The organism is Nonomuraea antri (assembly GCF_013283785.1).
Classification (GTDB): Bacteria; Actinomycetota; Actinomycetes; order Streptosporangiales; family Streptosporangiaceae; genus Nonomuraea; species Nonomuraea antri.
Map to the genome: position 1 here is coordinate 1 of NZ_JABCPZ010000078.1, position 42,696 is coordinate 42,696.

At 70.9% G+C, this 42,696-nt stretch carries 38 protein-coding genes; 19 read left to right on the forward strand and 19 right to left on the reverse strand.

Features of this window, described 5'->3' with window-relative positions; translation table 11 throughout:
• The 9 genes from HII36_RS24795 to HII36_RS24835 form a co-directional block, all read right to left on the reverse strand.
• Positions 1-434: single-stranded DNA-binding protein (locus HII36_RS24795; protein WP_173525631.1), on the reverse strand; the 434-nt coding region annotated here is incomplete at its 3' end.
• Between the two features lie 152 nt (positions 435-586).
• Positions 587-2,200 carry a YfjP family GTPase gene (locus HII36_RS24800; protein ID WP_236003838.1) on the reverse strand — a complete coding sequence of 538 codons (1,614 nt, stop codon included), beginning with the start codon at positions 2,198-2,200 and terminating at the stop codon, positions 587-589.
• Between the two features lie 5 nt (positions 2,201-2,205).
• A complete protein-coding gene (locus tag HII36_RS24805) occupies positions 2,206-4,389 on the reverse strand; it encodes a dynamin family protein (protein WP_328807866.1) in 2,184 nt (727 codons plus the stop codon).
• Positions 4,386-5,618, reverse strand: coding sequence for a uroporphyrinogen-III C-methyltransferase (gene cobA, locus HII36_RS24810; protein ID WP_173525633.1), 1,233 nt, complete (start codon positions 5,616-5,618; stop codon positions 4,386-4,388). Before cobA ends, HII36_RS24805 begins: the two co-directional genes overlap by 4 nt.
• Positions 5,619-5,698: 80 nt before the next feature.
• Positions 5,699-6,712, reverse strand: coding sequence for an agmatinase (speB, locus tag HII36_RS24815; protein ID WP_173525634.1), 1,014 nt, complete (start codon positions 6,710-6,712; stop codon positions 5,699-5,701).
• A gap of 36 nt (positions 6,713-6,748) precedes the next feature.
• Positions 6,749-7,840 (reverse strand): nicotinate-nucleotide--dimethylbenzimidazole phosphoribosyltransferase, encoded by a 1,092-nt coding sequence (cobT, locus tag HII36_RS24820; protein WP_173525635.1) that lies wholly within the window; start codon positions 7,838-7,840, stop codon positions 6,749-6,751.
• A 132-nt stretch (positions 7,841-7,972) separates the two neighbouring features.
• Entirely contained in the window at positions 7,973-8,818 is an 846-nt protein-coding gene (locus tag HII36_RS24825; protein ID WP_173525636.1) for a sirohydrochlorin chelatase, read from the reverse strand.
• A 69-nt stretch (positions 8,819-8,887) separates the two neighbouring features.
• Positions 8,888-10,063: a bifunctional cobalt-precorrin-7 (C(5))-methyltransferase/cobalt-precorrin-6B (C(15))-methyltransferase gene (locus tag HII36_RS24830; protein WP_173525637.1), complete on the reverse strand. Its 1,176-nt coding sequence runs from the start codon at positions 10,061-10,063 to the stop codon at positions 8,888-8,890.
• 179 nt (positions 10,064-10,242) lie between these two features.
• Positions 10,243-11,322, reverse strand: coding sequence for a GNAT family N-acetyltransferase (locus HII36_RS24835; protein WP_173525638.1), 1,080 nt, complete (start codon positions 11,320-11,322; stop codon positions 10,243-10,245).
• 75 nt (positions 11,323-11,397) lie between these two features.
• Here HII36_RS24835 and HII36_RS24840 point away from each other — a divergent pair, with 75 nt between their 5' ends.
• Positions 11,398-11,805, forward strand: coding sequence for a DUF2795 domain-containing protein (locus HII36_RS24840; protein WP_173525639.1), 408 nt, complete (start codon positions 11,398-11,400; stop codon positions 11,803-11,805).
• A 3-nt stretch (positions 11,806-11,808) separates the two neighbouring features.
• The gene (locus HII36_RS24845; protein ID WP_173525640.1) at positions 11,809-12,819 is read left to right on the forward strand and encodes a baeRF2 domain-containing protein; all 1,011 of its coding nucleotides are present in this window, start codon (positions 11,809-11,811) and stop codon (positions 12,817-12,819) included.
• On the opposite strand, the gene HII36_RS24850 is transcribed toward HII36_RS24845, so the two are convergent.
• From HII36_RS24850 to HII36_RS24860, 3 genes are read right to left on the reverse strand one after another with little or no spacing between them, the layout of a single operon-like run.
• Complete coding sequence (locus tag HII36_RS24850) at positions 12,809-13,471, reverse strand: LutC/YkgG family protein (protein ID WP_173525641.1); 663 nt, start codon at positions 13,469-13,471, stop codon at positions 12,809-12,811. The two genes, HII36_RS24845 and HII36_RS24850, sit on opposite strands and share 11 nt — an antisense overlap.
• Positions 13,468-14,871 (reverse strand): lactate utilization protein B, encoded by a 1,404-nt coding sequence (locus tag HII36_RS24855; RefSeq protein WP_173525642.1) that lies wholly within the window; start codon positions 14,869-14,871, stop codon positions 13,468-13,470. The genes HII36_RS24850 and HII36_RS24855 overlap by 4 nt, the downstream gene beginning before the upstream one ends.
• Complete coding sequence (locus HII36_RS24860) at positions 14,868-15,632, reverse strand: (Fe-S)-binding protein (protein ID WP_173525643.1); 765 nt, start codon at positions 15,630-15,632, stop codon at positions 14,868-14,870. The genes HII36_RS24855 and HII36_RS24860 overlap by 4 nt, the downstream gene beginning before the upstream one ends.
• A gap of 87 nt (positions 15,633-15,719) precedes the next feature.
• On the opposite strand from HII36_RS24860, the gene HII36_RS24865 reads away from it, so the two are divergent.
• From HII36_RS24865 to HII36_RS24875, 3 genes are all read left to right on the forward strand, one after another.
• Positions 15,720-16,508: a FadR/GntR family transcriptional regulator gene (locus tag HII36_RS24865; RefSeq protein WP_173525644.1), complete on the forward strand. Its 789-nt coding sequence runs from the start codon at positions 15,720-15,722 to the stop codon at positions 16,506-16,508.
• 252 nt (positions 16,509-16,760) lie between these two features.
• Positions 16,761-19,154: an alpha/beta hydrolase gene (locus HII36_RS24870; protein WP_173525645.1), complete on the forward strand. Its 2,394-nt coding sequence runs from the start codon at positions 16,761-16,763 to the stop codon at positions 19,152-19,154.
• Positions 19,151-19,621 carry a hypothetical protein gene (locus tag HII36_RS24875; protein WP_173525646.1) on the forward strand — a complete coding sequence of 157 codons (471 nt, stop codon included), beginning with the start codon at positions 19,151-19,153 and terminating at the stop codon, positions 19,619-19,621. The genes HII36_RS24870 and HII36_RS24875 overlap by 4 nt, the downstream gene beginning before the upstream one ends.
• A 3-nt stretch (positions 19,622-19,624) precedes the next feature.
• Here the strand turns inward: HII36_RS24875 and HII36_RS24880 are convergent, their stop codons facing one another.
• Positions 19,625-20,989 carry a sulfatase family protein gene (locus tag HII36_RS24880; protein WP_236003842.1) on the reverse strand — a complete coding sequence of 455 codons (1,365 nt, stop codon included), beginning with the start codon at positions 20,987-20,989 and terminating at the stop codon, positions 19,625-19,627.
• 147 nt (positions 20,990-21,136) lie between these two features.
• On the opposite strand from HII36_RS24880, the gene HII36_RS24885 reads away from it, so the two are divergent.
• The gene (locus tag HII36_RS24885) at positions 21,137-22,138 is read left to right on the forward strand and encodes an LLM class F420-dependent oxidoreductase (protein WP_173525648.1); all 1,002 of its coding nucleotides are present in this window, start codon (positions 21,137-21,139) and stop codon (positions 22,136-22,138) included.
• Between the two features lie 254 nt (positions 22,139-22,392).
• Here HII36_RS24885 and HII36_RS24890 read toward each other — a convergent pair whose 3' ends face one another.
• The 3 genes from HII36_RS24890 to HII36_RS24900 form a co-directional block, all read right to left on the reverse strand.
• Entirely contained in the window at positions 22,393-24,216 is a 1,824-nt protein-coding gene (locus HII36_RS24890; RefSeq protein ID WP_173525649.1) for an ABC transporter permease, read from the reverse strand.
• Between the two features lie 90 nt (positions 24,217-24,306).
• Positions 24,307-24,984: an ABC transporter ATP-binding protein gene (locus HII36_RS24895; protein ID WP_173525650.1), complete on the reverse strand. Its 678-nt coding sequence runs from the start codon at positions 24,982-24,984 to the stop codon at positions 24,307-24,309.
• A 218-nt stretch (positions 24,985-25,202) separates the two neighbouring features.
• Positions 25,203-25,721: a MarR family winged helix-turn-helix transcriptional regulator gene (locus tag HII36_RS24900; RefSeq protein WP_173525651.1), complete on the reverse strand. Its 519-nt coding sequence runs from the start codon at positions 25,719-25,721 to the stop codon at positions 25,203-25,205.
• 110 nt (positions 25,722-25,831) lie between these two features.
• Here HII36_RS24900 and HII36_RS24905 point away from each other — a divergent pair, with 110 nt between their 5' ends.
• The 6 genes from HII36_RS24905 (at position 25,832) to HII36_RS24930 (ending at position 30,415) form a co-directional block, all read left to right on the forward strand.
• A complete protein-coding gene (locus tag HII36_RS24905; RefSeq protein ID WP_173525652.1) occupies positions 25,832-26,614 on the forward strand; it encodes an alpha/beta fold hydrolase in 783 nt (260 codons plus the stop codon).
• Positions 26,615-26,619: 5 nt separating this feature from the next.
• Complete coding sequence (locus HII36_RS24910) at positions 26,620-27,096, forward strand: cupin domain-containing protein (RefSeq protein WP_173525653.1); 477 nt, start codon at positions 26,620-26,622, stop codon at positions 27,094-27,096.
• 12 nt (positions 27,097-27,108) lie between these two features.
• Positions 27,109-27,480, forward strand: coding sequence for a hypothetical protein (locus HII36_RS24915; protein ID WP_173525654.1), 372 nt, complete (start codon positions 27,109-27,111; stop codon positions 27,478-27,480).
• A 131-nt stretch (positions 27,481-27,611) separates the two neighbouring features.
• Entirely contained in the window at positions 27,612-28,976 is a 1,365-nt protein-coding gene (locus tag HII36_RS24920; protein WP_173525655.1) for an MFS transporter, read from the forward strand.
• 35 nt (positions 28,977-29,011) lie between these two features.
• The gene (locus HII36_RS24925; protein ID WP_173525656.1) at positions 29,012-29,662 is read left to right on the forward strand and encodes a response regulator; all 651 of its coding nucleotides are present in this window, start codon (positions 29,012-29,014) and stop codon (positions 29,660-29,662) included.
• 66 nt (positions 29,663-29,728) lie between these two features.
• Entirely contained in the window at positions 29,729-30,415 is a 687-nt protein-coding gene (locus HII36_RS24930; RefSeq protein ID WP_328807867.1) for a DUF4328 domain-containing protein, read from the forward strand.
• On the opposite strand, the gene HII36_RS24935 is transcribed toward HII36_RS24930, so the two are convergent.
• The 3 genes from HII36_RS24935 to HII36_RS24945 are packed head-to-tail and all read right to left on the reverse strand — an operon-like array spanning position 30,395 to position 35,179.
• Positions 30,395-34,087, reverse strand: a complete 3,693-nt coding sequence (locus HII36_RS24935) for a DNA polymerase III subunit alpha (protein ID WP_173525657.1) — start codon at positions 34,085-34,087, stop codon at positions 30,395-30,397. The two genes, HII36_RS24930 and HII36_RS24935, sit on opposite strands and share 21 nt — an antisense overlap.
• The gene (locus HII36_RS24940) at positions 34,087-34,353 is read right to left on the reverse strand and encodes a DUF6504 family protein (RefSeq protein ID WP_173525658.1); all 267 of its coding nucleotides are present in this window, start codon (positions 34,351-34,353) and stop codon (positions 34,087-34,089) included. Before HII36_RS24940 ends, HII36_RS24935 begins: the two co-directional genes overlap by 1 nt.
• 58 nt (positions 34,354-34,411) lie before the next feature.
• Positions 34,412-35,179, reverse strand: coding sequence for a GntR family transcriptional regulator (locus tag HII36_RS24945; RefSeq protein ID WP_173525659.1), 768 nt, complete (start codon positions 35,177-35,179; stop codon positions 34,412-34,414).
• Positions 35,180-35,291: 112 nt separating this feature from the next.
• Here HII36_RS24945 and HII36_RS24950 point away from each other — a divergent pair, with 112 nt between their 5' ends.
• From HII36_RS24950 to HII36_RS24980, 7 genes are read left to right on the forward strand one after another with little or no spacing between them, the layout of a single operon-like run.
• Positions 35,292-36,443 (forward strand): ABC transporter substrate-binding protein, encoded by a 1,152-nt coding sequence (locus tag HII36_RS24950; protein WP_173525660.1) that lies wholly within the window; start codon positions 35,292-35,294, stop codon positions 36,441-36,443.
• Positions 36,444-36,491: 48 nt separating this feature from the next.
• The gene (locus HII36_RS24955) at positions 36,492-37,316 is read left to right on the forward strand and encodes an ABC transporter permease (RefSeq protein WP_217369919.1); all 825 of its coding nucleotides are present in this window, start codon (positions 36,492-36,494) and stop codon (positions 37,314-37,316) included.
• Complete coding sequence (locus tag HII36_RS24960) at positions 37,304-38,158, forward strand: ABC transporter permease (protein WP_173525662.1); 855 nt, start codon at positions 37,304-37,306, stop codon at positions 38,156-38,158. Before HII36_RS24955 ends, HII36_RS24960 begins: the two co-directional genes overlap by 13 nt.
• Positions 38,155-39,225 carry an ABC transporter ATP-binding protein gene (locus HII36_RS24965; RefSeq protein ID WP_173525663.1) on the forward strand — a complete coding sequence of 357 codons (1,071 nt, stop codon included), beginning with the start codon at positions 38,155-38,157 and terminating at the stop codon, positions 39,223-39,225. The genes HII36_RS24960 and HII36_RS24965 overlap by 4 nt, the downstream gene beginning before the upstream one ends.
• Positions 39,215-39,865 carry an HAD family hydrolase gene (locus HII36_RS24970; RefSeq protein WP_173525664.1) on the forward strand — a complete coding sequence of 217 codons (651 nt, stop codon included), beginning with the start codon at positions 39,215-39,217 and terminating at the stop codon, positions 39,863-39,865. Before HII36_RS24965 ends, HII36_RS24970 begins: the two co-directional genes overlap by 11 nt.
• Positions 39,866-39,903: 38 nt before the next feature.
• Complete coding sequence (locus HII36_RS24975) at positions 39,904-40,893, forward strand: hypothetical protein (protein WP_173525665.1); 990 nt, start codon at positions 39,904-39,906, stop codon at positions 40,891-40,893.
• A gap of 25 nt (positions 40,894-40,918) precedes the next feature.
• Entirely contained in the window at positions 40,919-42,556 is a 1,638-nt protein-coding gene (locus HII36_RS24980) for a serine/threonine-protein kinase (protein WP_328807868.1), read from the forward strand.
• Positions 42,557-42,696: the final 140 nt, after the last annotated feature.

Here is a 42,696-nt window from a genome sequence, read left to right on the forward strand (position 1 = left end):
CCCAGGGCCCAGTCCTGGGTTTCGGCGTCGAGGCGGTCGCGCATCTCCTTGCTCATCGCCACCCCGCCACCCGACCGCTCCGGCTTGGTGAAGACCCCCGTGCCCCACCGCAGGTCGTGGCCGACGGCGCTGGCCTCCACCTCGGGCATGAAGCGCCGGTCGCCCTCGGGGCCGAACTCGCGGATGCGGAGCCTGCCCGACACCACCACCGGCTGCCCCGTACGGACGGAATGGGCCACGTTGTCGGCCAGGGAACGCCAGCAACGCACCGTGAAGCAGACCTTCTCCCCCTCGGTCCACTGGCCGGTCTTCTTGTCGAAGTAGCGGTGGGTGGTCAGCACTCTGAGCGAGGTGACCTTGGTGCCGTCGTCGAAGCTGTATTGCCGCGGCTCCGAGGCGATGTTTCCGGTGAGCGTGATGTAGATGTCGTTCATCCCGTTGCCTCCCGTGCGGCGGGCCGGGTGCCCGCGATCTGGGAACACGGTGCCGCATCCGGTCCGCGCCGACGGCGGGCGAACGGGGTTCTGTGGACGACGGGCCGAGGGGCGCCGTCTCCTGTGGAAAACCTCCTGCGAACGGGCTGCGTTCAGCCGGACAAGTCGCGGATGGCGGTGTAGAAGGCGTAGTGGCGGCCGAGTTCGCGTTCGACCGGCTCGACGACCATCGACGCCGCCACCGTCGCGACCCGGCGCCGCATCTCCCGTTCCAGCCGCTCCCGCTCCCTGGACGCCCCCAGCTCGACGAAGTTCCTGGATGCGATCCCCGACAGCACCCCGAGCCCGAGCACGGAGGCCATCATGAGCCCGACCCAGGGCAGCGCCGCGCTGTCGCCGAGCAGTTGGAGTGCGGGCGGCAGCTGCCCGGGCATCGTCAGGCCGACCGCCAGCCAGACGAGTCCGGCGGCGAAGGCCAGCACGAGCACGTACTGCCATACCTTGAGCACCCGCCACCAGCCGGGCACCCGGTCGAGCTGCGGTGCGACCTCGGTGAGCTCCTCGGTCAGGGTCTTCGGCAACTGGCCGGCCCGCGATCTGGCCGCCTGGTGCACCGCGGTACGCCAGACCGGGTGCATCCCGGCCGACAGCCCGTCGGCGAGCGCCTGCACGGCGTTGGCCACCTCGGCCGACTGCGCGCTGACCGCGCCGGTGGTGATGCCGCGGATCTCGTCGCCCACGTCTTCCAGGCGGAGGCTTTTGAGCGGGTCCGTGCGGAACTTGGAGATCCACCGCGGGTACGGCCAGCCGACCCACTGCTGCGAGCGTTCGGCGTAGACGTTCTCCATGGCCTCGCCGACGGCCGGGACGCCCACCGCGTCGCACAGCGCGTCGGTCAGGCCCATCCTGCGGGCCTCGTCCACGGACGACGGCGCGAGCAGCGCCTCGCCCAGCGGCATGGTCTGGCCGAGCCGCTGCTCCAGCCGGTGCAGGTCGGCCTCCAGCTTCTGGATGGCGGCCCGGCGCTTGGAGACGGCGGTGGCGATGACGCTCTTGAGGCTCTCGATGCCGCGCCCGGTGACGGCGGACGTGGGCACCACGCTGGGGTGCTCGACGCCCTCGCGGCGCAGCAGGTCGTTGAGGTCGATGACCAGCTCGGCCAACTCTTCCGCGGTCAGCCTGTCGGCCTGGTTGAGCGCGAACACGGTGACCGCCTCGTGCCCGGCCAGCTCGGTGACGTAGCGGCGGTGCGTGGAGGCGTCGGCGTACTTCTGCGGGTCGAGCACCCACACCACGAGGTCGGCCAGGCCGATGAGCCGGTCGGCCTCGGTGTCAGTGAGCGCCCTGATCGAGTCGTGGTCGGGCAGGTCGAGCAGGATCAGTCCGTGCAGCTGGCTGTCGCCCTTGTCGAGGGCGCTGGCGCGCGAGAAGCGGTGGCGTCCTTGGATGTGCAGCCAGTCGAGCAGCGGCTGCGCGCCTTCCAGCCCCCACACGCAGGCGTGGGTACGTGCGGTGGTGGGCCTGCGCACGCCGGTCGGCGACAGTTCGAGCCCGGAGATCGCGTTGAACAGGGACGACTTGCCGCTGCCCGTGCCGCCCGCCAGAGCCACCACGGTGTGCTCGGACGACAGCTTGAGCCGGTCACCGGCGCGCAGCAGCAGCGCGTTGGCCTCGTTGAGCAGCTTCTCGTCGAGCCGCCCCGGGCCGAACTCCACGACCTTGGTGAGCGCTGACAGCCGCGGTGCGAGCCCGGGCCTGTGCATCATGGTGGTCATCGTGCGACCTCGAGGTTGTACGTGGCCTGGTAGAGGCGGGTCGCGACGGACTCGTCCGGGATGCCCGCTGAGTCGAGCGCTTGCACGTAACGCATGGATTCCTCGTCGAACAGCATGCCGATCCTGGCTCTCAGGTCACTGAGCGCCTTGGCTCCGATGGCCCGCAGCGACTCGGCGCCGAGCAGCGCGTTGACCAGCCGGTGCGGGACGCCTTCCGCCGTGCCCCCGCTGAACATCGCGACCATGAAGATCAGCGAAAGCGACTCGGGGTCGAACGACACCAGCTTGGACACCGAGCGCTTGGCCACACCCTCCGTGCGGACCAGCTCGCCGAGGTGCTCCTGCCAGGACGCGATGGCCCGGCCGGCGTGCCGCAGCAGGTGGTCTGAGGGACGTTCGAGCCCTTCGCCCAGCTTCGCGCCCACTTCGGAGCGGTGCCGCCAGCGCGCCACCACCTCCTCGGACGCCATCGTGGCCGCCGCCACGATCACGGACTCCAGGCCGGCGCGGATCGCCGCCTTGAAAGCCAGGATGCGTTCGGGGGTCTGCTTGGCCGCCTTGCCGCGTTTGCGTACTTGCAGCGTCCGCATGAGGTCGCCGGAGCCGGCGAAGTCCTGCCAGCGCGCGAGCGCCTCGCCCTGCAGCAGCGAACCGTTCTTGGACGCCCGGTCGACCTCGGCCAGCGCGCCCAGATAGGCGGCCTCCACGTCGTTGCGCAGCTCGGCGCGGAACGCGACCTGGCTCTCGAGGTGCTTGGCCAGCGCGGGGACCCGGGTGCGGAAGCTGTTGAGCACGCCGTTCAGCGTCTCTCGCACGGCCTGCGCCCGCCGCTCCTCGTCGACCGAGAGCTCGGCCAGCCACAGCCGCAGGTCGGTGACCTCGCTGTCGGGCAGCCTGCCGTCCTTGACCTCGGCCTCGTGGATGACGAACCGGTCGATCTCGCCCAGGCCGTATTCGGTCAGCATGCGGACGAAGTGCTTCAGCACCACCTCGCGCGACCTGGGCGGCACCCGCGACAAGACGATGGCGAGCCGCGCGCCGCGCTCCTTGGCCAGCCTGAGCAGGTTCCAGGCGGGGGCGTCGGCGTAGCGGGCGGCGGTGGTGACGAAAATCCACAGGTCGGCCGCGTCGAGCATGCGGTGCGCGATCTCGTGGTGCTCCTCGACGACCGAGTCGATGTCCGGGGTGTCGAGCAGCGCGACGCCCTGCGGCAGCTTCTCGGTGGCGAGCACGACCAGGCTGCGCCGGTCGGCGTCGGGCGAGGGCCGTTCGAGCCGTTCGAGGCCGCCGAGCAGTTCGCCTTCCGCGAACCACTTCTCGTCTTCCGGGTGGCAGACGAGGACGGGGATGCCCGTCGTCGGACGGCGCACGCCGGTACGCGAGACATTCTTCTCGGCCAGCGAGTTGACCAGCGTGGACTTGCCCGCGCCGGTGGAGCCGGCGACCACGATGAGCGCGGGAGCGGTGTTCATCCGCACCCGGGGCAGCACGTAGTCCTGCAGCTGGGCCAGCAGGTCGGACCGGGTTTGCCGGGCTTCGTCCGCGCCTGGGAGGTCGAGGCCGAAGCGCAGGTCGTAGACGCTTTCGCGGAGGGCGTCGAGCGCCGCCATCAGCGCCTGGGCGGCCTCGGCGGGCAGCTCCTCCTCAGCGGACGGAGCCTCAGCGGGCGATTCCGGCTGCTCCGACTCCTGCTCGGCCTCCTCCGCTTCCACTGATTCGGCTTCGGCTTCGGCGGAGGACATCTCGTCTTCGGAGCCGTCGGCATCCTCAGATTCCTCGGAGCCGTCGATGTCCTCGGCGTCTTCTGCGCCCTCGGAGTCCTCAGGCTCCTCCGCGACGTCTTCCACCTCGTCGGAGGGCTCCTCGGAGGGCTCGTCCGCAGCGGGTTCCTCCTCGGCCGGTTCCTCTTCCGACGGTTCCTCCCCGGAGGAGTCGTCGGACGCGGCCGGTTCAGGACCGTCGGCAGCCGCGTCCTCGCCGGTCACCGCATCCGCCTCATCCTCAGACCCGTCGGCATCCGCAGGCACGTCGGTGTCCACGGACTCGTCCGTGTCCGTCTCGGCGGCATGGTCGTCCTGGACCTCGTCCTTCTCGACCAGGTCCTCGTCGGTCACCGCGTGGAAGCTCAACGTCTGCTCCCCCAGGGACTCCTGCCGCCCATCATCCATGGCCGTGTTCACGGCAAGCGCTCCGCTCGAACCATCTCGACCTCCTGGCCGACCCTGACGACATCGCCGACGACGACGATCGCCGGTGGCCGTATCCCAGCCGCGGACACGCGGTCGGCCACGGTGGACAGCGAAGCGATGACCGCCCGCTGGGTCGGAAGGGTACCGTCCTGTACCACCATTACGGGAGTCTCCGGGGAACGTCCGTCTCGAAGCAGGGCTTCGGCCACCTTCGCCAGGCGTTCGACGGCCATCAGGAGCACGAGTGTGCCCTGCGACCGGGCCAGGCCGGGCCAGTCGACGGTCGATCGCGGATCGTCCGGCGCCACGTGCACGGATATGACGTGGAACTCCTGGCTGACGCCGCGGTGCGTCACCGGCACCCCGGCCACGGCCGGCACGGCGACGGCGCTGGTGATGCCGGGCACCACCAGCACGGGGATGCCCGCGTGAGCGCAGGCGATCATCTCTTCGCCGCCCCGTCCGAACACGAACGGGTCGCCGCCCTTGAGCCTGACCACGAACTTGCCCTGCCTGGCCCGGTCGACCAGCAGCTCGTTGATCGACTCCTGCGACAGCGACCTGCCGTACGGGACCTTGGCGGCGTCGATCAGCTCGACGTCGGGCGCGAGCTCGTCGAGCAGGGCGCGCGGCGCGAGGCGGTCGGCGATCACGACGTCGGCCTGGGCGAGGAGCTGACGGCCGCGCACGGTGATCAGCCCGGGGTCGCCGGGACCGCCGCCGACCAGGGCGACGCCGACCGGCTTGGTGCGGCTGCGGCGCGCGTCGACCGTGCCGTCGCGCAGCGCGCCGACGACGGCGTCGCGGATGCCGGCCGCCCGCCGCGGATCGCCGCCCGCGGTGACGGCCACGCTGATCTCGTCGACGCGGCCGGAGGCGGGGGTCCAGGCGGCGGAGGCGTCCTTGTCGTCGGCGCGCACGCACCAGACCCGCTTGGCCTCGGCCTCGGCGGCGACCGCGGTGTTGACCGACCTGTCGTCGGTGCAGGCCTGGACGAGCCAGGCGCCGTCGCAGTCGCCCACCTCGTACGGGCGGGCGTGCCAGGTGATCCGGCCGCTCGCGATCAGGTCGTCGAGCGCCGGGGTGACGGACGGGGACACGACGGTGACCTCCGCACCGGCCTCTAGCAGCGCGGGAACGCGCCGCTGGGCGACCCGGCCGCCGCCAACGACGAGGACCCGGCGGCCGGAAAGCCGCAGGCCGAGGAGGTAGGGACCCATGGGGGGATTCTCCCGTTCGCGAAGGTTTGTGTTACGAGGCAAACCTACCGGCTCTGAATGCGTCGTTTGCTGCGCATGAGTCAACGGCCGTCGAGCAGCGGCTGATGCGGATTCCAGCGAGGCCCGCCATTGGCGTCTTTGCGGCGTCTGGCCATCGCCGAGAGCGCCTCCAGGATAACCCGGTTCCCGAGGAACGCGGTGATGTCCGAGTGATCGTAGGGCGGCGCCACCTCGACGACCTCCATCCCGGCCACCGGCAGCTCGTAACAGATGCGCCGGACCGCGTCGAGCAGTTCCCTGGCGGACAGCCCGCCGGGCTCGGGGGTTCCGGTGCCCGGCGCGTGGCCGGGGTCGCAGACGTCGATGTCCACGGACAGGAAGATCTGGTCGCAGTCGTCGAGGGCGATCTCGAACGCCTCGGTCAGGCACTCCTCCAGGCCGCGCGCGACGATCTCGGTCATCTCGTACGAGCGCATGCGCTGCCGCGCCATCCAGCCGAGCGTCTCGGGCTCCGGCCAGTAGCCGCGCAGCCCGATCTGCAGGAACCTGTCTCCCCTGATCGCGCCGGACTCGATGAGCCTGCGCATCGGCTGGCCGTGCCCGTACAGGTGGCCGAAGGAGATGTTCCCGGTGTCGGCGTGCGCGTCGAAGTGGATCATCGAGGTGCGCCCCGGCGCGTACGCCCTGGCCGTGCCGCGCGCGTCGGGCAGCGCCACCGTGTGGTCGCCGCCGAGCACCACGGGCACCGCACCGGAGGCCGCGATGCGGTGCACGGCCTCCTCGATCGCGGCGATGGAGCCCTCCACGTCGCCCGAGTAGCACTCGACGTCGCCCGCGTCGAGCACGCGCAGGTCGCGCAGCCCGTCCACGCGCAGCGCGAGGCTGGGCCTGGAGCCGTCGTGGGGCAGGTAGCAGGCCTGGCGCAGGGCCATCGGGCCGAACCTGGCGCCGGGACGGTTGCTGGTGCCGCCGTCGAACGGCGCACCGACGATCACGACGTCGGCGCCCTCGAAGCCGGCCGGGTCAGCCAGGTCGCACCTGTCGACGCCGAGGAAGGTGATGTCGGGGCCGAACATCGCGCCGTATCGGGACACGTTCCACCTCACGCACTGGTTTCCGTGTCCCCATCATCACACGGGCTTTTCCGTCACTCCCGCCGAATCGAACGTGGCCACGTCGTGCATCACGCGTACGGCCGAGCACACCAGCGGATGCGCGAGCAGGCCGCCGGTGCCCTCGCCCAGCCGCAGTTCCAGCTCCACCAGGGGCCGCAGCCCGAGATGCGCCAGCGCGGCGGTGTGCCCGGGCTCGGCGGAGCGGTGCCCGGCCACGCAGTGGTCGACGGCGGCCGGGTCGAGCGCGGCGGCCACCAGCGCGGCGGCGCCGGCGATCACGCCGTCGAGGATGACCGGCACGCGGGCGGCCGCGCCGCCCAGGATGAATCCGGCGATCGCGGCGTGCTCGAAGCCGCCCACGGCGGCCAGCGCGCGCAGCGCCTCGCTCGGCCGCGACTCCGTCTCAGGAAGTCCGCCCCCGTCCCCGGGCAGTCCGTTGACGCGCAGTGCCGCGCGGACGACGGCGACCTTGTGCGCGTGCGTGTCGTCGTCGATGCCGGTGCCCCTGCCCGTCACCTCGGCCGCGTCTCTGCCGGTGAAGGCCGAGATCAGGGCGGCGGACGCGGTGGTGTTCGCGATGCCCATGTCGCCGGTGATCAGGCAGCGCGCCCCGTCCGCGACCAGGCGTTCGGCCACGGCGATCCCGGCTTCGAGCGCTCTGACCGCCTGGTCGACGGTCATCGCCGGGCCCTGGCTCAGGTCTGCGGTGGCGTACCCGATCTTGTGGTTGAGCAGGCCGGGCGCGTCGGGCAGGTCGGCGGCGACGCCGACGTCGACGACCGTCACCGAGGCGCCGGTCTGGGCCGCGAAGGCGTTGGCGACCGCGCCGCCGGCCAGGAAGTTGGCGACCATCTGCACCGTGACCTCCTGCGGCCACGGGCTCACGCCCTGGGCGTGCACGCCGTGGTCGGCGGCGAAGATCGCTAGGGCCGCGGGGGCCGGCATCGGCGGCGGGCTGACGCCTGCCGCGCCCGCGAGGCGCACCGCGACCTCCTCCAGCGCGCCGAGCGAGCCGCGCGGCTTGGTGAGGCGATCCTGGTGCGCGCGGGCGTCTGCGAGCGCCTGGGCGTCGGCTGGGCGGATGGCGGCGAGCGTCTCGGCGAGCACGGACGTACCTCCAGACTGCGGGGGGACAGGTCAGGGACGAACCGGACCGCTTCCTCGTTGCGGACAGGTCAAGGGACGGCGCTTCCTCGTGGCGGACGGGTCAAGGGACGGCGCTTCCTCGTGGCGGACGGGTCAGGGGACGAGCTGCAGCGCTTCCTCGTAGCGGTCGATCACGACGTCGGCCAGGATCTCGCAGTCGCCGATCACCTCGGCGCAGCGGATGTCGAGCTCGGGGTGCCCGGCGCCGTAAGCGAGCGCCTGCGCCCACACGCGCTCCAGCATCCCGCCCGCGAACAGCAGGTACGGCACCACGATCACGCGCTTGGCGCCCAGCCGGCGGCAGCGTTCGAGCCCGCCGGGCACGCCGGGCGGGGTGACCGACACGAACGCCGTCTCGACGGTCATGTAGTCGTAGGCGTGCGTCTCCCAGAACAACCGCGAGACCCGGTGGATCTCGGCGTTGGCGGTCGCGTCCGTGGAACCCTCACCGACCAGCACCACCGCGGTCTCGCCCGGCTCGATGTGCCTGGGCGGCTCCTCGACCGGCAGCGAGTCGACCGAGCGCAGCCTGGGCCTGGCACCGACCAGTTCCAGGTGGCGCGGCTTGACGATCTCGGTGGCGGCCTCGTTCAGCCGCTCGGCCAGCAGCGCGAGCACGCGCGGGTCGGGGCCGAGCGGGCGGCCGTAGTCGTACATGAGGGTGGGGTGGCGCTGCTGTTCGAGCGCCATGGCGGCGGGGAACTCCTCGCCGACCCTGCTGAGGCTGAGCGGCAGCGCGACCAGGCGGTGGTGTCCCCTGGCGACCAGGGAGGCCACCGAGTCGCTCAGGCGCGGCGTGGCACGCTCCAGGTAGCCGCCCGACACGTCGGCGGCGGTGCGCTCCAGGCGGCAGCGGAGTCTGTGCACGAATCTGCCGAACTCCGCGGCATAGGCGTCATCGTTCGAGCCCTGCCCGATCAGCAGGAGCGGCGGCTTCATCGAGGGTGTCTCCGGTGCGTTAGACAAAAGTCACGCGAGGATAACCGATGTGCGGCGGTACGGAACAGGTCACCCTGCGTGCATGGGCGTCGCGTGGACCACGAAAACCGGGTCTGAAGCGGTCAAACGGTGCGATCCGTCGGGGTTGACGATCAGCTTCGACGCCAGAATCTGGGTGCCTTCGCCGTGGTATCCCTGCTCGCGCAGCCGGTCGAGCACCGACGGCACCTGCTCGACGTTCCTGAGCGCGCAGACGAGCGTTCTCGGACGGCGGGCTGCGCAGGCCATGACCACGTCGGCGCCGCCACCGCCGACGAAGACCGCGTCGGGGTCGGGCAGCGGTTCGAGCGCGGGCGGCGCCTGGCCGCGGGTGAGCGCGACCTTGACGCCGTGGTCGAGCACGCGGGCGCGCAGCCGGGCGCAGGACGCCTCGTCGCGCTCCACGGCCACCACGGCCGCGCCCATGCGCGCGCACTCCACGGCGATCTCGCCGGCGCCCGCGCCGACGTCCCAGACCAGGTCGCCGAGCCGGGGACCCAGCTTGGCCAGCACGAACGCCCTGACCTCCGGCGGCAGCCCGGTCGGCGACGGCAGCGCCCACTCCGGCGGCCCCGGCTGGGCGCCCGCCACCCAGCCGGGCTCTTTGGCCTGGTGAAGCGGGTCGAGGACGAGCACCACGTCCGGGTCCTTCCACGGCCTGGTCGTGGCCTCGCCCATGCGGCTGTGCGTGACCCGTTCATCGGGACCGCCGAGATCCTCGCAGACGATGAGCGCGCGGGGCGTGGTCGGCGCCAGCTCCCTGGCGATCTCGCCGGGGCCCACGCCGGGCGCGACCACCAGCGCCACCTTGGGGTGCGCGCGGCAGGCGTTGACGACGCGGTTGAGCTGGCGCGGGCCGGACGGTGCGACGACGAGCGCGTCCTCCCAGTTGAGCCCGGCACAACCGAAAGCGCGCGTGACCAGCGACGTCGCGGGCAGCACGTCCGGTTTGATGCCGTGCGCGCGTAACGTGCGGACCACTCCGAAGAAGCCCGGATCACCCTCGGCGATCACGACGGCTGGGCCTTCGCCGTGTTCGAGGTGGTCGTCGAGGGCCTGCAGCAGGGCGCCGTCCGCCGCGACCTGCGCGGTCAGCTTGAGCCGCCCGAGAAGCGCGTCGGGGCCGACGACCAGCCGCGCTTCGTGCAGCCGGTCGACCGCTCTGGCCGACAGCTCTGATCCGTCCCACCCGACAACCGTGATCATCGTCCGCTCACCGTCCTCACTCACCAGGGTGACGGGTGCGGGGTGGTTTCACAAAGGGTTCGAAGGTCAGGACGGCGTGCCCTCCGGGCCTTCGGGTGAGATCGGCGGGGCGCCCGGGTGAGGTCGGCAGGGTCCTTAGCGGAGATCGGCGGGGCTCCTGAGCGAGATCGGCCGGGTCCTCAGCTGAGGTCGGCGGGGATGAGGCTGTAGACGACGACGTCCTCGCCGCCGAGCGCGGCCCTGGCCACGCCTTCGCGGACGAATCCGGCCTTCTCCGCGACCCGCTGCGAAGCCAGGTTGGCGACCGACGCTCTGAGCTGGAGGCGGCGGAAGCCCTGCGCGCCGAACAGCCAGCGGACGACCTCGGCCAGGGCCTCGCCCGCGTAGCCGTTCCCCCTGGCCCAGGGGGCGGTCATGTAGCCGATCTCGGCTGTCCCACTGGTCCAGTCGAGGTCGCGCAGGTCCACGTTCGAGACGTAACGTCCGCTGGTGAGCTCTTCGACGGCCCAGGCCAGGCCCGCGCCCCTCGTCCTGGTGTGTTCCGAGCCGGCGATGAACGCCCGCGCGTTCTCCTCGGTGTAGCCGCTCGGTATGCCCGTGAGCGCCTGGGTCAGCGGGTCGGCGGCGGTCGCCGCCAGGTCGGCGGCGTCCGATTCCGCGTACGGCCGCAGCAGCAGCCGCTCGGTGCGCAGCTCCGTCCTGGGCAGTGCGGGACCCGGGTCGCCGCTGTCGCCGCGCAGCCGGCCGAAGACGACCAGGTCGTGCGGCCCGTCCGGCTCCAGGACCGCGGCCCGCAGCACGCCTTCCCAGGTGAAGCCGGACTTCTGCGCCACGCGGAGCGAGGGCAGGTTGTCCAGGTTTGCGGTCAGGTCGACCCGGCGCAGGTCGGTGGTGGCGAACACCTGCTCCACCAGTCCGCGCACGGCTTCGGTGGCGAATCCGCGGCCGCGGTACAGCGGGTGCACGCCGTAGCCGACCTCGGTGGTGCCGGCCGTCCAGGAGGTCTTGAACAGGCTGATGGCGCCAAGGATGAGCCCGTCCGCGTCGGTCATGGCCAGATGGATGCCCTGACCGGATCGGCGAAGTTCGTGCACCCCGTCGGAGAGCCACTGGGCGACGCCCGAGGCGCGGGCGGGAGCGCCGGGAGGAAGGAACGCGACCCCGGATTTCACGACGGATCGGACGCGATCGGCATCACCGGTGCCGAACGGGCGCAGGACGAGCCGCCGGGTGGCGATCGTCACGTCAGGTGCGAACACGTCGGCAGGGTACACGTTCGCGATGTTTGCCCACGAAAGCGGGGGTAGGGGCGCAATTGAGAGGAGTGACGAACCATGGAACGTGGGAGTGACAAGCACGGTCCTCGGCTGGACGACCAGCAGAAGCACGAAACGGAGGGCATGGTTCGCGGCGGCGGCACCACGCATGCCGAGGAGTGGAAGGAACCGGAGGCCATGCCGGTTCCCGGCGAGGAGACGGCGTCGTCCTACCCCCCTGGACACGAGCCCGGCACGCCCGAGGGCATCACGCAGCGCGGTGTCGATATCCGCAGCGAACTGGCCAAATGGCTCAGCGACGCACACTGGCCCGCGACCAAGGACGAACTTCTCCAGCATGCGGAGAACATGGACGCGCCTGACGAGATCGCGGACATGGTGAGCTCCCTGCCCGATCGGAGCTACATCAACGTGGCCGAGGTCGCCAAGACCCTCGGGCTCGGTGTGGAGAAGCGGAGGTGGTGACCGGTGCGGCTCGATTTCATCCGGCCGTTGTACGAGCGTCGCGGGCCCTACGCGTCGGTGTATCTCGGCGCGATCACGCGTCCTGAGCGTGAGACTCACTGGCACAGCGTGCGCGACCAGCTCGACCATGCCGATCCCGGCACCATGGACGTCCTGGAGACCGAGGCGCTGAAGAGCGCGACCGGGCGGGCGATCTTCGCCACGCACGGGGAGGTCGTGCTGGCCGAGTCGCTGGACACCCAGCCGTACGAGCTGGGCATGTGGGCGCCGCTGCCTCATGTGACGCCGATGCTGCGTTACCGGGGTGAGAACGTTCCACACATCCGGGTCATCATGGATCACGCGGGCGCCGAGGTGACCGTGTTCGGCGGCGGGTCGCCGCGCAAGGCCACGATCGAGGCCCAGGACTGGCCGCTGCAGAAGACCGCGCAGGGCGGCTGGTCGCAGACGCGCTACGAGCGCGGCGTCGAGGACTCCTGGGAGAAGAACGCCGAAGCCGTCGCGCACGTGATCGACGAGCAGGTACGGCGGCTCGGCATCGAGCTGATCATCATCGCCGGCGAGCCGAAGTCCCGCTCGTACCTGTTGCATCATCTCGGCACGCAAGCCGCCGACCGGGTGATGATGGTCGAACACGGCAGCCGCTCCAACCACGGACAGTTCGCCGAAGACGCGGAGAAAGCGCTCGACGACTGGCTCGGCCGCAAGCACGCGGAACTGCTCGACCGGCACGCCGAGTCGGCAGGACCCGTCGGGCTGTCGCAGGTCGCGCAGGCATTGCGGGACGGCCGGGTGCACGCCGTGCTCACGCCGGGCGAGCTGCCGCAGGAGATCTGGATCGGCGAGGGCGGGGCTCAGCTCTCCACCGATCCGGCCGAACTGCGCCGCTGGGGCGTGGACGAGCCGGTCAAGGAACGCGCGGACTCGGCGCTGGCCAGGGCGACCGCCATGACGGACGCCGAGCTGTGGTTCACCGACCAAGTCTCGGACGTGGCCGCCGTGCTCAGATACTGACGATCACTTCCAGGGTTCTCGGGCCGTGCACGCCTTCGACCCGGTTCAGCTCGATGTCGCTGGTGGCCGAGGGGCCGCTGATCCAGGTGAGCGGGCGGGCCGGGTCGAGCGCCGCCACGGCCTCCGGCACGCCCGGGACGATCTGGGCGGCGCGGACGACGCACAGGTGGTAGTCCGGTACGAGCGTCTGCGCCCTGGTTCCTTGGCCGGGGCCGGAGTCGAGCACGATCGTGCCGGTTTCCGCGATCGCCACCGCGCAACCGGTGATCACGCCGTCGGCCTCATGCAGGCCGACCTGCTCGGCCTCGTGCAGGCGGGCTGGCTCAGCCTCGTGCAGGCCAGCCGACCCGGCCTCGTGCAGGCCGGCCTGCTCGGCCTCATGTATGCCGACCGCCTTGGCCCGCCACTGGGGGTCGAGGCCCTCGGGGAGGATCATGCGGCGGCCGGCCACCAGCTCGGCGATCTTCCCAGGCACGTCGGCGGCCGGGATCACGTGCACCGTGGCCCGGTAGTCATCGACCCGCTCGGCGAACAGCCCGACCAGGTCGCCGCCTTGGTGCGCGGCCCGGTAAGTCCGGGTGATCCCGACTTCCGGTGCTCCGGCCACGGCTCTCCTGATTCTGGCCAGGATCTCCGCACGCGCGTCACTCATTCCGCTCCTCCCCCGCGCTGGGTCCGCTCCCACCAGTCCCTGAAGGACTCTTCCGGGATTTCCGGCACGTCCCTGGTGTCCGTCCAGGCGGCCGCCGGGCCGGGGAGCCGCTTTGGCACCAGGTTGCGGACGCGGGCGGCCAGGCGCTGGGCCTTGGCGAGGCGTACGTGGTCGTTGAGAATCCAGCCCGCGACCTTCATCCCGGCCCGTTCCGCCGGGCCGTGCGGCGCCTTGGCCCGCAGGTCGACCAGCACCTCGGGGATGTCGATGGCGACCGGGCACACCTCGAAGCAGGCGCCGCAGAGGCTGGAGGCGTACGGGAGCGAGGCGTCCAGGTCCGTGGACATGCCCCTGAGCTGCGGGGTCAGGATCGCGCCGATCGGGCCGGGATAGACCGAGCCGTACGCGTGGCCGCCGGCGCGCTCGTAGACCGGGCAGACGTTCAGGCAGGCCGAGCAGCGGATGCAGCGCAGCGCCTGGCGGCCGACCTCGTCGGCGAGCACGTCCGTGCGGCCGTTGTCGAGCAGCACCAGGTGGAAGTCCTGGCCTTCCACCGAGCCGGTCCACATGCTGGTGTACGGATTCATCCGCTCGCCTGTGGAGCTTCGCGGTAGAAGCTGGAGGAAGACCTCCAGATCCCGCCAGGTGGGCAGGAGCTTCTCGATGCCGACGACGCTGATGAGCGTTTCCGGCAGGGTCAGGCACATACGTCCGTTGCCTTCCGATTCCAGCACCACCAGCGTGCCGGTCTCGGCCACCATGAAGTTCGCGCCGGAGATCGCCACCTTGCTTCTGAGGAAGCGTTCGCGCAGGTGGAGCCGGGCCGCCTCGGCCAGCTCGCGGGGCTCGTCGCTGAGGCCGGGCGGCGCCTCCGGCATCTTGTCTAGGAAGATCTCCCGGATCTCCGACCGGTTGCGGTGGATCGCCGGGACCAGGATGTGGCTGGGGAGGTCGTCGCCGAGCTGCACGATCAGCTCGGCGAGGTCCGTCTCGTAGGCCGTGATGCCTTCTGCGGCCAGCGCCTGGTTGAGCTCGATCTCCTGGGTGGCCATCGACTTGACCTTGACCACCTCGGTCTCGCCGGTGGCTTTGACCAGGCCGGCGACGATGCGGTTGGCTTCGTCCGCGTCTCTGGCCCAGTGGACGTGCCCGCCCGCCCTGGTCACCGCTTCTTCCAGTTGGAGCAGGTACGTGTCGAGATGGCGGAGCGTGTGGTCCTTGATGGCCTTGCCGGCGGCACGCAGTTCCCGCCAGTCGGGCAGTTCCTGCACGACGCTCGCGCGCTTGCCGCGGATGGTGTGGGTGGCTTTCCTGAGGTTGTAGCGGAGCTGGGAGTTCTGTACTGCCTTGGCGGAGTTCTTCGGGAAGTCTCCCGGCATGCCGAGAAAGGTCGCGCTCATGAGGTGTCCCCCGTGGCGGCGAGGACCTCCGCTGCGGTGTTCTCCGTGGTCGCGAGGATCTCCGCCAGGTGCATGATCCTGACGCCGGTCCACTGCCGGCGCAGCGTGCCGCCGATATGCATCAGGCACGAGTTGTCGGCCGCGCACAACACCTCGGCGCCGGTGTCGAGGACATTGCGTACCTTGTCGGCGCCCATGGCTGCCGAGACGGCCGGGTTCTTCACCGCGAACGTGCCGCCGAAGCCGCAACACTCCTCGGCCGCCGGGAGCGGGACCAGTTCCAGGCCCTTGACGTGCTGGAGCAGCCTGGTGGGCCGGTCGGCGAGGCGGAGGCCGCGGAGAGAGTGGCATGTCGGGTGATATGTCACCCGGTGCGGGAAATATGCCCCTACGTCTTCTCTCTTCAGGACGTCCAGCAGGAACTCGCTCAGCTCGTACACGCGGGGAGCAACCTCCGCAATGGCCATCGCGCCCCGGCTTCCCGGCCGCACCAGCTTCGGGTACTGCTCGCGGACCATCGCGGCACACGAGCCCGACGGCGCCACGACCGCGTCGTACCCGGCGAACACCTCGGTGAAGTGACGCGCCAGCCGCACCCCGTCCTCGCGGTAGCCCGTGTTGACGTGCATCTGCCCGCAGCAGGTCTGGGCGACCGGGAAGTCCACCTCACACCCCAGCCTGCGCAGCAGCGACACCACGGCCTTGCCGGTGCCAGGGAAGAGCGTGTCGTTCACACACGTGACGAACAGGGCGACTCGCACGACTCTCCTCTCAAGGTATGGTCAGACCACAAGTTGGTCAGACCATATCCGACACTGCCTTTCCCGGCCAGCATCAGGGAGACCTCGTTGGACGACAGCCGTTGGCGTCCCGTCAAGCGAACCCGCACGTTCGAGGACGTACTCGTGCAGATCGAACAGCGCATCGCCGAAGACCGGCTCACGGTCGGCGACCGCCTCCCCGCCGAACGCCACCTCGCCGAGCAACTCGGCGTCAGCCGGTCGTCCGTCCGCGAGGCCATGCGCGTGCTGGAGACGCTGGGCGTGGTGTCCTCCCAGGTCGGACGGGGCCCGGACGCGGGCGCCGTGCTGACCTCGCGTCCGGAGACCGCGCTGACCGACCTGCTCAGGCTCCACCTGGGCCTGGCCACGCTGGAGCTGCGCGAGGTCATCGACACGCGGCTCATGATCGAACGATTCGCCGCAGAACGCGCCGCCGCCGCACAGGCCGACACGTCCGCGCTCGTCTCCGCCCTCGCCGGGATGGACGCCGCGACGAGCGCCGAAGAGTTCGTCGAGTACGACACGGCCTTCCACTGCGCCATCGCGGACGCCTCCGGCAACCGGCTCATCGCCGCCATCATGCGCTCACTCAGGGACACGATGCGCAAGTACGCCGTGGAGGCAGTCGAACGCCTGAGCAACACTCCGACCAACCGGCCAGACGACACGCCGACCCACCAGCAACAAGACGACACATCGGCAAAGCGGCCGCCGGCCAACCTCTCGGAATCGGGCGACGTACCGGTGCTGCGCGCCGACCATGAACGCATCCTCGCCGCCATCCGCGCCGGCGACGCCGCCGAGGCGTCCCGCGCCATCACCGACCACCTGACCCACGCCTACCCATCACCATGAACGCACCTCGCTCCCGCCAACCCGACACTTCCGCCGACCCAACACTCCCCCCACCCGACACTCCCGCCGACCCAACGCGATGACCGCACACACCCCCCACACTCACCGATCGCTATGACCGGATTCCTCCCCCGGTCTTTGAACGCTCCATGCCAGATCCGGCGTACTGCCTGACGAAAGGGCGACCGCCTGCCACCATGACGTGGTTCGAGCAGGCAGGCCACACGCGGACGCGGCGTGAGGAGAGCGGGCATGGGCCAGGCGGAGGAGGCGCAAAGCGCGCTGCCGCACATCGCACGCCTGGCCGAGCAGCACGCCCCGGCCGCCGACAAGGCACTCACCCTGCTCGGCCAGGGCGCCCTCGTCGGTGACGCCGGCAACCGGCTGGCCGGCGAACTGTCCACCCAGGCCCGCCTGGTACGTCACGCCTTCCTGTCCTCCTTCGACCAGGTCGAGCGCCTCGCCGCGACCGGCGAGAACCGCACCCCCGTCTCTCGCCCCGTACTCGGCAACCCGCCCAGCGCCATCAGATCCGGCGGCAACGGCTTCGTCGGCGGCGACCCCGACCTCATGCGAGCCCTGGAACAACAGCTCACCACGGCCGGACGCGACTGGGAGGACGCCGCGGAAACACTGTCGCACCTGCTCGCCATCGTCGCCCTGACCACCGCCCCCGCCCAGACCATCGGCCAGGCCGGCCGCTGGCTCACCGGCCAACGCGGCGACGTGGCCAGACGCCGCGAAGACCTCCTCCGCAGAACCACCCAAACCGCCGCAACCTCCCTGGCCTCCTTCGGCCTCCCAACCCCGTCCGGAGTGAGCACGGCCCGCGGCAAGGAACTGGAAAACGGCCTCAACGAGGTACTGAAGCGAACAAAGGACGCGTCAGCGGAAGTGCGAGCACGCGCCGTCAGGGACTACTTCAAGACGCTGAGCTCAGCGGAACGCAGCTGGCTCGCCGTCAACCGCCCAGACCGGATCGGCAACCTGGACGGAGTACCGGTGAAACTCCGGTACGCAGCCAACCGAATCCGCATCGGCAAGACCCTGACCGAAGAACAGGCCAAGCTCGCCGCCATGTCAAAGACAGACCCCAACTACGCCAGACAGCAGAAGCGCGTATCAGCGCTCCAGTCGTTCCTGGCCTCTCGACCACGAAAGACGCTGGATCCACGAACCGGTAAGACGATCGATGCCAAAGTTCCCCGGCAATTCCTCATGTTCGACCCGGCAGGGGATGGTCGAATCGCTGAGGTCCTCGGCGACCTGGAGAACGTTGAACATGTGGGGATTCGCGTTCCGGGCGCCGGCAATCGCCTGGACAACTTCAACGGCTTCTCCGATGAGGGTGAGAACCTCATCAAGGATCCCAAGACGGGGCTTTTCGATCAGCGCGCCGCAGTCGTGAATTGGCTGGGTTACGATCCGCCAGGCGTCGCCGATGCGGTCGATCCAGGTAACGCCTTCACCGGCGGTCAGTACTTGGCCGACTTCCGCGCCGGCATCGGGACGAGTCTTAAACCCGCCGCCAGGGTCAACCTTTTTTCACACAGCTACGGCACCCTGGTCACCAGCAAGGCGCTCCAGAAGGGCGCGAAGTTCGACACCGTCACCTTCATGGGGAGCCCTGGCCTCGGCTCCAACATCAACAGTGTCGCCGACTTCCGCCTACCCCCGGGAATCAAGGTTTACGACCTGCGAGCCGCCGGAGACTGGGTGTCATACACCCAAGGACACGGCAAGGATCCCGCCGACTTCCCGGACATCACGCGCCTCAACGCGGACGGTTCGTCGGGGCACTCCGAGTATTACCTGCCGGACACTTCATCACTCGAAAACCTCAAGGCGATACTCTTCAACCGTCCGGACCGCCTTACGTTCAGCAATACGACGCTGGATGAGGAACAGGCCGGCGCCGAGGAGTCCCGGCAGTTCATTGCGTGGATGAAGTCCCAGGTCCCAGCTGAAAAGGTGCCGCGTCTGGGCGCCGAACTGGAACCGATCATTCAGGAAGTCCTGTCCGGCAGAGTGGACAGCCCCGCCGACTGGGCCGAAATCGCGCGGCGAGCCGAGGCCGTCTTCATCAAGCACGGCATCAACGACGACGTCACCATGACCGAGCTGGACAGCGAGCTCAGCAAGCTCGCTCACCAAGTCGGCGAAAAACAGGGCGGGCCGATCGCTGGAAACATTGCGCAGAGCAGTGTCCACCTCACCACGTGGCTGGTGTCTCAAGTGCCCCCAGAGAAAGCCGCCGCATTCGGTGCCGAGCTGGCGAGTGTCATCGGTGATTCGAATCTCTCTGTCCCGCAAGAGGCTGCCAAGATCGCGACTGTCGTCCACAAGTACGATCTGCTCGACCATGTCACTCCGGGCGAGCTCCAGAACAAACTGGTGCAGGTCGGTAGCGATCTCGCGTACGAGAACGCTTATGATGCGGCATTGGCAGCCGGAAAGTCCAAGGTCGAGGCGACCGTTCACGCGGCCTCAGCGAAAGCGGCCGCGCACGTCGCCATCTACAGCGCCACCATCCCGGTGATCGCCGGCCTCGAGGCTGCTCGCGCCGGCGACCACCTGGCAGACTCCGGAGTGGAGGAAATCATCAAGAAGCATTTCCGGGAACCGCTCCCCAGGTTCACGCCATGAAAAGGTTCGCCGCAGCCCTTGGAGTGGGGACACTGATCGCATTGGCCGGATGTCAGGCGGCAAATCAGGAGGGCGGCGCGATGACGCCGGAACAGTCGCGGCAGAAGCTCATCGGCGAAGTCACCTCGGTTCTCGAGGAACTGATCCCGGACGTCGAGGTCAAGCCTCTGATCAGAGGAAAGGATCTGCCGTGCGGCGGCCCGTACGGAACGGAGGACACGAGCCTGCGTAGCTCGATCGAGATATCGACCGACGCCGGGCTCGAAACCTCCGATCCCGCAATCGTGACGAAGGCCCGAATGCTGCTGGAGGAGAAGGGCTGGTCCATCTCCCGGACAGGAAGAGACGGAGATCAGGTGGAGCTCGCCATCGAAAAGGCCGGCACCGGCCGTGGATCATTTGGCGTCCGGCCCGATTACGTCATCTTCAACGGGGTCACGCTCTGCGTCGACAACCCTGAGTCCTGAGGCTCATTCCTGCTTGTCCGCTTCGCGGCACGAAGGTCCGGAGCATGTGCGCATTCTTTCCAGGCGTTCCTGCAGGCCCAGCAGTACCCCGGGGCTGGCGAGCTTGGCCAGGTTGCTCAGTTGGTAGGGGTCGGTGGTCAGGTCGTAGAGTTGGGTCTCTCCTGTTTCGTAGCGCACGTACGTGTACCGGTCGGTCCGTAGGGCCTGGTATTCGGGGACCGGTGTTTGGGCGGCCGAGGATCGGTTGAGTGGGCGGTGGAATTCCACCAGGACGTTCTTGCGCCACTCCCCTGGCGACTGGCCGCGCAGTAGTGGTACCAGTGAGCGGCCCTCGGCGAAGTCGGGGGGCTTGGTGCCGCCGAGTTCGGTGAAGGTGGGGCCGAGGTCGACCGTGGCGCCGAGGTGGCTGGTCGTGGAGCCGGCTTTGATGCCGGGCCCCCGCACCACCATGGGGATGCGGATGGCTTCCTCGAACGGGGTGGTCTTGCCTTGCTTGAGCCGGTGTGTTCCCAGGTGGAAGCCGTTGTCGGAGCTGAAGAAGACGTAGGTGTGGTCGAGTTTGCCTGTCGAGCGCAGCGTTTCGATCACGGTGCCGACCAGGTCGTCCACGCCCAGCATGGATCGCATTCTGGCGCGGTAGCGCTCGTCGATCCGCTCGATCTCGGACGGCAGGAGTTTGGGCCTGGTCCGCAGCCACAGCGGCTCGTCGTGCACGTTCTCCTGGTTGAAGGACGGCGTGCGTGGCGCCTGCGCGTCGGGGAAGGCGTTCGCGTGGCGTACGGCGGGATTGGACGGGTTGTGCGGGCCGACCGGAGCCAGGTACAGGAAGAACGGCTCCCGCGTCCCGGTGATGAACTCCTTGGCTCTGCCTGCCAGGACGTCCGACAGGTAGTCCTGCTCCGACCAGCCGTGGTCGACCAGCCGGCCGTTCTCGTTGAGCCGGTAGCCGTACTCCTCGTAGAGCTTGCGGACCGGTACGTGCCAGGAGTTCCAGCCGGGCGGCACGTACGTCTCCTCGGCCAGTTTGCCCGGATAGTGGTTGAGGTACTTGCCCATCAGCGCGGTCTTGTAGCCGGCCTGCTGCATCCAGGTGCCGATTGTGGAACGTTCCAACATTTGGCTATGAAAGCGGTCGAAACCGCCTTCCGGCGCCGTGTTGGTCAGTACGCCATGACTGTGGACGTACTGGGAACGCAGGATGGACGCCCTCGACGGACAGCACCACGAGTTGGTCACGAAGAACCGGTCGAAGGAGAGCCCTTGGCGGACGAGTTCGCGGCTGATGTTCGGGAAATGCGGCAATGTGCCGCTTTCCAGGTCGTCGGCCACGACGAAGACGATGTTGGGCCGCGATTCCCCCACGGCCATCGACGATGCCGCCGCCGGTGCGAGCAACAGCAGCAGGCAGGTGACACGGCAGAGACCCTTGAGCACAGGGTTCCACTTCCCCGAAAGCTCCCGCATTGACACACCGGCCCCCTCCGGCCGTAATAGAACTTAATTCCGGAGGTGTGCATGAAGCTCGGCTTGAACCTCGGCTACTGGCAGCGCGGCGCCGATGACGCGACGGAGACGGTGCTGGCCGCCGAACGGCTCGGCTACGACTCGGTCTGGACGGCCGAGGCATACGGCAGCGACGTCTTCACCCCGCTGGCCTGGTACGGAGCGCGGACCTCACGTATCAAGCTGGGCACGTCCATCGCCCAGATCTCGGCCCGCCCGCCCGTGACGACCGCTATGACCGCGATGACCCTCGACCACCTCACGGGCGGCCGGCTGCTGCTCGGCGTGGGCGCGTCCGGGCCGCAGGTGGTGGAAGGCTGGTACGGCCAGCCGTTCGCCAGGCCGCTGGCCAGGACGCGCGAATACGTCGAGATCATGCGGCAGGTGTGGCGCCGCGAGGAACCGGTCACCAGTGACGGACCCCACTACCCGCTGCCGTTGCCGGGCGGGCTGGGCAAACCGCTCAAGTCCATTACGCATCCGCTCCGGCCGGACATCCCCGTGTATCTCGGCGCCGAAGGGCCCAAGAACGTCGCGCTGGCGGCGGAGGTGGCGCAGGGCTGGCTGCCGCTGTTCGCGTTCCCCGAGAAGATCGCGGAGATGTACGGCGATTCGCTGGCCGGCGCGGCGCCGGACTTCGACGTGGCGGCCATGGTGCTGGTGGTGATCTCGGACGACGTCCGCTCGGCGCTGGACGGCGTGAAGATGATGCTGACCCTGTACATCGGCGGCATGGGCGCCAAGCAGCGCAACTTCCACGCCGACATCATCGGCAGGATGGGGTTCGCCGAGGCCGCCGAGCGCATCCAGGCCCTCTACCTGGCCGGGCGGAAGGATGAGGCGTTCCACGCGATTCCGGACGAACTGGCCGACGGGATCTCGCTGGTCGGGCCGCCTGGGCGGATCAAGGAGCGGCTGGAGCTGTGGCACAAGAGCCCGGTGACGAGCCTGCTGGTGATGGGGCCCAGGGACGAGCCCACCCTGCGGACGGTCCGGGATCTGGTCCTGGCCTGAGGACCGACTCGTGTGGGAATCTGGTCCAGAGTCGAGGACCGACTCGTGTGGGATCTGGTCCAAGGTTGAGGACCACCTGCGCGAATGATCGGGTCCAGGGTTGAGGTCCGACCTGTACGGGATCTAGTCAGGGCTGAGGGCCGGCCCCATGCGGGAGCCGGTCGCGGCTGAGGACCGGCCCCCGTACCGGGAGCCGGTCCTCGGCGGAGGACCCACGTACCGGGAGCCGGTCCTCAGCCCCTGACGGTCGTGGGTCAGTCCGGGCGGGGAGCCGGGTCGGCGGTGACGGCGCGGAGCAGTGGGCGGCTGAGCGCGCCCGCGCCGCCGCCCATCACGGTCAGCGGGATCAGCGTCTCGGCCCGCCGCGCCCGGTCCAGCACCTCCAGCGGTGTCCCGGCCAGGCGCAGCAGCCCGTACGTCTGACGCCGGTCGAGCACCGACGACGCCGCCGTGATGCCCGAACTGGCGATGGCCACCAGGAACGACACGGACAGCACCACCACCGTGCCCACCCCCACGTCGGCCAGCAGCCGGCGGCCGAAGGCCTGGTCGTCCGCCTCGGTGGTGGGTGTGCGACCGGGTACCAGGCCGGCCAGCGCGGTACGCGCCCGGTCGAGGTCCTGCGCGGTGGCCGAGCTGCCCAGCGCGATCACCACGCGGCGCTTGTCCGGCTTCACCGTCGCCGTGATCCCGGCCGATTCGGCCAGTTCGCGGGCCCGTCCGGCGACGGCGTCCGCCTGACCGGCGGGCACGGTGACGCGGAGCTGGGGCGGCGTGGGGTCGCCGTCGAACGCGCCCGGGCTGAGCAGCCCGAGGAACCCGGCGATGAAGCCGGTCATGGCCACGCCGCTGACCGTGCGCCAGGCCGAGCGCGGATCGTCCACGAGCCTGCGTCCGGCCAGCAGCCGGGCGGGACGCCGCGCCTGACTCGCGGTGATCTTGCCGATGAGCGCGACCACCCACGGACCGACCAGGTTGATGCACAGGAACGCCAGCCCGAGCACCACCGCGATGACGCCCACCGCGACGTTGCGGCTGAGCACCGGGACGGCCGCCAGCACGGCCAGCAGGACGAGCACCCGGACGAACCGCATGCCGGGCGGCGTCTCGCGCTTGGCCACGCCGAGCGGGCTGACCACGACCCTGCGCAGGCCGACCACCGCCGACAGCCCCACCAGCAGCGGCACCGCGGCCAGTACCCCGGCCAGCACCAGCGGGCTCGGCCACAGGTCGGCGAGGTACCACGCGCCGCCCTGGATCTCGATGCGCGACACCAGCGGCAGGGCCAGCGCGTAGAGCGCGGTCCCGGCGAGCGTGCCGGCGAAGGCGACGATCACGGCCTCGGCCACGGTCATGCCGACGACCTGGCCGGGCGTCGCACCGATCAGCCGGAGCGCGGCCAGCCGCTGGTCACGTCTGGCGACGGTGAGCCTGGCCGCGGCGCCGCCGAACACCAGCAGCGGCACCACCATGAGCACGCTCGCGATGAGCGTCAGCGCCCGGTACGCCTCGGCCTCGTCCGACTCCCTGCCGGTCAGGTCGGCCACCTTGACCGGCGAGGCGCCGACGACCCGGTCCTCGCCGGCGCCCGTGGTCATGGCGGGCGCGTCCGGCTCGTGGCCCACGACGGCGACCAGCTCGGACGGATACACCAGCGCGTCGTCACCGAGCAGCCCGGCCGGTTTCGGATAGCGCGCGGCCAGCTCGTCCGCGGGCAGTTCCTTGACCAGGTCGGCCAGTGCGGGCGACAACCACACCTCGCCCGGCTTCGGAAAGCGGTCCATGCCGGGCGGCGCGGGCGCGGACGGTTTGAGCGCCGCCAGGTGGACGACGGTGATCGCCTGGTCGCGGACGAAGTCGTACCGGGTGGCCTCGACGGCCACGGCCTCGCTCTGGCCTGCGGGCACCGGGGCGCGCCAGGCGCCCCGATCGCTTCTGGCCTGGAAGGCGAAGTTCGCCCCGATCGCGAACAGCAGCAGCGCCGTGGAGACGGCCACCGCGCCCAGTGTGAGCCAGGTGCCGAGCAGGCCCTTGCGCCCGCCGCCCTTGAGCAGCCGCCAGGTCAGGTCGAGGTTCATGCGCGCACCCCGCCCACCAGCAGGTGCCAGGTCAGGCCGAGGTTCATGCGCGCACCCCGCCCACCAGCAGGTGCCAGGTCAGGCCGAGGTTCACGCGCGCACCCCGCCCACCAGCAGGTGCCCGTCGCGGACCTCGACGGTGCGGTCGCACCAGCCGGCCACGTTCGGGTCATGGGTGACGACGATCAGGGACGCGTCGTTGTGCTTGGTCGCCTGGACCAGCAGCCGCATCGTGTCCTGTCCTGTCGTCTGGTCGAGCGCGCCGGTGGGCTCGTCGGCGAACACCACCGCGGGCCTGGTGACCAGCGCCCTGGCGATGGCCACCCGCTGTGCCTGCCCGCCGGACAGCTCACCCGGCCGCCTGGACTCCATGCCCTGCAGCCCGAGCGGTCCGAACCACTCGCGGGCCTGGGTCACGGCCTGGGCCCGCGGCACGCCGCCGAGCATGAGCGGGAGCGCCACGTTCTCCTCGGCGGGCAGCTCGGGCAGGAGCTGGCCGAACTGGAAGACGAAGCCGAACCTGGTGCGGCGCAGCGCGCTGCGCTGGCGTTCGCGCATGGCGTCGATACGCTGGCCGAGCAGGTGCACCTCGCCGGCGTCCGGCTTCATGATCCCGGCCAGGCAGTGAAGCAGCGTCGACTTGCCGGAACCGCTCGGCCCCATGATGGCCACGGCCTCCCCGGCCCGCACCGCGATGTCCACGCCGCCCAGGGCGACCGTCTGCCCGAACCGCTTGGTCAGGGCATGTCCAACAAGTACGTCGTTCATGCCGCCAAGCCTTCCTGGCGGACGGTCGCGCGGTATCGGCCGAGCGTCCGATTCCTCCTCGGCCGAACGGCCGATCTTTGCCGCACCGGGCCGATTCTCGGCCCTGCCCGGCCGATCCTCACCCTGCCCGGCCGATCCTCACCCTGCCCGGCCGATCCTCACCCTGCCCGGCCAATCCTCACCCTGCCCGGTCGCCTCTTATCGCGCCCGGTCGCCTCTTACCGCGCCCGGTCGGCCGGGAGTGCCGGGACGTCGCCGTAGGACACCAGCAGGGTGCTCAGCGCGGCCCCCACCTGCTCACGCTCCTCCGGCCCCAGCGCCTCGAGCAGTCGCGCCTCGTTGGCGATGTGCAGCGGCAGCACGCGGTCGATGACCTCCAGACCATGATCGGTGAGCCGGATCCGTACCGAACGGCGGTCGTTCTCGTCGCGCGTCCGGACGACCAGCCCCTTGTCGTGCATCTTGTCCACGCGCAGCGTGATGGCGCCGGTCGTGACCAGCGAGGTCTTGAGGAACGTGCCCGCGGTCAGCTCGTAGGGCGCGCCGGACCTGCGCAGCGTGGACAGCACGTCGAACTCGCCGGGCTCCAGGCCGTGCCCGGCCAGGAAGTCCTTGATCTCCTTGTCCCACATGCGGGACAGCCGCATGATCCGCCCGACCACGCCGATCGGCCAGAAGTCGATGTCGGGCCGCTCGCGCCGCCACTGCTCCAGCACCGCGGACACGGAGTCCGGCATGGGTACCTCCAGGAAATTTAAGTGAGCGCTCATTAAGTTGACACTCACACAAACGCTGATTATCTTAGCGCTCATCTTATCAGAGCTGACTCAATGAACGGTGGCCCATTATGCCTTTCACCACTGCCCGCGACACCCGCGTCCACTACGAGGTCGACGGCCACGGCCCCGGCCTGGTGCTGGTCCACGGCGTCGGCGGCGACGCCGAGAAGGTCTTCGGCAACGTGGTCGGCCATTTCACCTCGTCCAGGACGGTGGTGCGGCCCAACTTCAGCGGCAGCGGCCAGACCGCCGACGACGGCGCCGACCTGACCGTCGACCTGATCGCCGACCAGGTCGCCGCGGCCGCGCAGGCCGCCGTGGACGGGCCCGTCGACCTGTTCGGCTTCTCACTCGGCGCCGTCGCCGCGGCCGTGGTCGCCGCCACGCGGCCGGAGCTGGTGCGCAGTCTCGTCCTGGCCGGTGGCTGGGCCCACTCCACCGGCCCGCGCGACCAGTACTACTTCCAGACCGCGGCCAAGCTGCTCGCCGCCGACCGCGAGCTGTTCAAGCGCTTCTCCGCGCTGACCGGCTTCAGCACCGCCACGCTCGACCGCTTCGGCCACGACGGGCTCGCCTACTCGCTGGCCGACGCCTGGCCCCCGCCCGGCATCGGCCGGCAGCTCGACCTCGGCGGCCGCGTCGACATCCGGCCCCTGCTGCCCCGGATCACCGCGCCCACCCTGGTCATCGGCTTCGCCGAGGACGCCATGATCCCGATCGACGGCTCCAGGCAGCTGAGCGCCGCGATCCCGGGCAGCCGGCTGGTGGAGGTCGAGGGCCAGGGCCACATGGACTGGTTCGCCGACCCCAGCGGCCTGATCAAGCTGACCACCGACTTCATCGACGAGTGATCCCGATGTCCTACCCCGACCCGCGCTACTTCGGCGACACCGGCGAGATCAACGCGACCTTCCGCCCCGCCACCGCCGACCCCGACCTCGTCTCCCGGGGCACCACCTACCACTACCTGTCCACCACCGTCTCGACCGGCGGCGAGTACGGCCTGTACCGGGTGGACATGGGCCCGGACTTCGGCGGCCCGAGCACGCACTTCCACAAGTCCATGTCCGAGTCGTTCTTCATCCTGTCCGGCACCATGCGCCTGTTCGACGGCCGGCGATGGATCGACGCCACCGCGGGCGACTACCTGTACGTCCCGGTCGGCGGCCTGCACGCCTTCCGCAACGAATCCGGCGAACCCGCCTCGATGCTCATGCTGTTCGCGCCAGGCGCCCCGCGCGAGGACTACTTCGAGGGCGTCACCGAGCTCGCCGGCCTCAGCGACGAGGAACGCGCGGAGTTCTTCGTCCGCCACGACAGCTTCTTCGTCTAGAAGGGATCGACCATGCACGTCAAGAAGATCACCCACGAGGACGGCGCCTGGGTCGGCATCGGCGACAGCCAGATCTACGTCAACGACCTGATCGACGCGGCCTCGGCGCCCGAGGCGAAGATGACCGTCGGGTTCGCGCGCCTCGCCCAGGGCGAATCGATGGAGATCAGCTTTCCCTACGACGAGGTGCTGATCATCACCAAGGGCTCCTACGCGGTACGCACCGCGGCCGGCGAGACCCTGCGCGCCGCCGCCGGGGACGTGATCTACCTGCCCGGCGGCACGTCGAACTCCTCCTGGGCGGAAGCGGACACCGAGATGGTCTACGTCGCCGGCCCGCCCGACGTCTACGCCGCCCACGTGGCCGCGTCGGCGACCGGCTGAAGGTTTCACCCACGTAGGCGCTGCTAGGGTTTGTCTGTGCCGAAAACGGACAAGGTGCGCCGTCGCTGAGAGCGGCGGCGCAAAACCCTGAGTCTCGCCGTCGCTCCTGACCTGTGGCCAGGAGCGCCTTCATGGCGCTCGGATCCCCCTTGTTCCGGAGCGCACTCGTGTTCACCTTGCCTGTTCGTCAACGTCGGCGTGTCCTCTTCGCCGACCTCGTCTCCACCGCGGTGTTCCCGCTCGCCATCACCGGCTCGACGGCCGTGGTCCCCGAGGTCACCGCGCGGCTGCCCGGCGCGGACGGCCTGGGCCCGTGGATCGTCCTCGCCTACAACGGGCTCTTCGCCGCCGCCCTGCTGCTGGCGGGGGTGATCGCCGATCGCACCGCGCGCACCGGGTTCTTCGCCGCGGGCAACCTCGTCGTCGCGGTCACCGGCGTCCTGTCGGCCTTCGCGCCCGATCTGGCGTCCCTGGTGGCGCTGCGCGCGGTCGCCGGGGTCGGCGCGGCCATGTGCGCCGCCGGCGGGTCGTCGATGATCCTGGGCGTGTACCCGCCGGAGGAGCGGCGGCGCGTGTACGGCTACATGGGCGCGGTGCTGGGCAGCAGCCTGGCGCTGGGCCCGATCGTCGCCCAGGGCCTCATGGCCGTCGGCGGCTGGCCGCTCGTCTTCGTCGTGCCCGCGGCCGTCTCCGGCCTCGCGGTCCTGGCCACGCTCGGGCTTCCCGCCCTGCGCAGTCCCGAGGTTCCCGACGACTTCGACCTCGCCGGCGCGGTCCTGTTCGGGGTGACCATCGCCGCCGCGGTGACCGCGCTCGGGCTGGGTCCGGGGTCCGGCGTGCCGTGGTGGGGGCCGGGCGCGCTGGTGGTCGTCGCGGTGGCCGGGGGCGTGTGGCTGGTCCGGGTGGAACGGCGGGCGGCCGATCCGGCGATTCCGGTGGACCTGCTGCGGATCCCCGCCTATCGCGCGTACGCCCTGTCGACCGGCGCCTTCATGGGGATCCTCGTGGTGGGGCTGGCCGTGCTCCCGCAGCTCGGCGCCGTCCAGGGGCTGGGCTCGGGCGCGGCGGCGGTCATGCTGAGCCTGCTGACCGTGCCGTCGACGCTCTTCCCGCTGCTCGCCGCGCGGCTCGCGCGCCGATGGGCGCGGCCGCTGGTGGCCTGCGGCCTGTTCGCCTGCGCCGCGGCCGCGCTGGTCCTGCAGCTGACCGGCCATCCCGCCGCGCTGCTCTGCGCCGCCGGGGTGATCGGGCTGTGTCTCGGCCTGACCGAAGGCGTCCCTGACGGGCAGGCGCTCAAGTACGTGCCGTACCAGCGGGGCGGGGCGGGCGCGGCGCTGTTCGGCACCGTCAGGATGAGCCTGGAGACCTGCACGCTGGCGGCCGCCACCGGGGTGATGGCCGCGCTGGGTCCCGCGTCGGGCATGGCCGTGGCAGGCGCGGTGTGCCTGCTCGCCGGCGTCGTCGTCCGGCGGTCCGTCCCCTCCCGCGACGCCTGACGGGATCGAGGGTCCGGGAACCTAAAGTGGGGGCCGTGACTATCCGGGTACTCATCGCCGACGACCAGCAGCTGGTGCGCACCGGCTTCCAGATGATTTTGGACGCTCAATCCGACATGGAGGTGGTGGCCACCGTCGCCGACGGCGCGGAGGCGGTCGCCGAGGCCAGGCGGCTGCGGCCGGACGTGTGCCTGCTCGACATCAGGATGCCCAAGCTCGACGGGCTCGAGGTGACCAGGGTGCTGGCCGGTCCCGGCGTGGAGAATCCGATGCGGGTGGTCATCGTGACCACGTTCGACCTCGACGAGTACGTCTACGGCGCGCTCCGCGCCGGCGCCACCGGCTTCCTGCTCAAGGACAGCGGGCCGACGCTGCTGATCGAGGCGGTCAGGGCGGCCGCGGTCGGCGACGCGCTGGTGTCGCCGTCGGTGACCGTCCGGCTGCTGCAGCACCTGGCCCAGCCCAAGCCGGCCGCGCCGCCCGCGCCGAGCAACCCGCTGACCGAGCGCGAGCTGGACGTCGTGCGCCTGATCGCCAGGGGCCGCACCAACCAGGAGGTGGCCGCGGAGCTGTTCGTCTCGCTGTCGACCGTCAAGACGCATCTGGGCAGCATCCAGGCGAAACTCGGTGTCCGCAATCGCGTGGGAATCGCGGCTTGGGCGTGGGAATCCGGCGTGGTGAGCTGATTAACAAAGAGCCTGGCGGGATACAAGTGAATCAGAACCTCAGCGCATGCCCGGGGGGAGAACATCGTGCGCTATGCCCAGGCATCGCCCGCCAGAGCCGCTTCCGCCGTCTATGTCACGCTCACCGCGCAGGTGCTCTCCCTCGGCGCCCTGGTGATCTTCGAGCAGACCCGAGGTCACCGGCTGGCCGCCGAGCTCGCCGCGTACGGCGGCCGCCCGCAGGGCGCCGAGGCCGAGGCCGTGGTCGGCGCGGTCACCATGTTCGCCGTGCTGATGATGCTGGTCGCGGGCACCGCGATCGCGGCGGCGGCCGCGTACGTCACGTGGTTGGTACGTGCCAGGCAGGCCAACGAGCGCGAGGCGCCGACCGGCCCGGTAGCGGCCGCCTGGCTGATCCCCGGCGTGAACCTGGTCGCCCCGGCGATGCTGGTCGACGACGTCTGGCGGGGCGCGTGGCGGGGCGTCGCGCCGCCGCCGGAGCGCCGCAGCCGCTGGCGTGCCCTGCTGGCGGCCTGGTGGCTGAGCTGGCTGGCCATGCTGGCGCTGATCACCATCAGGCTCCCGCTCGACGCCTCCGCCGGCGATCTCACCGGGGTCGGCACGCTCGAACTGCTCTGCTCGGCGGCGGCCGCGCTGCTGTGCGCGGCCACCGTACGCGAGCTGACCCAGCTCCAGCAGCCCGCGCACGAGTCGCGCAGGGCCGCGGCGCCCACCTCGATCGGGCTGAGCGCGTCAGGCGGCGGTGGGGCCTGAGCTGCCCTGGCTGGCGTGCCAGAGCTTGCGCGGCGGGGTGGCGGCGATGGCCGGGCCGAGGTCGGAGTAGGGCGAGAGCCTGAAGCCGTTGGCGTACTCGATCCTGCGCCCGCCGACGCCGCCCTGATCGCGCGGATCGCGCGCCAACCGGGCGCGGACCGCCTCGATGCCCTGGGCGCGCCAGAGCGCGTCGAGGTCGGCCAGGTCCCAGCAGTCCACGGCGCGCATGGAGATCGCCCGGGTGCCGGTGCGCCTGACCACGCCCCTGGCCAGCATGAGCCACGAGCCGAACACGGTGGCCGCGCAGTGCCCCTGCACCGACTCGAAGAACGTCAGGTCGACGGGCCCGGTCGAGTCGTCGAGCGTGGTGAAGATGACGCGCTGGCCCGAGCGCACGGCCGGGGTCTGGGTGGCCACCTTGACGCCGGCCACCAGCACCTCGGCGCCGTTGCGCAGCGTGAGCAGGTCCTTGGAACGCACCACCCCGAGCGCGTCGAGCAGTTCGTCGTGGAAGCTGATGACGTGCCTGCTGACGTCGATGCCGAGGATCTCCAGCTCGGCCTCGACCATCTCCGACTCGGTCATCTCGGGCAGCTCGCCGGGTGAGACGTGCTCGGTGAAGCCCAGCGGGAGCTGCACCTCCACCGCGGCCCGCGCGGCGGGCTCCGGCGGCGGCGCCGGGGTGTAGCGCCTGGACCGCCGCGGCCCGGACCGCACCGGCGACGAGCCCCGTTCCAGCGTGCCGACCTGGGCGATCAGGTCACGCCTGGTCAGCTCGCCGGGACGCCAGCGCGGCCCGCCCGGGTGCAGGTCGTGCAGCACGTCCAGGCCGCCGACCTGGACGATCCGCTCGATCGTGGGACGCGAGGGCCGCGCCCGGTCCCAGAAGTCGGCCAGCGACGTGTACGGCTGCCCGGCCACCATCCGGTCCACCTCGGCCTCGCTCACCCCCTTGATCGCCGAGAACGGCACCCGCAGCGCGTACCCCTTGCCGATCTCCCCGATCTCGAAGTCCCCGCGCACCCGCGGCGGCCTCGCCAGCGCGGACGACCGCACGCGCACCTGGACGCGCGGCCCGAGCCGTTCCACCCGCCACTCACGGCCCGACCTGTTGATGTCGAGCGGCAGGATCTTCACCCCGCACTGCCTGGCCTCGTCGATGATGACGCGCGGCGGGTACATGCCGGGCTCGTGCGTGAGCACCCCGGCGAAGAACGCGGCCGCGTGGTGCCGTTTGAGCCAGGCCGACTGGTAGGTGGGCAGCGCGAACGCCGCCGCGTGCGCCTTGCAGAACCCGAACGCGCCGAACGCGTCGAGCACCTTCCAGGCCCGTTCGACCGCCGCGTCGTCGAAGCCGTTCGCCCTGGCCATCGGCATGAACGTGGAGCGCACCCGGGCGCGGCCCTCAGGCGTGTCGAGGGTGCGGCGCAACATCTCGGCGAAGGACAGGTCGCGTCCCGTCATCACCTCGATGATCTTCAGGACCTGCTCGTGGAACACCACGACGCCGTGCGTCTCCTTCAGCGACTCGCGCAGCCGCTCGTGCGGGTAGTACGGCTGCCGCCACCCGTGCCTGGCCTCCAGGTACGGGGTGACCATGTCGGAGTTCACCGGCCCCGGCCGGAACAGCGAGATGTCCACGATCAGGTCGTGCATCCGGCGCGGCTCCAGCTTGGCCACCAGCTCGCGCTGGCCGGGCGACTCGATCTGGAAGCAGCCGAGCGTGCGGCCGGCGCAGATCATGTCGTAGGTGTCCTGGTCGTCGTGCGGCACGTACTGGACGTCCGCCCCGGGTCCCTGCCGCTCGTCCGCCTCTGGCCCCTGCCGCTCGTCCAGCTCTGGCCCCTGCTGCTCGTCCAGCTTCACCACGACGCCGTCGACCCGCTCGATCTCGCGCAGCGCGTACGCCATCGCCGACTGCATGCGCACGCCCAGCACGTCGAGCTTGAGCAGCCCGGCCTCCTCCACGTCGTCCTTGTCGAACTGCGACATGGGGAACTCCAGCAGGCTGCGCTCGACCGGGGTGCGGTCGCGCAGCCCCGCGTTGCCGACCAGCACCCCGCACGGGTGCAGCGCGATGTGCCTGGGCAGCCCGTCGAGCTTCTCGGCCAGCCGGAAGACCCGGTCGAGCCCGGCCTCGCCGAGCCTGCTCTCGCGCAGCTCGGGCAGGTCCTCCAGGGAGGCGGTGATCTGCCTGGCCCTGATGTGCGGGAACGCCTTGGCGATGGCGTCGATCTCGTGCGGCGGCAGGCCCATCGCGCCGGCCACGTCACGGATCGCGCTGCGGGCCCGGTAGGTCTCCATCATCGACACGCAGGCCACCCTGGCCTCGCCGTAGCGTTCGAAGATGGCCTGGTAGCAGTCGAGCCGGCGGGCGGACTCGACGTCGACGTCGATGTCGGGCAGCCCGACGCGGCCCTCCGACAGGAAGCGCTCCATGAGCAGGTGGTGTTCGAGCGGGTTCACCTCGCCGATGCCGATCAGGTAGTTGACCAGGCTGCCCGCGCCCGAGCCGCGGATGGCGCAGCGGATGCCCATGCCGCGGATCATGTCGGTGATGCCGGACACCGCGATGAAGTACCCGGACAGGCGTTTCCTCTCGATGATGGCCAGTTCGTCCCGCAGCCGTTCCCTGGCCTCGCGCGAGCGGTCCAGGCCGCGTCTGGCCAGGCCGTCCTGGACGCGGTCGCGCAGCAGCGGCACCGGGTCGCCGCCGATCTCGGGCAGGTGCAGGTTCGGCGGGTCGTTGCGCAGCGCCAGCAGTTCGAGCGGGTCGATCGCGCACGCCTCGGCCAGCCTGCGGGTGGTGAACAGCAGCCGGCCCGCCCGCTCCGCGTCGGCGCCGCAGATCTTGGCGGCCACCTGCCACATCTCCTTGGCGCCCTTGAGGTAGGCGTGCGAGGTGGTGCGTTCCAGGTGGCGCGGGTGCAGCGGGACGAGCTGCCTGGCCGCGTCGAGCACGTCGCCGACCTGGTGGTCGGCCGGGTCGAGGTAACGCACCGCGTTGGTGAGCACGGCGGGCACGCCGGCGGACTCGGCCAGGGCGAGCATCCGGACGGCCGTGGTGGCGTCGCGGAAGCCGTACTGGTCGACCAGCTCGATCACCACGCCTGGCACGGCGGCGCGCCAGAGGCCGAGCAGGGTCCTGGCCTGCTCGTCGCGGCGCTCGGCGATCGCGCGGCCCACGTCGGACCTGGGGCCGAGCAGCACCACGAGCCCGTCTTCGCCGCCGATCCCGTGACCGTCGTCGGACGCGCCCGCCCAGGCGCCGACCAGCTCACGGGTCACCGCCGGCTTGCCGCGCTCACCCGCGTAGTGCGCGGCCGTGACCAGGCGTGCCAGCCGCGACCAGCCCTTCGACCTGGCCAGGACGGTGACCCGGTCCGCCGAGTCGGGCCCGGTCCGCGGCCTGGGCGTACGCATGCCGGGAACCGGCTTGAAGGCCGAGACCGGGACCTCCAGCTCGAAGTTCACCCCGAACACCGGGGCGATGCCGGCCTCCGCGCAGGCCTGGGCATGCTTGACCGCACCGTAGAGCCCGTCGCGGTCGGTCAGCGCCAGGATGTCCATCCCGAGGTCGGAGGCCCGCTTGACCAGGTCCTTCGGGAAGGCGGTGCCGTACCGCATCGAGTACGCGGAACTCACGTTGAGGTGCGCGAACGGGGCCGCCATCAATCCCACGCCCGCAGCAGCAGCCAGCCGTTGCTGGCGGTGTCGTAGCGCAGTTCGTAGGAGCCGACCTCGCGCCCGGGGCTGGCCTCGACCCGCCAGAACTGCCGCTCCCCCGGGTCGCCCTCGCCGGTCTTCCACCATTCGCGGGCGACCACCCAGTGATCGAGGACGCGACGGACGAGGTAGAGCCGGTCACGCCAGACGAACTGGGTCGGCTCGCCGTCTCTGGTCCACACCTCGATCGGATCGCCATAGAGTCTGCTCAAGACGCTTCTCCCCGCGGCTCTGGTTCGTATGCTGAGCCACCCGGGGGAAGACGGGCGCTTATGACTCGAACATACGTTCCAACGGCGGGAAACGCAAGTCGCCCGCCTGCCGGACGAGCGGGTTGGCGCTGATCGAGTTCCTGATGCTGAAGGTCACGCTGCCGGCCCGGTACCTGTCGTCGGACGACTCCACCGGCCGGCCCTCGTGCGTGGTGGTGATCCGGCGCTGGCGCAGCAGCGGGCTGCCGCGGCGCACCCCGAGCAGCCGGGAGTCCTGGGCGCCCGCAGGGACCGCGTCGATCAGGTGCTCGCCGTAGGCGAAGACCAGGCCGATGCTCTCGTAGAGCGCCTGGGTGACCGACTCGCAGTCGGGCGGCAGCGCCTCGACCGCGTCGGCCACCCAGGCGGCGTACGCGGTGCGTTCCAGCAGGATGGGCTCGCCTTCGAGGGTGCGCAGGCGCAGCACGTCCAGCACCTCGGCGCTGCCCAGCCTGGCCGACTCCGCCTGGCCCGCCGGACGGCGGCGCTGCGCGATCACCTGGCCGCCGAAGCCGTAGCCGTTGGCGCGCGCCCACTGGGCGAAGCTGTGCAGTTCGGCGAAGCTCTGGCTGCGCGCGTTGCCCAGCACGATCCGCCTGGCGCCCTGCCTGGTGCCGACCAGCCCCTCGGCGACCAGCACCGCGACGGCCTGGCGCACCGTGCCGCGGGCCGCGCCGAAGCGCGCCGCCAGCTCGGACTCCGACGGGAGCTGCGAGCCGACCGGATTCGCCCCCGACAGGATGTCGGTGCGCAGTTCATCGGCGATCCGTTCATAGCGCGCCACCATTTATGACCCTTTCTCTTCACGAAAGAGCAATCTTCATGCGACTTACTAAGGCTGGCTTGTTTGTACAAGTTCCCTTAAGTTCTTTCCACACCCCCCGAGAGTGGAGGTCGAAGTGTTCGCACCTCGCGCCCGTGTGGCCGGCGTCGTCGCACTGTTCACCGTAGTCACCGCGGCGTGTGGCGCCGCGCCGAGCTCCCAGCGGTCCACGGCGTCAGAGGGCGGGGTGAACGCGCGCACCGCCACCTCGGCGGCCGACTTCGGCGGTATGGACAAGCTGATCGAGGCCGCGAAGAAGGAGGGGAATCTGCACGTCATCGCCCTTCCGCCGAATTGGGCCAATTACGGGGAGATCATCAAGACCTTCGAGGCCAAGTACGGTATCAAGATCGAGAGCGAGGACCCCGACGCGGCCAGCGCCGACGAGATCAACGCGGTCAAGACCCGCAAGGGCCAGGACCGCGCCCCCGACGTGCTGGACCTGGGTCAGTCGTTCGCGATCAGCGGCGCCGCCGAAGGGCTGTTCGCGCCGTACAAGGTGCAGGCGTTCGACAAGATCCCCGAGGGCCAGAAGGAGCCGACCGGGCTCTGGACCAACGACTACGGCGGCTACGTCTCGATCGGCTGCGACGCCAAGAAGATCACCAACTGCCCGACCAGCTTCGCCGACCTGCTCAAGCCCGAGTACAAGGGCAAGGTCGCGATGAACGGCAACCCCACCAAGTCGGGCTCGGCGTTCGCCGGAGTGTACGCCGCGTCGCTGGCGGAAGGCGGCTCGTTCGACGACATCGAGCCGGGCATCCAGTTCTTCAAGAAGCTCAAGGACGTCGGCAACTACAACCCGGTCGAGACCACCCCGGCCACCATCGAGAAGGGCGAGACCCAGATCAGCATCGACTGGGACTACAACAACGCCGCGTACGCGCCGGAGATGGCCGCCAAGGGCCTCGACTGGAAGGTGAACGTGCCGACCGACGGCAAGTACTTCCAGATGTACGCCCAGGCCATCAACAAGGACGCGCCGCACCCGGCCGCCGCCAGGCTCTGGCAGGAGTTCCTCTACAGCGCCGAGGGCCAAAACCTGTACCTGAAGGGCTTCGCGCGCCCGGTGCTCATGCCGTCCATGACCACCGACGGGAGCATCGACAAGGCGGCGGCGGAGAAGCTGCCCCCGGTCGACGGCACGCCCACCTTCCCCAGCACCGAGCAGGTGGACAAGGCCAAGGCGAAGCTCGCCTCCGGCTGGGACGCCGCGATCTCGGGATGAGCGGCGGATCCGAGCGGTGGCGATGAGAGACGGATCCACGAGATGGCGATGAGAGGCGGGTCCAAGGGGTGGCTCGGCGCGCTGCCCCTGCTGGCCTTCTACGCGCTCGTCTTCGGCGTGCCCGCCGTGGCGCTGCTGGCCGGGGCGTTCACCGTGCAGGGGCGGCCGAGCCTGGACAACCTGCGCCAGAGCCTGCAGGGCGGCAACCTGAACGCCATCGCGGGCAGCGTCCAGGTGTCGGCGGTGGTGGCGGTGTCGGGCGCGGTGCTCGGCACGTTCTTCGCCCACGCCGTCGTCACCTCCAGGTCCGCGGCGCTGCGCAACGCGGTGCTGACCGCCTCCGGCGTGCTGGCCAACTTCGGCGGCGTGCCGCTGGCCTTCTTCTGGGTGGCCACGCTGGGCAACTCCGGGATCGTCAGCGGGCTGCTCGGGCTGCCGTCCGGCGCGCTGTACACGTTCTGGGGGCTGGTGGTGGTCTACCTGTACTTCTCGATCCCGCTGATGGTGCTGGTCATGGCACCGGCGCTGGACGGGCTGCGGCCGCAGTGGCGCGAGGCGGCGGCCAACAACGGGGCAACCACCTGGCACTACTGGCGGTACGTGGGCCTGCCGGTGCTCGCTCCCGCGCTGCTCGGCGGGGTGGTGCTGCTGTTCGGCTCGGCGTTCGCGGCCTACGCCACGGCGGCGGCCATGGGCGCGGGCACCGTGGTGCCGCTGGTCACCTTGAAGATCGCCAACGCGCTGACCAGTGACGTGCTGATCGGGCAGGAGAACGTGGCGTTCGCGCTGAGCCTGGACATGGTCGTGGTGGCCGGCCTGGTGATGGCGATCTACCTGCCGCTGCAGCGAAGGAGCACCCGATGGCTGCACTGACCGGCCTGGAGCCGGGCGCGGGCGCGGCGGCCGAGCCCGGGCCCCGGCCGCGGGCGTGGCGGGCGGCGGTGTTCCTGCTCGCCGCGCTCTACTTCCTGGTGCCGCTGGGCGCGTCGCTCTGGTACACGGTCTACACGCCCACCGCCGGGGTCTCGCCGTCCGCCTACGGCGAGCTGCTGACCGCCGAGGGGTTCGCGACGTCGCTGGCGTTGTCGCTGACGCTGGCCGCCGCGACGATCGTGCTGGTCCTGCTGCTGACGCTGCCGGCCATGCTCGCCGTACGGCTGAGCGCGCCCCGGCTGCGCCCGGTGATGGAGGTGCTGTGCACGCTGCCGCTGGTGGTGCCGCCGATCACGTTCGTGGCCGGGATCTCCATCTCGCTGCGTACCGGGGCCGACGTGCTGGCTCCGACGCCGTTCTGGGCCACGCTGATGGCGGTGCAGGACCGGGCGTTCCCGATGGTGCTGGTGGCCGCGTACGTGGTGCTGGTGCTGCCGTTCGTCTACCGCGCGCTGGACTCGGGGCTGCGCACGATGGACGTGCGGACGCTGGTGGAGGCGGCGCGCAACCTGGGCGCGTCGTGGCCGCACGTGATGTTCCGGGTGGTGATACCGAACCTGCGCTCGGCGCTGGCCTCGGCGTCGTTCCTGACGCTCGCGCTGGTGCTGGGCGAGTTCACCGTGGCCAGGCTGCTGGGCTACGAGCCGTTCGCGGTGTGGATCGTGACCATCTCCGGCTCGCGCGGCCAGCTCTCCGTGGCGGTGTCGATTCTCAGCCTGGTGCTCATCTGGCTGCTGCTGCTCGTGGTCTCCGGCGTGCTCGGTAAGGAGAGAAGAAGATGACGGCTCAGGTGGAGTTCCGCGGGCTGCGCCGGGTGTTCGGCAGGACGGTCGCGCTGGACGGGTTCGACCTGACCGTCGAGCCCGGCGAGTTCGTCGCGCTGCTCGGGCCGTCCGGCTGCGGCAAGACGACCGCGCTGCGCTGCGTGGCCGGGTTCGAGCGGCCGGACTCCGGCGCCGTGCTGATGGACGGCAAGGACATCACGGACGTGCCGGCCAACAAGCGCGACGCGGGCATGGTCTTCCAGTCGTACTCGCTGTTCCCCAACCTGAACGCCCGCGACAACGTGGCGTTCGGGCTGCGCGTGCGCAAGGTGCCGGTGGCGGCCAGGCGGGCGCGCGCCGCCGAGCTCCTGGAGCTGGTCGGGCTGCCCGCGCACGCCGACCGCTTCCCGCACCAGCTCTCCGGCGGGCAGCAGCAGCGCGTCGCGCTGGCCCGCGCGCTCGCGCTCGAACCCCGGGTGCTGCTGCTCGACGAGCCCCTGTCGGCGCTGGACGCCAAGGTACGCGTGGCGCTGCGCGAGGAGATCCGCCGGCTCCAGCTCGACCTGGGCATCACCACCATCTTCGTCACCCACGACCAGGAGGAGGCGCTGTCGATCGCCGACCGGGTGGCGGTGCTCCGCGACGGACGCCTTGAGCAGGCCGGGCCGCCCGCCGAGGTGTACGACCGGCCCGCCACGCCGTTCGTGGCCGAGTTCGTCGGCACCATGAACCACGTGGCCGGACGGGTGTCCGGCGACCAGGTCACCGTGCTCGGCCAGCTCCTGCCCATCGACGGCCCCGCCCCCGCCGACCCCGACGTGGACGTGCTCGTCCGGCCTGAGGCGGTACGGGTCACGCCGTCCGACGACGGGCCGGCCGAGGTGCTCGCGGCCTCGTTCCGCGGCGCGTCCGTACGGCTGCGGCTGGCGCTGGAGGGCGGCGAGGTGCTGGCCGACGTGCCCGGGCACGAGGCGGCCAGGCTCGGCGCGGGCAGCCGGGTGAGCGTGCGGCTGGTGGAGCGGCCGGTGCTGGTGGCGGCCAGGACGGTGACGGTTCCCGCGCCGGTGTCGGCGGATGCCGGCTGAGGAGGGCGTCTCCTGGGTATCGCGCTTCGATGCTGTCCTGTTCGACATGGACGGGACGTTGGTGGACACCGAGGGGCTGTGGTGGCAGGCGGCGGTGTCGGTGGCGGCGGCACTGGGCCGCGCGCTCGGGCCCGCCGACACGCCGTACGTGCTGGGCAGGCGGGCCGAGGACACCGCCGCCCACCTCTCTCCGGCGCGCGTCCCCGAGGTGGCGGACCGGCTCATCGCGGCCTTCGCCGACCGCGTCGGCCAGGGGGTGACGGTGGTGCCGGGCGCCCGCGAGCTGCTGGCCGGGCTGGCCGCGGCCGCCGTGCCCACGGCCCTGGTCACCGCCTCGCCGAGGTCCGTCGCGGACCTGGTCCTGCCCGTGCTCGGGCACCGCTTCGACCTGGTGGTCACCGACGACGACACGGCCAGGGGCAAGCCGCACCCCGATCCGTACCTGGCGGCCGCCCGCGGGCTCGGCGTCGCGCCGGAGCGGTGCATGGCCGTCGAGGACAGCCCGGCCGGCGTCGCCGCCGCGACCGCGGCGGGCTGCCACGTCCTGGTCGTGGACCCCCGCGCGGGGTTGCACGGCCTGCTCCCCCGTCTTCTCCCCCGCTTTCTCCCCCGTGCGGGGGACGGGGACGGCTCTCGCTAGGGAGGCGGGGCGGCGCCCCGCGCCCGAGCATGGTGATCATGACGCATATCGGGACACGCGCCGGGACGAGCGCGGCGACCGCCGACCCGCTGACCGCGGGGACGCTCGCGCTGGTGCTCGCCTACGGCGGGCTGCGGCTGTACTGGCAGCTCGGGCACCAGCCGGAGCGCCTGTCGCCGATTGGGCCCGACCTCGTGGTGTTCACCGGCTGGGGCGGCGTCGGGCTGTGCGCGGCGGCGGCCCTGGTTCTGGGCGCCCTGCTGAGCGGGCGCTGGGGCGCCGCGTCCCGCCGGGTGCTGCGCGGCGCGGCCTGGGCGGTGGGCGCGGCGCTGATCGTGGCCGGGGCGATGCTGCTGCTCGACGTGGTCGGCGCGATCGTCCCCGGGCTCGGCATTCCGTTCCTGCCGCTGGGCGCGGCGAGCAAAGCGGTGTGCGCGGGCTCGGGCGCGCTGCTCTGGCGGGCGGCGCTGACCCACCGGCGGCGTACGGAGGCCGGCTGCGCCACCTGCGGCAGGCCGAGATCGGGCCGACCGTCGTTGGAGCGCACACCCGGCTGGGCGTACGCGGCGGCCTACGCGGCGATGGCCGGGTGCCTGGTGCGGATCGGGGCGCAGGTGGCCGTGGGGTGGGGCGCGACGCCGTACGCGGGCGGTCAGGTGCTCTTCGAGGCCGGGTTCGTGCTGGCGGGGACCGTCCTGCCGTTGGCGCTCGCGCACCGCTGGGGACGGGTGTGGCCGCGCTGGGTGCCGGGCCTGGCCGGGCGGCGGGTCCCGCGGCGGCTGGTGTTGTGGCCGGCGGTGGCCGTGTCTGGCGGACTCGTCGCTTATTTCGGGACGATGCTGGCACAGATGATCTTCGAGCGGCTGAACGGGCGCAACCCGTTCCCCCCGGAAGGCGGGCTCGACCTGCCCGAATGGTTCTTCTGGTGCGCCGTGCCCGGGTACCTGACGTGGGGCGTCGGCCTGGCGGTGGCCGCGCTCGCGTACGCCCGGCGAACCCGTACCGCCTGCGCGGACTGCGGGCGGTAGCCGCATATCGGTAAGCTTGCCCGCCGTGAGCGGTGAAACCTCCCACATCGGACGCTACCGGCTGCTGAGCATGCTCGGCCGAGGTGGGATGGGCACGGTCCACCTCGCCGAAGACTCCGCCGGCCAACGGGTCGCCATCAAGGTGATCAACCCGGAGCTCAGCCAGCACGAGCAATTCCGCATGCGCTTTCGCAGGGAGGCCGACGCCGCCAGGCGGGTACGCCGCTTCTGCACCGCCGCCGTGCTGGAGGCGGCACTCGACGGCGACCAGCTCTACGTGGTGACCGAGTACGTGCCCGGGCCCAACCTGGAACAGGCCGTGCAGCAGGGCGGACCCATGCGCGGGTCAAGCCTCGACGCGCTGGCGGTCAGCGTGGCCACCGCGCTCACCGCCATCCACGGCGCCGGGGTCGTGCACCGCGACCTGAAACCGTCGAACGTGCTGCTGTCACCGGTCGGGCCGCGCGTCATCGACTTCGGCATCGCCAGGGCGCTCGACACGCTCGGCGGCGTGACGGGCACCGGCGAGCTGGTCGGCACCCCGCGTTACATGGCGCCCGAGGTGCTGCGCGGCGACCCCGTCTCGCCGGCCTGCGACGTGTTCTCGTGGGGTTGCCTGGTCGCCTTCGCCGCCAGCGGGCGTGCGCCGTTCGGCGGCGACACGCTGCCGGCGATCGTCTACCAGGTGCTGAACGCCGAACCGAACCTCGACGACGTCGAGCCGGGGCTGCGCGAGCTGGTCAGGGCGGCGCTCGACAAGGATCCCGGCCGGCGTCCGACCGCTCAGCAGCTGCTCGACCACCTGGTGGGGCGCTCGGCCCAGCCCGAGCAGGCCGCGCACACCGTCCAGGTGACGTGGCAGCACGCGACCACGCCGTTCACCGAGGCGCGGCCGTCGCCGTCCGGTTCCGGCGGCGGCGCGCGGCGCGGGCGGCTGATCGCCGGGCTGGCGGCGGGCGTGGCGCTGCTCGCCGTCGCCGGCGCCGCCACCTGGGTGGCGCTCACCCCCGGCGGCCCACCTGACCTCGCGATCCTCTACCAGGAGGACTTCACCCAGACCTCCGGCGGCTGGGACGGCACCTACGACCCCGACGACTCGGCCAGCTACGGCTATCGCACCGACGGGACGTACGGGCTGGACGTGGAGGAAGGCAGGGAATATCGCGAGGTCAAGGCCCCGGTGCCGTTCCTCGTCGCCAAGCCCACCGCCACGCCCGAGCCCTCGGCCACGCCGACGCCGATGCTGCCGCCGTCCGTGACGATCGGGGTGACCGTCGACGTCAAGCGGTCGATCGGGACCGGGGAGTACGGCATCTACTGCCACGACGACCCGAACGAGGACTCGTACTACGAGTTCGCGCTCGACACGACGGGCAACGCCAGGATCCGGCGGGTCTTCAAGGGCTCAGGCGGCACGCTGGCGGCCCCCGTCAAGGTGACCGGGCTGCCCGGCAAGGCACGGGTGGTCGCGTCGTGCGAGCAGCGGGGGACGGCGGTGCGGCTGGCCTTGTGGGTGAACGGGAAGCGCGTGCACCAGGTGGACGATCAGAACGGGATCGGGAACGGGTACATGGGGTTGTTCGCGCGGACGCCTAAGGAGAGCACGTCGGTGTTGAAGACGACGTTCGACGACTTCGAGCTGCGCGGCCAGCAGGAACCTTAGGCCGCGCAGTCGCGGGTACCTCCACTCCCGGGACCAGAACGGCCGGAAGCAGGATGCCCGGGACCAGGACAGCCGGGACCACGACGGCTGGGACCACGACGCCCCGGAGCCCACGCCACCCGGGGCCCACGCCCCCGCAG

Coding starts and splice junctions, on each gene's coding strand:
- HII36_RS24800 (WP_236003838.1), bottom strand. CDS start 2,200: ATGATGCACAGGCCCGGGCTCGCACCGCGGCTGTCAGCGCTCACCAAG.
- cobA (WP_173525633.1), bottom strand. CDS start 5,618: ATGGGTCCCTACCTCCTCGGCCTGCGGCTTTCCGGCCGCCGGGTCCTC.
- HII36_RS24825 (WP_173525636.1), bottom strand. CDS start 8,818: ATGAAGCCGCCGCTCCTGCTGATCGGGCAGGGCTCGAACGATGACGCC.
- HII36_RS24830 (WP_173525637.1), bottom strand. CDS start 10,063: ATGATCACGGTTGTCGGGTGGGACGGATCAGAGCTGTCGGCCAGAGCG.
- HII36_RS24840 (WP_173525639.1), top strand. CDS start 11,398: ATGGAACGTGGGAGTGACAAGCACGGTCCTCGGCTGGACGACCAGCAG.
- HII36_RS24850 (WP_173525641.1), bottom strand. CDS start 13,471: ATGAGTGACGCGCGTGCGGAGATCCTGGCCAGAATCAGGAGAGCCGTG.
- HII36_RS24855 (WP_173525642.1), bottom strand. CDS start 14,871: ATGAGCGCGACCTTTCTCGGCATGCCGGGAGACTTCCCGAAGAACTCC.
- HII36_RS24870 (WP_173525645.1), top strand. CDS start 16,761: ATGGGCCAGGCGGAGGAGGCGCAAAGCGCGCTGCCGCACATCGCACGC.
- HII36_RS24875 (WP_173525646.1), top strand. CDS start 19,151: ATGAAAAGGTTCGCCGCAGCCCTTGGAGTGGGGACACTGATCGCATTG.
- HII36_RS24880 (WP_236003842.1), bottom strand. CDS start 20,989: ATGGCCGTGGGGGAATCGCGGCCCAACATCGTCTTCGTCGTGGCCGAC.
- HII36_RS24885 (WP_173525648.1), top strand. CDS start 21,137: ATGAAGCTCGGCTTGAACCTCGGCTACTGGCAGCGCGGCGCCGATGAC.
- HII36_RS24890 (WP_173525649.1), bottom strand. CDS start 24,216: ATGAACCTCGACCTGACCTGGCGGCTGCTCAAGGGCGGCGGGCGCAAG.
- HII36_RS24895 (WP_173525650.1), bottom strand. CDS start 24,984: ATGAACGACGTACTTGTTGGACATGCCCTGACCAAGCGGTTCGGGCAG.
- HII36_RS24900 (WP_173525651.1), bottom strand. CDS start 25,721: ATGCCGGACTCCGTGTCCGCGGTGCTGGAGCAGTGGCGGCGCGAGCGG.
- HII36_RS24905 (WP_173525652.1), top strand. CDS start 25,832: ATGCCTTTCACCACTGCCCGCGACACCCGCGTCCACTACGAGGTCGAC.
- HII36_RS24910 (WP_173525653.1), top strand. CDS start 26,620: ATGTCCTACCCCGACCCGCGCTACTTCGGCGACACCGGCGAGATCAAC.
- HII36_RS24915 (WP_173525654.1), top strand. CDS start 27,109: ATGCACGTCAAGAAGATCACCCACGAGGACGGCGCCTGGGTCGGCATC.
- HII36_RS24920 (WP_173525655.1), top strand. CDS start 27,612: ATGGCGCTCGGATCCCCCTTGTTCCGGAGCGCACTCGTGTTCACCTTG.
- HII36_RS24935 (WP_173525657.1), bottom strand. CDS start 34,087: ATGGCGGCCCCGTTCGCGCACCTCAACGTGAGTTCCGCGTACTCGATG.
- HII36_RS24945 (WP_173525659.1), bottom strand. CDS start 35,179: ATGGTGGCGCGCTATGAACGGATCGCCGATGAACTGCGCACCGACATC.
- HII36_RS24955 (WP_217369919.1), top strand. CDS start 36,492: ATGAGAGGCGGGTCCAAGGGGTGGCTCGGCGCGCTGCCCCTGCTGGCC.
- HII36_RS24960 (WP_173525662.1), top strand. CDS start 37,304: ATGGCTGCACTGACCGGCCTGGAGCCGGGCGCGGGCGCGGCGGCCGAG.
- HII36_RS24965 (WP_173525663.1), top strand. CDS start 38,155: ATGACGGCTCAGGTGGAGTTCCGCGGGCTGCGCCGGGTGTTCGGCAGG.
- HII36_RS24970 (WP_173525664.1), top strand. CDS start 39,215: ATGCCGGCTGAGGAGGGCGTCTCCTGGGTATCGCGCTTCGATGCTGTC.
- HII36_RS24975 (WP_173525665.1), top strand. CDS start 39,904: ATGACGCATATCGGGACACGCGCCGGGACGAGCGCGGCGACCGCCGAC.